Below are 46,264 nucleotides of genomic sequence, written 5' to 3' on the forward strand. Positions count from 1 at the left end.
AGTGGTCTTTTTGGTTGGTGGTTTCTGGGAAGTGTTGTTTGCCATGATCCGTGGTCATGAAATCAACGAAGGCTTCTTCATTTCATCAATCTTATTTGCGCTGATTGTTCCGCCTACCATTCCATTATGGCAAGCGGCGCTCGGTATCACCTTCGGTGTGGTTGTCGCAAAAGAGATTTTCGGTGGTACAGGTCGTAACTTCCTTAACCCTGCGCTAGCGGGTCGTGCATTCCTCTTCTTTGCTTATCCTGCACAAATTTCAGGTGATTTAGTCTGGACTGCTGCGGATGGTTTTTCTGGTGCAACGCCTCTGTCCCAATGGGCGACTGGTGGTGCGAGTTCACTGGTGAACACAGTGACTGGCGAGCCAATCACTTGGATGCAAGCTTTCTTAGGGAATATGCCTGGTTCAATTGGTGAAGTTTCTACCTTGATGATCTTCATTGGTGGTGCATTTATCATCTTCTTCCGTATCGCCTCTTGGCGCATCGTGGCAGGTGTGATGCTGGGTATGATTGCGATGTCCTACCTGTTTAACTTTATCGGTTCAGACACCAATCCACTGTTTGCAATGCCATGGTGGTGGCATATGGTCTTAGGTGGCTTTGCCTTCGGTATGATCTTTATGGCGACAGACCCGGTTTCTGCCTCCTTTACTGATAAAGGCAAGTGGGCTTATGGGATTTTGATCGGCGTAATGTGCGTACTTGTTCGGGTTGTGAACCCTGCATATCCTGAAGGGATGATGCTTGCAATCCTGTTCGCCAACCTGTTTGCTCCTCTGTTTGACTATATGGTCGTTCAAGCAAATATTAAACGGAGAAAAGCCCGTGGCTAATGATAAACCAGTAAATAAAGATGGCGTCGGCAGAACATTTCTCGTCGTTTTCATTCTCTGCTTAGTGTGTTCCGTCGTTGTTGCCGGTGCTGCGGTTGGTCTGAAACCTCAGCAGCAAGAACAAATAATGCTAGATACTCAGCGTAATATTTTGAGTGTTGCAGGTCTGCTGCAACCAAAAATGAGCGCAGAAGAAATTCAAAAAGTGTATGGCGAACGTATTGAACCGAAGCTACTGAACTTCAAAACGAATGAGTTATCTGACAGCGTCAGTCGTTATGATTTAAATAGCGAGCTGCGTAGCGAAGAGAGCAGCATCGCACTTTCACCCGCAGAAGATATTGCCAAGATTCGTCGTCGTGCCAATAGTGCCGAAATTTATCTGGTTAAAGATGAACAAGGGAAAGTCACTCAAGTGATTCTGCCAGTTTACGGCTCTGGTTTATGGTCGGTGATGTATGCCTTTATTGCGGTGGATATTGATGGCGTAACCTCGCGTGGTATTACTTACTATGCACATGGTGAAACACCGGGTCTGGGTGGTGAAGTTGACAACCCTCAATGGAAAGCACAGTGGCCAGGTAAAAAACTGTTCAATGAGCAGGGTGTACCTGCAATCAAGATCGTGCGTGGTGGTGCCACCGATAGCCCATATGGTATCGATGGTCTTTCAGGTGCAACGCTGACGTCAAACGGTATCCAACATATGTTTGATTTTTGGTTGGGTGATAACGGTTTTGGTCCGTTCCTGAAAAAAGTTCGTGAAGGAGCGCTGAATAATGGCTGATTCAAAAGAAGTAAAACGCGTCCTACTTGGACCTTTGTTTGATAATAACCCGATTGCATTACAGGTTTTGGGTGTGTGCTCTGCATTAGCGGTTACCACAAAACTGGAAACTGCACTGGTTATGACTATTGCAGTAACGTTAGTTACCGCATTCTCTAACTTTTTTATCTCATTAATTAGAAATTATATACCGAGCAGTGTTCGTATTATTGTTCAAATGGCCATTATCGCTTCATTAGTGATTGTGGTTGACCAAATTTTACGTGCCTATGCCTATGAAATTTCGAAACAACTTTCGGTATTTGTTGGCTTGATTATCACCAACTGTATCGTGATGGGGCGTGCTGAAGCGTATGCAATGAAAGCGCCGCCAATCGAAAGTTTTATGGATGGTATCGGTAACGGTCTTGGTTACGGTGTGATTCTGGTTCTGGTTGGCTTCCTTCGCGAGCTCTTTGGTTCCGGAAAACTGTTTGGTATCACGGTATTTGAATCACTGCAAAATGGTGGTTGGTACATGCCAAATGGCTTATTCCTGTTAGCGCCAAGTGCATTCTTTATCATCGGTATGCTGATTTGGGGTCTACGGACTCTGAAACCAGCTCAGATAGAGAAGGATTAAGAGCATGGAACATTATATTAGCTTGTTTGTAAAAGCCATTTTCATCGAAAACATGGCGTTAGCTTTCTTCTTAGGGATGTGTACATTCCTTGCAGTATCGAAGAACGTAAAAACTGCCTTTGGGCTGGGTATTGCAGTAACGGTGGTACTTGGTATCTCCGTTCCAGCGAATAACTTAGTGTACAACTTGGTTTTACGTGACGGTGCGTTAGTTGAAGGCGTGGACCTATCCTTCCTGAACTTCATTACCTTTATCGGTGTCATCGCGGCATTGGTTCAAATTCTGGAAATGATTTTAGATCGTTACTTCCCATCATTGTATAACGCGTTAGGGATCTTCTTGCCGTTGATCACCGTAAACTGCGCAATTTTTGGTGGTGTTTCTTTCATGGCTCAGCGTGACTACAACTTTACTGAATCCATCGTGTATGGCTTTGGTTCTGGTATTGGTTGGATGTTAGCGATTGTCTTAATGGCAGCGATTCGTGAAAAAATGAAGTATTCAGATATTCCTGCGGGTCTAAAAGGGTTAGGCATCACCTTTGTTACGACCGGTTTGATGGCATTGGGCTTTATGTCCTTCTCCGGTGTGCAGCTATAAAGGCGAGAAGAATTCATGGATATTATTATTCTAGGCGTAGTTATGTTCACCCTGATTGTCTTGGCGCTGACAGGTTTAATCCTGTTTGCAAAGTCCAAGTTAGTCAATACAGGGAACATTAAAATTGAAGTTAACGGTGATCCTGATAAGAGTTTCGATGCTCCAGCAGGTGACAAGCTGTTAGGTATGTTAGCTAACCAAGGTATCTTTGTTTCTTCTGCCTGTGGCGGCGGTGGTTCATGTGGTCAGTGTCGCGTGAAAATCAAAGAGGGTGGTGGAGACATTCTGCCAACTGAGTTATCTCATATCAACAAGCGTGAAGCGAAAGAAGGTTGCCGTTTAGCGTGTCAGGTTAACGTAAAACAAGACCTGAAAATTGAATTGCCAGAAGAAATTTTCGGCGTGAAAAAATGGGAATGCGAAGTTATTTCTAATGATAACAAAGCAACTTTCATTAAAGAGCTGAAGTTAAAAATTCCAAACGGTGAAGTGGTTCCCTTCCGTGCTGGCGGCTATATTCAAATTGAATGTCCGCCTCATGTTGTGAAGTACTCAGACTTCGATGTTCCTGAAGAGTATCGTGAAGATTGGGATAAATTTAATCTGTTCCGCTATGTTTCTGATGTCAAAGAGCAAACTGTACGTGCTTACTCAATGGCAAACTATCCAGAAGAGCGCGGTATTATTATGCTGAACGTGCGTATTGCAACGCCACCTCCGCGTAATCCAGATGTACCGCCAGGTATTATGTCATCTTACATCTGGTCATTGAAACCAGGTGATAAAGTCACTATCTCTGGACCATTTGGTGAGTTCTTTGCGAAAGAAACGGATGCTGAGATGATCTTTATCGGCGGTGGTGCGGGTATGGCGCCTATGCGCTCCCACATTTTTGACCAATTACGTCGTTTAGATACTAAGCGTAAGATCAGTTTCTGGTATGGTGCACGTTCGAAACGTGAAATGTTCTATACAGAGGATTTTGATCAATTAGCTGCGGAACATGACAACTTTACATGGAATGTTGCACTTTCTGACGCTTTGCCAGAAGATAATTGGGACGGTTACACAGGATTTATTCATAATGTCTTGTATGAAAACTACCTCAAAGATCATCCTGCACCAGAAGATTGTGAGTTCTACATGTGTGGACCTCCAGTGATGAACGCTGCAGTCATCAAGATGTTAAAAGACCTTGGTGTTGAGGACGAAAATATCTTGCTGGATGATTTTGGTGGCTGATTAGTTGCTTTAAATTATCGGTTAAGCGCCCAAAATACTGGGCGCTTATTGACTAAAAAGAGGAAAAAAGGATTTTTTTCCTCTTTTTGGTTGTAAACTAGGGAGCGCCGAATAGGCGCTCCTATTTTAAACGTGAGTATTCTCTAGATTTGTGAATGTTGAGTTTGTTAGACGTCTCAGCACCTACTCTTTCTCTAGTGGGCGCTTACAATTAACGCTGAGAAATTTTTATGCTAAACAGAAAAGTATTGACTCCAGTGCTGCTATTCGCAGCGACGCTCCTTCTTGCCGCATGTGGTGGACCTGAACAAAAGAACCTTCAGGGGCAAACCATGGGAACCTATTATTCTGTTAAGTTCGTGACAGACTCATCAGAGCCTTCTTCAGAAGCTATTCAAGCTGAAATTGACAAACGCTTGGAAGAGGTCAACGACCAAATGTCAACCTATCGCCCTGGCTCTGAATTAAGTCGTTTTAATCAATCCAATGAGGTGAATGAACCATTCCCAGTGTCAGCGGCGACAGCAAAGGTCGTCAGCAAGGCAATTGAAATAAACAAGCTTACTGATGGTAGTTTAGACGTCACAGTCGGACCGCTGGTTAATTTGTGGGGTTTTGGGCCTGAAGGTCGCGTGACTAAAGCACCTACTGACGAAGAGTTAGAAAAGCGCCGTGCATGGATCGGTATCGATAAACTCTCTGTTCAAGGTAATAACCTAATTAAGACAATCCCTGAACTGTATGTTGATTTATCCTCTATCGCTAAAGGGTATGGCGTTGATGTGGTTGCTGAATATTTGGAGTCCATCAATATCAATGATTATATGGTTGATATTGGTGGTGAAGTCCGTACCAAAGGGAAAAATGGAAAAGATGCACCGTGGCGTATTGCGATTGAAAAACCGGCAACTGACGGTGTGAGCCAAACGGCACAAGAGATCATTGAACCTGGTGATTTATCGATTGCCACTTCGGGGGATTATCGTAACTATTTTGAACAAAATGGCGTGCATTTTTCTCATACCATCGATCCAAAAACAGGTAAGCCTATTTCCCATAATTTAGTTTCAATCACAGTATTAGCCGAAGACTGTATGACAGCGGATGGTTTATCGACAGGGTTAAATGTGATGGGACCAGAAGCAGGTTTAGCCTTAGCAGAAAAAATGAATGTGCCTGTTTTTATGATTATTAAGACAGATAAAGGTTTCGAAGAGCGTTACACTAAAGCATTCGAACCATTTTTACAGAAAAAACAGTAAAAGGAGGAAAACGAAATGTTGAATGTTTTTCTTGCAGCCTTTGCTTTATTTTTGTTGGCATTTTTAGGTATGTCTCTTGGGTATATCATCAAGCGTAAAAGTATCCAAGGTAGCTGTGGCGGTTTGAGTAGTATCGGGGTAGAAAAAGTGTGTGACTGTCCCGAACCATGTGATGCACGTAAAAAGCGCATGGCGCGTGAAGAAGCCCGCAAAAAAATGTTAGAGAAAAACCGCATTTTGTGATTTTAAACTGTAATAAATACAAACCTTAGTCATTGATTGATGGCTAAGGTTTTTTATTTTTAATTGAAATTAAATTGGGTTCATTTTTTTTGCGCATGAATTAAATCTAGGATAAGAAACGTGCATTTCTTTTTTATTCCCATCGAAGCTGATCATGATATGACTATATTCAGCTTTATTTGCATTACACGTTAGAAAATTGCCGCTACTCCATTTTATACCGTCACTCGTCGTTATGTTTCCAATCCATTCACTTTTCCCTGTCGAGGAATACGAGATATTAAATATATCATTGAGAGTTTTATTATTAGATAAATTGTATGTGACAAAGGCATTATCATATTCACTCTCGTTACTTTTATAAATTATTTCGACTTTCTTGATAGTTTCATTCCATTTATTTTCAATTGATATCGTGCCTTTTGAAATAGACATATTACCTCTTGCTCATGTTTTTATTTGGTATGACATTGTAGCTAGATGCTGATGGTTCAAATTTTTCCAAAAATGAGTTTGGCAATATCTTGTTGAAATGTAATTAATATTTAATATCATGCATTAATGAAAAGAAATGAAATATGAGGAATATTTATAATAAAGATAAGCTACTTAAATTAAATGAAAGGCTATTGAATAAAAGTAGCTTAATAGTTTTAATGTTATTTTTTGAAGGCTTTTGGTGAGTCGACCATCACTGCATCCACGCCAATTTCTTTAGCAAATTGGTAGTCATCTTGATTATTGACACCAAACACGATGATATAGGCGTTGCCATTTTTTCTAAAACAGTCGATGGCTTCTTTATCCCACGATAAGGTGGCAGGGGTGCGAGCTTCCCCAAGCGTGTATTTCTCAACAACTTCAACTTTGCGACGTAATTCAAAGCCGTACCAGCGCGTGGTAGATTTGTCATTCTCAATAGAACATTTGTGGTCCATGACACTATTTGCCAGCATAGTGCGTGTTTCATCGCGGCTTTCAAATAACTGTAATTGAGTTGAAAGTGGTTTCAGGGCTTTCAAAAAAGCATCATTGGTGGAATAAAAGCGAACTTGGCTAAATGCATTGGTTTTGTTTAGTAATGCCAGAATAGCGAGAGCTTGATTATTCGGATCTGCATCAGGCGATTTTAAATCGATATAAAAAACGGTATCAGGGTATTTTTTTAACACCTCTTCTAGCGTCACGATGGTGGTCTGTGTCGCAGGCAATTGTTGATTGTGTTTCTGATTAAATTTGTAAGCCGCATTGATTTGGTTTAACTGATTTGCGGTGTAACCTGAAATGAATCCACTTTTATCGGTTAACGCGTCTAAGTCACTCGGGCGGTAAAGGACTAATTGGTTGTCTTTACTGAGCTGCACAGTGAGCCAAATCGCATCAACCTTATTGCTTTTAGCTTGCTCAATGGCGTAAAGGGTGTTTTCTGGTGCATCAGCCGTACCTGCACGGTGTGCAACAATATGTGGTGTTAAGGAGAAAGCGGATTGACTAGCCAAAAGTAGTAAGCCTATCGCGACAGACTTTTTGAAGACTGATGTTGATATAATTTGCATTTGTATAATCCATAATGATAGTAAATTCAATGCACTAACATGAAGTTAATTGAATGGTTGTTTTAATATTTTCAGGCTGTGTTGTAAGTAGTTTGCCTATGAATTAGGAGTAACTTTCCGTTTTTTCGTGCTTTTACAGTGTCTCAGAAATACGTTTCAATCAGATGAATAAGTTGCGTGGCTAATAAAACAACTGTATATTTATTCAGTAATCATTGGTTGGAGCGTCTATCATGCGTAAAATTATTCATATTGATATGGATTGCTTTTTTGCAGCGATAGAAATGCGTGACGACCCGAGTTTACGTAATGTTCCTCTTGCAGTCGGAGGTAGTGCGGACAGACGTGGTGTGTTGAGCACCGCGAATTATGAAGCGAGGCGTTATGGGGTGCACAGTGCGATGTCGACAGCTCTGGCATTAAAGCTTTGTCCTCACCTTAAGGTGGTCCCCGGTCGTATGGCTGTCTATAAGGATGTGTCTAACCATATTCGGCAAATATTCGCTCGCTATACGGATCTTATTGAGCCGCTCTCTCTGGATGAAGCATACTTAGATGTCACGGATTGCCAGCAACTTCATGGTTCAGCCACATTAATTGCAGAGGCTATCCGCCAGCAAATTTTCGATGAGTTACAGTTAACGGCTTCTGCGGGTATTGCACCGATTAAATTTCTCGCAAAAATTGCGTCTGATATGAATAAACCCAATGGGCAGTTTGTGATCACTCCGCAAGAACTGCCCACATTTGTTGCCTCCCTTCCATTAAAAAAAATTCCTGGTGTCGGTAAGGTGACGGCGCAAAAGCTCGCAGATATGGGGTTGTTGACCTGTTCAGATGTGCAGAAATATGACATGTTGGCACTGATAAAAAGCATGGGGAAATTTGGTCAGGCGCTGTGGGATCGTTGCCATGGTATTGATGAACGAGCGGTGAATCCTGAGCGTTTACGTAAGTCAGTCGGGGTTGAGCGTACGCTAGCGAAAGATATTCATCAATGGGAGGATTGCTTGCCGTTACTTGATACGCTGTACGATGAACTGCATTTTCGTTTAGAGAAAGTAAAGCCGGATTTACGTATTGCTCGCCAAGGCGTGAAGCTAAAATTTGATGATTTCCAACAAACTACACAAGAACATGTCTATCCGACGATAAATAAACAGGACTTAATTCAGCTAGCAAAACAGGCTTGGGAAAATCGTAGAGCAGGGCGCGGTGTCAGATTGGTTGGGTTACATGTGACGTTGCAAAATCCACAAATTGAAAGGCAGCTTTCATTATTTTTATAGAGTAAAAACATAGGGTCATAAACCGTAGCTTATGACCCTGATATTTATAACATTGATAATCCAATGTTGAATTAGTTTTTAACTGGAATCGCTTTCAAGATAGCGGTTAATAATGTCCAGTATTGACCTACGCTTTCGATATGAACGCGTTCATCTGGTGAGTGAGCACCGCGAATCGTTGGTCCAATTGATACCATGTCCATTAATGGGTAAGGTTTTTTGAACAGACCGCATTCAAGACCCGCATGGATAACCATGATATTGGGAATTTTACCAAACAGTTTTTGGTAAGTGTCGCTAACAATATGCATGACTGGTGAGTCTGCATCTGGCTGCCAACCTGGATATCCACCTTCAGCACGGTATTGAGCTTTCGCCAGTTTAGTCAGTGAAGTCAGCATGTTTACAACGTAGTTTTTTCCAGAGTCGATTAGTGAGCGGATTAAGAAGATCACTTCGGCTTTGTCTTCTGTCATGTTGACAACGCCTTCATTCAATGAAGTCTCAACAACGCCTTTCACGACATCGCTCATACGGATTACGCCGCTTGGTGCCGCGTTCAGGAAGAAAACTAAACGTTGTTGGCAATCATCTGTCAGCGCTTTTAGGTCACTTGACGTTTCATCTAACAGTAAGACTAAATTAGGTTCAACAGCCGCGAGTTCATTTTTCAGAATGCCTTCATAGCGTGCTCTTAATGCAGTGAGTTCAGCGACTTTGTCGGCAGGTACTGCAATGGTTGCATGACCTTCGCGTGGAATTGCATTACGCAGGGTACCGCCTGTGAATTCCAACAGTTTTAAGCCTAAATCTTCAGCATGACCCGCTAAGAAACGAGCTAATAATTTGTTTGCATTACCTAAACCTAAGTGTATGTCACCACCAGAGTGACCACCTTTTAGACCTTTCAGAGTCATAATAAAGGTTTTATAACCTTGTGGTAATGCTTCGCGAGTTAAATCAAAGGTCGCGGTGAAATCAATACCGCCAGCACAACCCATGTAAATTTCGCCTTCTTCTTCTGAGTCTGTGTTGATCAGAATATCTGCTTGTAACCAGTTTGGTTGTAAGCCGAAAGCGCCATCCATACCTGTTTCTTCGGTCATAGTCAGCAAGACTTCTAATGGACCGTGTTCAACACTTTCATCAGCTAATACAGCTAATGCAGATGCCATACCAATACCGTTATCTGCACCTAATGTTGTGCCTTCCGCGGTTACCCACTCACCATTAATATAAGGACGGATAGGGTCTTTCGTGAAATCGTGCTCTGTGTCGTTATTTTTTTGCGGTACCATATCTAAGTGAGCTTGCAGTACGACAGGTTTGCGGTTTTCATAACCCGCAGTTGCTGGTTTACGGATTAAAATATTACCAACTTGGTCGCGTTCAACGTGAAAACCTTTTCCTTTAGACCATTCCATGATGTGAGCGGCTAAAGCTTCTTCGTGTTTTGATGGATGCGGAATGGAGCAGATTTTTGCGAAAATATCCCACAGTGGTTGTGGTTTTAGCGTTGATAATTGTGACACGTTCTTCTCCTTGGTACTTTTATCGTAATCTTCCCGTCATATTTCAAGCTAGAGATTGGCTCACACCCAAAACAATCGACTGACGGCGTTCACCACTTAATTTAAGATTGTACTTAAGTGTAATAACTCAAGTTTTAAGCGGTTTTATGTATTGATTCAGCATAACACTTTACATCGAATAATGGAGAGCGTTAATAAGAATTATTCATTTAGTGGGATGGTTTCGCTGGTTTTTCCTGCGCCAAATCACTATAATCTCGCGCAACCTTTTTTCCGCAAGACACATTTCTGTTTTACTCACCTTCGGGACCCGAATTTTATGAGCGAAAAATATGTCGTAACGTGGGATATGTTGCAAATACATGCCCGTAAACTCGCACAACGTTTATTACCAGCAAAACAATGGACTGGTATTATTGCCGTTAGTCGCGGTGGTCTAGTTCCTGCTGCACTGTTAGCGCGTGAGCTGGGTATTCGTCATGTTGATACCGTTTGTATCTCTAGCTACGACCACGATAATCAGCGTGAACTCAACGTGATTAAACGTGCTGAAGGCGATGGCGAAGGCTTTATCGTGATTGACGATTTAGTGGACACTGGCGGTACAGCGAAAGCGATCCGCGATATGTATCCAAAAGCACACTTTGTCACTATCTTTGCAAAACCAGCTGGTCGTCCATTAGTTGATGACTATGTTGTTGATATCCCTCAAAACACTTGGATTGAACAGCCTTGGGATATGGGCGTTGTGTTTATTGATCCCTTGTGTGAACAAGATAAATAGTGTGAACAAGATAAATAAGTCTATTGGGTTAAGCTGTTGTAGGTAGTGGTTGTTTTATAAAAAACTCCACATTATTACCTAAGTGATTTTAGCGAAACACGATATGATAGAAGGGAGTGCATTATGCACTCCCTTTTTTGTTTATGTGACAGATTTAATTGGTAAAAGTAGGGAATCCACATGACTCAGCAAAATTTATCCGAAAAACTGTTTAAACCTCGCGTTAGGCAAGTTGAAACATCGACTTTGGTTTCTTATTCCTCCCATACTCTGTCGCAATTACAAAACCACAGTGTATTAAGTGGTTCTCAGCATAATCATTGGTATCGCATGCTTAATCGCTTGATGTGGATCTGGCGTGGTATTGATGCCATTGAAATTGAAGAAGTCTTAAGCCGTATTGCTATCTCGGATGCTAAACGTAGCCGAGAAGAGTGGCTCGATACTGTGATTGGCAATCGCCGTGGAAATTGGTGCTTTGAATGGTCCCACCAAGCCATGAAGTGGCAACAAAAAGCGTTAGAATTTGAAAAAGGTCAAGAAGCCTGTGATGCATGGCTACGCGCAGCAAACTTATATAGCATTGCTGCATACCCGTTTATTAAAGGGGATGAACTTGCAGATCAAGCCATTGTTTTAGCGTGTAAAGCTTATGATAGCGCAGCAAAATTCTCTCAGTATCAATTGAAAAAAATCCCATTCAAAGTGGATGGTGGCAAAGAGGTTTGTGGATTTCTTCATATCCCATCCAATGTACAAGGACCTTATCCAACGGTGATGGTATGTGGCATGCTCGATAGCTTACAAACCGATTATAGCCGTTACTTTAGAGACTATTTAGAACCTCGTAGTATTGCGATGTTAACATTGGATATGCCATCGATAGGTTACTCAGGGAAATATAGCCTTTCGCAAGAAACTAGCACGTTACATGAGCAAGTTGTTCGTCAACTCGATACCATTCCATGGATTGACCATACACGATTTGCTATCACTGGGATCCGTTTTGGCGCGAATATTGCTGTACGTTTAGCGTACATGTGCCCAGATAAAATTAAAGCCGTTGCGGTATTAGGTCCGATTGTTCACAGCCTGCTGCATGAAGAAAAATATCAAAAAGACATTCCGCGTATGGCATTGGATGTTTTTGCCAGCCGTCTGGGTATTTATCAAGTCGATGGTCAATCGTTACGTCATGAATTAAGTTGCTATTCTCTTCGGAAGCAAGGGTTACTGGGGCGTCGTAATCAAGTTCCAATGATGACTGTCTGTTTCAAAAATGATCCTTATAGTCCGAAGGCTGATTCAGATTTAATTGCTCGCTCATCTATGGATAGTCATTTATTGATGTTGCCAAGTAACCCTGTTTTAGAGGCTTTTGAGCGTTCCATGTCAGAAACAACGAAATGGTTAGAAAGTAAAATATTATAATTCTATTGAATAACTTGCTTATTTTTTAACATTTGTTAAAAAGGGATCTTCCCAAGAAGGAGATCCTTAATATGGCGTTACCGACTGATTACACGAATGGAAAATTTTTAAAGAAGTTTGCTGCAATGGGTCCTTATTTACGTGAACAACAATCTGTCAAAAATTGTTATTTTTTTGATAGTTTGGTGGTTTGCGTTAATGCGAATATTGTGCCAGAAAAACGTGAATTCTGGGGGTGGTGGTTAGAGTTAGCCCCCACCGATAATGGATTCGAATTTGCCTATAATTTAGGGATCTATACTGGTCAGGGAAAATGGCAAACGAAAACTTTGAAGGATGGGTCAACGGCGGAAGCGGTAGAAAAGAATTTGCACGCCTTCCATCAACGCCTTTCCCAACAATTATCTGCCCTTGAGTTAAGCTTGTTCCCTTCTCCCTTGATGACAGAATTAAAGCTGGAATTAAGCGCATAAAATTGTTTTAAACCAACTTTTGTTTAATTTTGCGTTATGCCTGTTGGCATAACGCGCATCTCCTGATAAAACTGATACCCACTTTGTATTTATTAATCCTAATGGCAGAAAAATGATGAAAAATAGCCAAACACTTGTGGTTAAACTTGGCACGAGTGTCTTAACAGGGGGCTCACGTCGTTTAAATCAAGCTCAAATTGTTGAGCTGGTTCGACAATGTGCGCAGCAATATGAAAAGGGTCACCGAATCATTATTGTCACATCAGGCGCAATTGCCGCTGGGCGTGAACATCTCAATTACCCCGAACTGCCCGCTACCATTGCATCTAAACAGCTGCTGGCGGCAGTCGGTCAAAGTCGTTTAATTCAATTATGGGAAAGACTTTTTTCCATTTATGGTATTCATATTGGTCAAATGTTATTAACGCGTGCCGATCTTGAAGATCGTGAGCGGTTTCTTAATGCTCGCGACACACTGCAAGCGCTATTAGATAATGGCATTATTCCAGTAATTAACGAAAATGATGCTGTAGCAACCGCAGAGATTAAAGTCGGGGATAATGATAACTTATCCGCACTGGCTGCAATTCTCGGAGATGCCGATAAATTACTGCTATTGACCGATATTGAAGGTTTATACGATGCGGATCCGCGCAGTAATCCGGATGCTAAATTGATCCCTGAAGTGCGCGGTATAAATGATGAATTACGTCGTATGGCTGGGGACAGCGTAACGGGATTAGGCACTGGTGGAATGGCAACGAAGTTACAGGCTGCGGATGTTGCGGGGCGTGCTGGAATTGATGTGATTATCGCCGCGGGTAATAAGCCCGATGTCATTAATGCGGTGATTGAAAATATTCCCGTTGGAACCCGTTTCTATGGTCAAAAAAATCCAATGGAAAATCGTAAACGTTGGATTTTTGGCGCACCTGCGGCAGGGGATGTTTATATTGATGATGGCGCACAATTAGCGATTACAGAAAAAGGCAGTTCATTGTTACCAAAGGGTATTAAGAAAATTGAAGGCGATTTCTCTCGTGGTGCAGTGATCCGTATTCGCAATATGGCAGGTAAAGATTTGGCACACGGCGTGAGTCATTATAATAGTGATGCACTCAGAATGATTGCGGGTCATCATTCCCAAGATATTGGTAAAATCCTTGGCTATGAACACGGCTCTGTAGCCGTTCATCGCGACGATATGATAGTGAGTTAATTATGTTAGAACAAATGGGTAAAGCGGCGCGTGAGGCGTCATGGCAGTTGGCTCAATTAAACACAAAACAAAAAAATTTGGCACTTGAGCAAATTGCTAATCTGTTAGAACAAGAAAGCGCAAGTATCTTAGCTGCAAATCAGTTAGATATGGCGCAAGCCCAACAAAGTGGTATGAGCGAAGCGTTACAAGATCGCTTATTACTGACGCCATCACGTTTAAAAAGTATTGCGGATGATGTTAGAAAGGTATGTCAACTGGCAGATCCAGTAGGACAAATCCTCGATGGCAGCGAGCTCGATAGCGGATTGAATTTACAGCGCCGTCGTGTCCCATTAGGGGTCATTGGGGTTATTTACGAAGCTCGTCCTAACGTAACGGTCGATGTCGCTTCCTTGTGCTTAAAAACGGGAAATGCTGTTATTTTGCGTGGCGGAAAAGAGACGCATAATACGAATCTCGCAGTAGTTAATGTGATTCAACAAGCGTTAAAAAACAGTGGACTACCTGCAGATGCGGTACAGGCTATCAATAATCCCGATCGCGAATTAGTGACAAAATTATTAAAGTTAGATCGCTATGTTGACATGTTGATCCCACGCGGTGGTGCTGGCTTACATAGATTATGCCGTGAACAATCGACGATCCCAGTCATTACTGGGGGAATTGGTGTTTGCCATACGTTTGTTGATGACTCGGTGGACTTTGATAAAGCACTGAGCGTGATTACCAATGCTAAAGTTCAGCGACCAAGTGCATGTAACTCGTTAGAAACGTTGTTAGTTCATGAAGATATTGCCGCGAGTTTCTTGCCGCGCCTAAGTGAGAAAATGGCACAACAGCAAGTGACGTTGCATGCGAGTGAGAAAGCAATGGCATTTTTAACAGGTGGCGCAGCGAAAGTGGTACCTGTTCAAGCTGAAAATTTAGTCGATGAATGGTTATCTCTTGATCTTAATGTTGAAATTGTCTCGGATATTGATGCTGCCATCGAGCATATTCGCCATTATGGCACCGCACATTCAGATGCTATTTTGACGGAATCTATTCGCCAAGCAGATTATTTTGTTCAACGTGTGGATTCGGCTGCGGTGTACGTTAATGCTAGTACGCGCTTTACTGATGGTGGACAGTTTGGACTCGGTGCCGAAGTGGCAGTAAGCACCCAAAAACTCCATTCTCGTGGACCAATGGGATTAGATGCTCTGACAACGTATAAATGGATTGGTTACGGGGATTTTTTGAGTCGTCCATAATCTAACAATAATAATCTTAAGCCACACTGAGTGTGACTTAAGTTGCAGACAAAGAGGGATAAAAGCGTGGTTTTTCCCTCTTTGTGTTATCAGGTGAAAATCAATAAATTGATTTTCCTCGTTTATTTTTACAACTCTAAAGTACCATTTCCAAACCCAATAGGTTTTAAAATGGTTCGAGCCACACTGAGTGTGGCTTTATTTTTTTAAATTATTCGCCATTTTGGCTAACCGGCTAGAAGCATGTGTGTGGAAAATTTATCATAGAAATCATGATGAAGGGATGAATATTAATGTTTTACATTATTGGTCCAAGAGGTTCAGGAAAGACAACGATTGGTAAGAAACTCGCTGAGAAAACGGGTTACCAATTTATCGATACCGACAAACTTATTCTGGAGCGCGCAGGAATGAGCATTGCTGATATTGTTCAGCAACAGGGGTGGAATTATTTTCGGCAACTTGAAAGTCAAATTCTTGCGTCAATTGAGCCGCAAGATGCCATTATTTCTACAGGTGGCGGTATTATTTTAGCGCCAGGAAATCAGCAGGTTATGCGAGAAAATGGCACTGTTATTTATTTACGCTCAACGCCAGAAACACTGGTAAAGAGATTAGCGGCAGAACCGCAAGCGGATCAGCGACCGAGTTTAACGGGGAAATCACTGCTTGAAGAAATTGAAGAAGTGATGACGCAGCGCGATCCTATCTATTTATCCACTGCCCACCACGTTATTGATGCCAATCAATCCATTGATGCTATTATTAAGCAGATCGCAAATTTGAGATAAATGTCAGATGTACTCACGCCTTTAGGAATAAACCTCTTAATGAGGGCGGTTGGTCACGAGATAATTATTGTAGTATCTAATTGTTAATCAATAGATAAAATTATCACCATAAGAAAGGGAATCATTATGTTGGCAAAAATAATAAAAAAAGTACTGAGGTTTTTGTTTCGCGTAGAAGTCATTGGTAATACGAATGAGTTCAATCAAGACAAATGCATCATTACGCCGAACCATGTTTCTTTTCTTGATGGTGTGTTGATCGCACTGTTTTTACCTGTGAAGCCAGTCTTTGCCATGTATAGTTCTGTGGCAACGCCTAAGATGATCAAGCGGCTCAAGCCTTATGCGGATATTGTTGCATTAGATCCCAAAAATCCATTAGGTCTTCGACACCTTGTTCGTGAGGTGGATAAAGGGCGTCCGATTGTTATTTTTCCTGAAGGGCGCATTACTGTTCACGGCTCTTTGATGAAGATCTATGAAGGGGCCGCCTTTGTCGCTGCTAAGTCTGGTGCCAAAGTGGTGCCAATTCGTATTGATGGCGCAGAAAGAAGCTACTTTGGACGCTTAAAGGGCATTATCCCGTTAAAGTGGTTTCCAAAAATCACATTACATATTTTACCTGCTGAAAGTATTCCAATGCCGGATGCGCCTCGCGCAGTCGAGCGTCGAGCCTTAGCCGGTGAACATCTTTATCAAATTATGAAAGCGGCACGCATGGCGAGTCGCCCAGAAATGACATTGGTCGAAGCCTTTATTGATAGTATTGAACGTTATGGACGCCGTTCTCGCTGTATTGAGGATATTTCGTTCAAAGAAGATAGCTATCAAGGGCTGCTCAAAAAGTCACTTGGTGTTGGGCGAATTATCGAACGCTATACCCATGAAAATGAGCGTGTAGGATTATTGCTACCCAATGCGACAGTGACAGCGGCAGCAATTTTCGGCTGTTTAATGCGCGGGCGAGTGCCTGCGATGCTGAATTACACGGCGGGAAGTCATGGGATCAGTAATGCTTTAAAAGCCTCAACGGCAAAAGTGGTTTTTACTTCACGACAATTTTTGGAAAAAGGGAAACTCACCCATATTCCGGCGCAAGTACCGGAAGCAACATGGATTTATCTTGAAGATTTAAAAGACACCGTGACGCTCCAAGATAAGTTGTGGATTGTGAAGCATTTATTCTCACCGCGTAAGGCGATTGTTCCTCGTAATATCGATGATGAAGCGATTGTCTTGTTCACTTCAGGCTCCGAAGGTACCCCTAAAGGAGTTGTACACAGTCACCGTAGCTTGATGGCTAACGTTGAGCAGATCAAAACGATTGCTGATTTTACTCCGCGTGATCGTTTTATGTCATCACTGCCTTTATTCCATGCCTTTGGATTAACCGTCGGATTATTTATTCCACTATTTTCGGGTAGCCGAGTTTTCTTATATCCAAGCCCGTTACATTATCGAATTATTCCAGAACTGGTATATGACCGAAATTGTACGGTTTTATTCGGTACGTCAACGTTCTTGGGGCATTACGCACGTTTTGCTCATCCGTATGATTTTGCAAGAGTTCGTTATGTTGTTGCGGGCGCAGAAAAGCTTTCGGATAAAACCAAGAAAATTTGGTACGACAAATTTGGTATTCGAATTCTTGAAGGCTATGGCGTGACTGAGTGTGCACCGATTGTATCTATTAATGTACCAATGGCAGCAAAAGAAGGCTCAGTGGGGCAAATTTTACCCTGTATGGAAGCCCGTATTATTCCGTTACCAGGTATTGAACATGGCGGAAAACTTCAGCTGAAAGGTCCTAATATAATGAAGGGCTATTTGCGCGTAGAGGCGCCGGGTGTACTCGAAGAACCGAAAGCGGAAAATGCGCAAGGTGAATTAGAATCAGGCTGGTATGACACGGGTGATATTGTTGAGCTGGACAATAAAAACTTCTGCACCATTAAGGGGCGAGTTAAGCGATTTGCTAAATTAGCGGGGGAAATGGTTTCCCTAGAAAGTATTGAGCAGATGGTGTCTGAAATTTCGCCAAATTGCGAGCACGGTGTCGTAACCAAACCAGATAGTAGTAAAGGGGAGGCATTAGTCCTATTTACGACTGATAAAGATCTCGACAGAAGTGACCTATCAGCAGCGGCAAAAGGAAAAGGTTTAACAGAATTAGCGGTTCCACGAGATATTCGCTGGGTGAAATCGCTGCCTGTATTGGGTAGCGGAAAAACTGATTTTGTCACATTAAAACAGATGGCGTTAGGGGACTAATATGCAAGAAAGTACACCAAATACGCCATTAATGAGTACCGGAATGAAAGCGGTTCTGGCGTCTCAGTTTTTATCTGCATTTGCAGATAACGCATTGCTATTCGCGATATTAGCTCAGCTAAAATCTGAGTTTTACCCAGAATGGAGCCACCCTATTTTACAGATGGTATTTGTCTTCACCTATATCGTGTTGGCACCGTTTGTGGGGCAAATAGCGGATCGGTTTTCTAAAGGCCGAGTCATGTTATTTTCCAACATATTTAAATTTGTTGGGGCTCTGGGGATTTGCTTAGGGGTTAATCCATTCCTGTGTTACGGGTTAGTGGGCGTCGGTGCTGCGGCTTATTCTCCAGCAAAATACGGTATTTTGGGGGAATTGACCGGTGGTGATAATTTAGTTAAAGCTAATGGTTTAATGGAAGCTTCCACTATCGCAGCAATTCTAGTTGGCTCGGTTGTTGGTGGTATACTTTCCGATATTAATTTATTGCTGGCATTAGGCACGTGTTCCTTACTGTATGCTTTAGCCGTAATTGTTAACTTTTTCATTCCTCATTTGGCGGCGGCGAGACCAGGTACAGGCTGGAATTTTAAACAGTTACTGATGGACTTTCTTTCTGCCTGTCGTATTTTATGGGCGAACCAAGAGAGCCGTTTTTCCCTTGTAGGAACCAGTATGTTCTGGGGAGCCGGAGTGACGTTGCGTTTCTTGCTGGTGGCGTGGGTACCTATAGCACTAGGTTTGCAAGATAACACAACGCCAACTATTTTGAATGCGATGGTTGCGGTGGGAATTGTCGTTGGAGCAGGATTAGCGGCAAAATTTATTACCTTAAAAACGGTTTATCGCTGTATTCCTGCCGGAATTGTGATTGGGGTCATGGTTGTATTCCTGTCACTACAAACTCATATTATTCCTTCTTATTTCATCTTGATGGTATTAGGCGTTTTTGGTGGATTATTTGTTGTTCCATTAAATGCATTACTTCAGGAAAAAGGTAAAGAAACTGTTGGGGCAGGGAATGCTATCGCAGTACAAAATTTGGGAGAAAACAGCGCGATGCTATTAATGCTGGGGTTATATTCTCTGGCAATGAAGGTCGGGTTCTCCGTGGTGAGTGTCGGCGTTGGTTTTGGTGTCGTATTTGCAGTGGCGATCGCGGGATTGTGGATGTGGGATCGTGCCCGTAAAAAAACAGCATAATGGTGAATAGCCAAATGATAGATGAGAAGCAACTCGAAACATTAAGTATTCAGTTAGGACAACGCTTACTGCAATTGGGTAAAACAGTCACTGCGGCTGAGTCTTGTACTGGCGGCTGGATTGCTAAAGTCTTGACAGATATTTCTGGTAGTTCAGCCTATTTTTATCGTGGATTTGTGACCTACAGTAACGAAGCCAAGCACCAAATGATTGGAGTGACAAATTTATCACTAGAGCAGTTTGGTGCAGTGAGCCAGCAAGTAGTACAAGAAATGGCTGTTGGGGCATTACATGAAGCGCAAGCCGATTTTGCGATGTCGGTCAGTGGTATTGCAGGACCAGGTGGCGGTAGCCAAGAAAAGCCCGTTGGTACAGTCTGGTTTGGTTTTGCATTAAAGCAGGCAAATGGTACTGTCGATGTCGTGACTCGGCATCAGATATTTCAAGGTGATCGGAATCAAGTTCGTTTGCAATCAACTGGTTATGCGCTAAAAATGCTTTTGCAGTTAATATCTGAAAAATTTCCTTGATACTGTATGATTATACAGTATACTTAGTTTCAACAAATCGAATTCAATCGTTTTATTCGCAATGGTTTCAACCATTGCCATAGGGAGTAAACATGGCTATTGATGAAAACAAACAAAAAGCACTTGCGGCAGCATTAGGTCAAATCGAAAAGCAATTCGGTAAAGGATCTATTATGCGTCTCGGTGAAGACCGTACAATGGATGTTGAAACCATTTCAACAGGTTCTTTATCTCTTGACGTTGCTTTAGGTGCAGGTGGTTTGCCATTAGGGCGTATTGTTGAAATCTACGGTCCTGAATCCTCAGGTAAAACGACGTTAACTTTACAAGTTATTGCGGCTGCTCAACGTAGCGGTAAAACGTGCGCATTCATCGATGCTGAGCATGCTCTTGACCCTATCTATGCAAAAAAACTAGGCGTCGATATTGATAATCTGCTGTGTTCTCAACCTGATACCGGTGAGCAAGCATTAGAAATCTGTGATGCACTCACTCGTTCTGGTGCTGTGGATGTTATCATCGTTGACTCCGTTGCTGCGTTAACGCCAAAAGCAGAAATTGAAGGTGAAATCGGTGATTCACATATGGGTCTTGCGGCTCGTATGATGAGCCAAGCAATGCGTAAATTAGCCGGTAACCTGAAAAACTCAAATACCTTGCTGATCTTCATCAACCAAATTCGAATGAAGATTGGTGTGATGTTTGGTAACCCAGAAACTACAACTGGCGGTAACGCGTTGAAATTCTATGCTTCTGTTCGCTTAGACATCCGTCGTATTGGTGCAGTGAAAAACGGTGAAGAGATCGTTGGTAGCGAAACCCGTGTTAAAGTCGTAAAAAACAAAGTTGCGGCGCCATTTAAACAGGCTGAATTCCAAATTCTATATGGTGAAGGTATCAACACCTTTGGTGAGTTGATTGACCTAGGGGTTAAACACAAGCTAATTGAAAAAGCAGGTGCTTGGTATAGCTATAATGGTGACAAGATTGGTCAAGGCAAAGCTAACTCAACAACCTACTTGAAAGAGCACCCTGAAGTAGCACAGGAAATTGATACTAAACTGCGTGATTTATTATTAAACCACACAGGTGAATTTAAGAGTGCAGCGACTGATTTCATCAATGATTCTGATGAGGAAGAAGTACCAGAAGAATTTTAATTCAATAGTAACATGTTGAAATAATTTAAAATAAAAAGCGCCATTCTTAATTGAATGGCGCTTTTTTGTGTCTGCCTATCACAATAATAGTTTATTGAACAGTTTTTCTGTGGAAAAATACCCCAGCCAGAGGTATAAACATACTTTCAGAAAATATTCAGACGCTTTACAATGAAAGCCGCGAATGGATGTATCTATATTTTACTTCTATACAAAGAGACTTTATCTTATCAGTCACTTTTTAATCGGAGAGTTGATTAGAGGTGATGTTACATTCCATCTCAACAATTCGTAATTCTGTTTTCAGCTTGATATCGGGATAAATATGAGTAAAAGCACCGCTGAGATCCGTCAAGCGTTTCTCGACTTTTTCCATACGAAAGGTCATCAGGTGGTAGCCAGCAGTTCGCTAGTGCCAAATAATGACCCAACACTATTGTTCACTAACGCAGGGATGAACCAGTTCAAAGATGTATTTCTTGGTCTGGATAAACGAGCATATTCCCGAGCGACAACCGCACAACGTTGTGTACGTGCAGGTGGTAAACATAACGACTTAGAAAACGTGGGCTATACTGCTCGCCACCACACATTCTTTGAAATGTTAGGCAACTTTAGCTTCGGTGATTACTTTAAACACGATGCTATTCGCTTTGCATGGGAACTTTTAACTAGCGAACAATGGTTTAACCTACCAAAAGAAAGATTGTGGGTTACTGTGTACGCAACAGATGATGAAGCTTTCGATATTTGGAACAAAGAAATTGGTGTTCCTGTCGAACGTATTATTCGCATTGGTGATAATAAAGGCGCGCCTTACGCATCTGACAACTTCTGGCAGATGGGCGACACAGGTCCTTGTGGTCCTTGCACCGAAATCTTCTATGATCATGGTGATCATATCTGGGGTGGACCTCCTGGTAGTCCTGAAGAGGATGGCGACCGTTATATTGAAATTTGGAACCTGGTCTTTATGCAGTTTAACCGTCAATCAGACGGTACAATGGAACCTCTGCCAAAACCATCTGTAGATACAGGGATGGGGTTAGAGCGTATTTCTGCGGTTCTGCAACACGTTAATTCTAACTATGAAATTGATATTTTCCGTGAACTGATTGCTGCGGCCGCCGAAGCAACAGGTGCAACGGATTTATCCAACAAATCCTTACGTGTTATTGCTGACCATATCCGTTCATGCGCATTTCTCGTCAGTGATGGTGTTATTCCATCTAACGAAGGTCGTGGCTACGTTTTACGTCGTATTATTCGTCGTGCTGTACGCCATGGTTATATGCTGGGTGCGAAAGAGACTTTCTTCTATAAATTAGTTTCTACCTTAATTAAAGTTATGGGACCTGCTGCGGAAGAGCTGCAACGTCAACAAGCTCTAGTTGAGAAAGTTTTAAAAACTGAAGAAGAACAGTTTGCTCGTACTTTAGAACGTGGTCTGCAATTATTAGACGAAGAGTTGGCATCACTGAAAGGTGATACGCTGGAAGGCGAAACTGCATTCCGTCTCTATGATACTTATGGATTCCCTCTAGATTTGACTGCTGACGTTTGCCGTGAGCGCAACATCAAAGTTGATGAAGCTGGTTTTGAACGAGCAATGGAAGATCAACGTCGCAGAGCAAGAGAGTCAAGTGGCTTTGGTGCAGACTATAACGCCCTGATCAAAGTTGATAAACGCAGCGAATTCTCCGGCTATCAGCATGATGAACAGCAAGCGACGATCATCGCATTATATAAAGATGGTCAGCCTGTCGATTCATTGCATACCGGTGATGAAGGTTTAGTGATCCTTGATAAAACTGCATTCTATGCTGAATCAGGTGGTCAAGTTGGTGATACTGGCGTTTTAACGAATGACAGTGCTCAGTTTACGGTGACGGATACCCAAAAATATGGTCAAGCAATTGGTCATGTCGGTAAAGTTGAATCAGGCTCATTAGTTGTCAACCATCGAATTGCAGCTATAGTCAATAGTGAAAGGCGTAATGCAATTCGTCTAAACCACTCAGCGACTCACTTATTACATGCCGCGTTACGCCAAGTGTTAGGTGAGCATGTTTCTCAGAAAGGCTCGCTGGTGAATGACAAGTATCTCCGTTTTGACTTCTCTCATTTCGAAGCGATGACGCAGCAGCAATTACGCCAAGTAGAAGATATTGTGAATGCGCAAATTCGTCAAAACTCAGAAATTGAAACTGAGTTGATGGATTTAGAGGGTGCGAAAGCAAAAGGGGCTATGGCATTATTCGGTGAAAAATATGAAGAGCGCGTACGTGTTCTGAGTATGGGGGATTTCTCCATCGAATTATGTGGTGGTACGCATGCTAGCCGCACGGGAGATATTGGATTATTCAGTATCTTAAGTGAATCTGGGACCGCCGCAGGGGTTCGTCGTATCGAAGCGACAACAGGTGCCGCCGCCATGGAGCATTTACATGCTCAATCTGAACAGCTTTCTGCAATTGCCCATCTGTTAAAGGGTGACGTGAATAGCTTAGTTGAGAAAGTCAAAGCTGCATTAGATAAATCACGAAATCTTGAAAAAGAGATTTTGCAGTTAAAAGATCAGCAAGCGTCTCAAGAAAGTGCTTCACTAAGTAGTAAAGCGAAAGATGTTAAAGGTATCAAACTGTTAGTTAGTCAATTAAGTGATACTGATCCTAAACTATTGAGAACAATGGTCGATGATCTAAAAAATCAGCTGAAATCGGCGATTATCGTGCTTTCAACCACAAGTGGTGATAAAGTCAGTATAATTGTTGGTGTGACTAATGATTTGACTGCTAAAATTAAAGCAGGTGATTTGGTCTCCTATGTTGCTCAACAAGTAGGCGGTAAAGGTGGCGGTCGACCAGACATGGCGATGGCTGGAGGTACTGACGTAAGTGCATTACCGACAGCGATGGAAAGTGTCGAACAATGGGTTGATTCAAAACTATAATTGCTGTGAAGTTACCCCATTTTAGTGGGGTAACTTTAATCTGTTGCAGCATTGTTAATGTGTTGCCGGTAGTGTTATATTTTGCTTGTAAATAACTAGAATTATTGCCATTGATGGCATCAATGCTTTAGGTGAATGTCATTGCTTTACGTTTTCACGGTGTGTGATGGACAATAGCGGGGAATACCTAGAGACCCGACTCTTTTAATATTTCAAGGAGCAAAGAATGCTTATTCTGACTCGTCGAGTTGGTGAAACACTCATGATAGGCGATGAGGTAACAGTGACTGTATTGGGCGTAAAAGGCAACCAAGTACGTATTGGTGTTAATGCCCCAAAAGAGGTTTCTGTTCACCGTGAAGAAATTTATCAACGGATCCAGGCCGAAAAGACTCAACCAGACAATCAATAATAATAAATAAGCGTCCAGTGAGTGATCACACAGCAATAATGGACGCTTGTCTCTCCTATTTTATCTCTAACTATATTCCTATACCTTTTGATTCCCTATTGGCCTGACATCATTACGTTGATGTTGAGCATTATTTCTTGGGGTGACCTCGGCTTTTTTCTGTATCATTTTTATACTGTTAACTAAAGAGTGCTTAATCTCATCAATTTTTTACTGAATTTTCTATTGGAAAATAGTGAATAATTAAAAAGAAAAAAGCTCAGAAATATGGCTTTTTCGGTGTTAAACTAATCATCTTGCTTGTGAAATGTGCAAACGATCGTTGGAATGCAAAAAGTTTGGAAAAATTGTTTGACTTCTAAGTCTAGGAAAGTAATATGTGCGCCACACAGAGACGAGATGTTTAAGAAAAACAAATCGTATGTGACTAAAATATGGTGAGGTGGCCGAGAGGCTGAAGGCGCTCCCCTGCTAAGGGAGTATGCGGTCAAAAGCTGCATCGAGGGTTCGAATCCCTCCCTCACCGCCATTTTAGGCTCTGCATCCGTAGCTCAGCTGGATAGAGTACTCGGCTACGAACCGAGCGGTCGGAGGTTCGAATCCTCCCGGATGCACCATTTTCAACCTTATGAGTGAAACTGATAAGGTGATGTTTTGGTTTATAGCGAACTAAAACAAAGTAGTTTAGGTTTTATATGATATTAAATATCATAAAATAGTGAAGTAGATTTTGATTAAGCAGTATTGAGAGAGAAGTACGTATTGCACTGAAATGCATCCGTAGCTCAGCTGGATAGAGTACTCGGCTACGAACCGAGCGGTCGGAGGTTCGAATCCTCCCGGATGCACCATCTCTTAAACACTTCTGTAATGTATCAACAATCCTTTCATCAATTTTGAAATCCAAATTACTGCTGTGTTTCGACAGCATCGATTGATAATCGACAAATTCTGCATCCGTAGCTCAGCTGGATAGAGTACTCGGCTACGAACCGAGCGGTCGGAGGTTCGAATCCTCCCGGATGCACCATCATTAAGAAACTCCTCAATTAGAGGAGTTTTTTTTTGCCTAAAAATTGGCGTATAACCCAATTTCCTTCTGTTTTTCTATTTTCTCTTCTTGGTAAACCACACATCTAGACAGCGACAATTTATGTGATTTAAGCTAAAGTAATCGCCTTATTAAAATAAAACTAAATCACAGGCGGGAGGTCGATTTGATCCCGGACGTATCAAAAGCGCTCTCATGGTTAGAGGCGCACCCGGAAATTCTCAATGGTATTCAACGTGGTATTGAGCGTGAAACATTACGTGTGTCACCTCAAGGAGCGTTAGCCGAGACATTGCATCCAAATGAGCTGGGGAAAGCACTCACCCATAAATGGATCACCACAGATTTTGCGGAATCCTTACTCGAATTTATTACACCTGTAGATAAAAGTATTAGCCATAATTTGGCTTTTCTGCGGGATCTGCATCGCTATACGGCGCGCCATCTGCACGATGAAAGAATGTGGCCACTCAGTATGCCTTGCTTTATTGAGAGTGAAGATAAAATCACACTGGCGCAGTATGGCACCTCTAATGTAGGGCAGTTCAAAACCTTATATCGTGAAGGTTTAAAAAATCGCTATGGTGCATTAATGCAAACCATCGCTGGCGTACATTATAACTTCTCATTCCCCATTGAGTTTTGGAAGGCATGGGCAGGGATTGAAGACGCTGAAAGTGGTAAAGAAAAAATATCTGAAGGTTATTTACGGCTGATCAGAAATTATTATCGCTTTGGTTGGGTGATCCCATACTTATTTGGTGCTTCTCCTGCTATTTGCGGTTCTTTCTTGAAAAATAGAGAGACCTCATTAGACTTCAGCAAAACTGAGTGTGGTACCTACTACCTGCCTTATGCAACGTCATTGAGAATGAGTGATTTGGGATACACCAATAAATCTCAGAGTGATTTAAATATTACATTTAACCACCTTGATGAATATGTGGAAAATCTGAAGAAAGCCATCCACAAGCCTTCTGCTGAGTTTGAAAAGCTGGGCGTAAAAAAAGACGGTAAATATGTTCAGCTGAACACTAATGTGCTGCAAATCGAGAACGAATTGTATGCACCAATTCGTCCTAAGCGAGTGCCTCTGGGCAATGAATCACCTTCAGATGCGCTATTGCGTGGTGGTATCGAATATATTGAAGTTCGTTCTCTCGATATCAATCCATTTAGCCCTATCGGTGTTAATGAGACTCAAGCTCGCTTTGTAGACTTATTCCTGATTTGGTGCGTGCTTGCTGATGCCCCTGAAATGAATGTTCAGGAGTTAGATTGCTGCCGTAAGAATTGGAACCGCGTTATCCTCGAAGGACGTAAACCAGGGCAGGTAATCGGTTTTGGTTGTGGTAGTGAGCTCAAGCCTCTAGTCGAAGTTGGACAAACACTATTCAAAGATTTGATCCGTGTTGCGGAAGTCTTAGACACCTGCTGTGATGCGAAATATAAAGATGTATGCTATCAGTTTGTCGCTATGTTTGAAGATCCAAACCTGACTTACTCAGCCCTAGTGATGGACGAAATGTTAGAAAAGGGTATTGGTGGTTATGGGCTGGAGTTAGCTGAGAAATATTATCAGCAATTAATTAACGAGCCTTATGAAGTGATCACTGAAGAGCAATTTGAACAAGCTCGTTTGGCTTCCATTGAAAAACAGAAATTGATGGAGCAGGACAAAAGCGAAAGCTTTGAAGAGTATCTTCGGATTCACGCAGGACGCTAAAAGAAATGGCCACAACAAGGTGGCCAAATAAAAATCTCTTAGAGAATTAGGGATGATAACAATTTGCGCGTCTTTCACATAGTAAGACTCTGCATTTTTGGATTAGTTTCATTTTTTTCAAAATTATTTTTTTTATTTTTATGGAGGTCATGAAATGCCGTTATTAGACAGTTTTACTGTGGATCACACGCGTATGGCTGCTCCTGCTGTTCGCGTAGCAAAAACGATGAAAACGCCTCATGGGGACGCTATCACTGTGTTTGATTTACGTTTTACAGTCCCAAATAAAGAAGCAATGACAGAAAAAGGAACGCATACCTTAGAGCACCTTTTTGCTGGATTTATGCGTGACCACCTTAATGGAAATGGCGTGGAAATTATCGACATTTCACCAATGGGATGCCGTACAGGTTTCTACATGAGCTTGATTGGTCAGCCAGATGAACTGCGTGTAGCGAAAGCATGGAAAGCGGCTATGCAAGATGTGCTCAATGTTCAGGATCAAAATAAGATCCCTGAACTTAACGTATATCAATGTGGAACGTATACGATGCACTCACTTGAAGAAGCTCAGCAAATTGCTCGAAATATCATTGCGAAAGATATTCAAGTGAATAAAAATGATGAACTCGCACTTCCTGAAGAGAAGTTAGCTCAGCTTCACGTTTAGTTATTCAAAGAAACAATGTTTGAAAAAGCCTTAAAATCATCGAATAATTGTTCGTGGTTTTAAGGCTTTTTATGTAGAACTTAAAACTCAGGGACTTGTGAGTTAAAGCCAAGAGGTGTGATTTTTACTTGTTTAATAATATTATCGCTGACAGCTAAGACTTCGATAACATAACGCCCGATAACAATTTGTTCCTCTGGTTGAGGTACATCTCCCAATACTTCCAGAACCATACCGTTAACCGTTCTAGGACCCTCTACAGGAAGGTTCCAGTCGAAAGCTTTGTTTAGGTCTCGGATGTTGGCGGAGCCGTCCACAAGGACACTGCCGTCACTTTGTGGCATAACCTCTTCAGCAAGTGAAGGTGACATGGATGTTGTAAAGTCACCCACAATCTCCTCCAAAATATCTTCTACGGTGATTAAGCCTTGAATTTCACCATACTCATCGACAATGATCCCTAGCTTTTCTTTTTTATGTTGAAAGTTGATTAACTGAACATTCAGGGGAGTACTATTGGGAATGAAATAGATGCTATCCGCGGCTTTAATTAAGTTTTGCTTGTTGAATTCGCGCTTTTCAACCATTAGACGGTAAGCTTCTCGTACGCGTAAAATACCGATCGAATCGTCAAGCGAATCACGATATAGCACAATGCGCCCATGAGGGGAGTGGGTGAGCTGCCTCACGATAGACTTCCAGTCATCATTTATATCAATTCCCACAATTTCATTTCGTGGCAGCATGATATCGCCGACGGTGACTTTATCTAAATCGAGAATCGAAATTAACATGTCCTGATTGCGTCGACTGAGCTTATTCTTGGACTCATGAACGATAGTGCGTAACTCTTCCTTATTAACCGCATCATTGCGAGTTGCGGAGACTTTTATCCCACAGCAGCGCATAAATAGGGTCGAAATAGTATTAAATGCCCATACAACAGGTAACATGATTTTTTGCAGTGGTGTAAGAATAAAACTGCTAGGGAAGGCAATTCGTTCAGGGTAAAGGGCTGCAATCGTTTTTGGCACCACTTCTGCAAACAGTAAAATGACGAAGGTGAGAATACCTGTTGCGATAGCTACCCCCATATTTCCATATAGACGCATTCCAATAATGGTTGCGAGAGCGGAAGCGACAATGTTGATGAGATTATTGCCAATGAGAACTAAGCCGAGTAGACGGTCAGGGTGGCGTAGGAGTTTCTCAACACGAACAGCGGAGCGATTACCTTGTTTCGCTAAATGTTTTAACCGATAACGGTTCAACGTCATCATACTGGTTTCTGAAGCCGAAAAATAAGCAGATAAAAAAATTAAAACAATCAGTATGATGATTAGAGTACCAGTAGATACTTCATCCAAAACAAGGTTCCTTATAACGGTCGTGTAAGACTAAATGGTGTTTATACCATAGTTAATTGCTGGATTAGACGATTGCCAAAAAACGCTAAGGTAAGGATCAGTGAACCGCCAACATGGAAAAATAAAACGCGCTTGCCTCTCCATCCACCATGGAAATGCCCCCACAGTAAAATGACATAAACAAACCAAGCAATGACAGAGAGTACAGATTTATGAATATTCTCTTTATCAAAGATATTATCCATATAAATGAAGCCAGTACACAATGTTAGCGTCAGTAAAATGACGCCTACTTGTGTGACATGAAACATTTTGCGTTCAATCACCATCATGGGAGGCATATCAGGGCTGAATTTTAAAATTTTATTTTTAAGCTGATAGTCGATAATCGCCACTTGAAAAGCATATAACGCAGCAATCAGTAGCGTTGCATAACTTAATAAAGCTAATCCAATATGCACAAATAATGGCGTACTTGCTTCCAAATGAGTAATAAACTCACCAGGCATAATGGTGGATAAAATTAGGTTAATAATTGCGAAACTATACACAATTGGGGTTAAGTACCAAGCCCTTCCTAAATATGAAACCACCGTCATAATCAAACACATTAATAAACTGACGGATGATCCTAAATTTAGGAGTGTGAGATTTTGCCCGCTAGCCTCACTAAAAATTTGTAATTTCAAGGTGATTGCGTGAGTGACCATCGCTACGATAGCTAATAAAATAGCCAATCGACGATAAAGCGCTTGCTTACGCACTTGTGCTGGGACGATCAGAAGCAGGCTGACCATGTATGTACAAACTGCTATGACTGCAAATACGGGCATAGTATAGTGTCGTTATTCATTTTGAGTGGATAGATATTGACTAGTATAACTCGTGCAAGTGTAGGCTCCAACTAATAGGTATGATGTATCGCTGTATATTCTTTACTAATCGCTCATTTAGGCTAATTAAACGAAGCAGCGAAACCCCATCAAGTGTGATACAATCGGCGACCAACATCAGCGTTGAATTGTGCCGTGGCTATCTTGAGTTTGCCCTTGAAATACAGCGCGCGAGTAACCAAATAAGGCTACATATAGGCCCATAACAGAATTGAGCTAAGACACATGTTTGATAACTTAACTGACAGACTATCGCGCACTTTGCGCAATATCAGCGGGCGTGGACGTCTGACTGATGACAATATTAAAGATACATTACGCGAAGTTCGCATGGCATTACTGGAAGCCGACGTTGCTCTGCCAGTCGTCCGTGAATTTATTCAAAAAGTTAAAGAAAGCGCTGTTGGTCAAGACGTTAATAAAAGCCTAACCCCAGGTCAAGAGTTCATTAAGATTGTACAAAATGAACTGACCCGTGCAATGGGTGAAGAAAATCATCAGCTGAATTTATCTGCTCAGCCTCCTGCTGTGGTTTTGATGGCGGGTTTACAAGGTGCGGGTAAAACAACCAGCGTTGCAAAACTGGGTAAGCTGTTAAAAGAAAAACAGAAGAAAAAAGTCTTAGTGGTTTCCGCCGACGTATATCGTCCTGCGGCGATCAAGCAATTAGAAACATTAGCCGAAGCGGTTGGGGTTGATTTCTTCCCCTCTGAAGTACAAGAAAAGCCAGCTGCAATTGTCCAAAAAGCATTAAAACACGCACAATTACAGTTTTATGATGTGCTGTTAGTGGATACAGCGGGTCGCTTACACGTCGATGAAGCGATGATGGAAGAGATCCAAGAAGTTCATCGCATTATTAATCCAGTTGAAACACTGTTTGTGGTTGATGCCATGACAGGTCAAGATGCGGCAAATACAGCGAAAGCATTTAACGAAGCGCTACCATTAACAGGGATTGTATTAACCAAAGTTGATGGTGATGCCCGTGGTGGTGCCGCGTTGTCTATCCGTGCAATTACTGGTAAGCCAATCAAATTCTTAGGGGTTGGTGAGAAAACTGATGCCCTTGAACCATTCCATCCAGAGCGTGTAGCTTCACGTATTTTAGGTATGGGTGATGTGTTATCTCTGATTGAAGAGATCGAACACAAAGTTGACCGCGATGAAGCTGAAAAATTAGCTAAGAAGTTGAAAACAGGGGATACCTTTGATCTCAATGACTTCTTAAATCAGCTAAAACAGATGCGTAATATGGGCGGAATGACCAGCATGCTGAGTAAGATGCCAGGGATGTCCCAGTTACCTGATGCCGTTAAATCCCAAATGGATGATAAAATTACTATCCGTATGGAAGCTATGATCCAATCGATGACGCGTAAAGAGCGGGAAAAACCAGAGATCATCAAAGGGTCACGTAAACGTCGTATTGCTGCGGGTTCAGGCACTACCGTACAAGAAGTGAATAAGCTTTTAAAACAGTTTGATGATATGCAGCGCATGATGAAAAAGATGAAAAAAGGCGGTCTCGCCAAGATGATGCGCGGTATGAAAGGTATGATGCCTCCGGGATTTCCGGGGCGTTAAGCAATAAAGCCTGAAACAAAAGTACACTTTTGATTGATTTTTGCGTCAAAGTAAGTAAACTTTTCGGGCTTTTTATATGACAGCCGGACTCTATCCCTCGATGGAGTCTGGTTGTTTTGTTAACTAATGAGGATGTTATGGTAACAATTCGTTTATCTCGTGGCGGCGCTAAAAAACGTCCGTTCTACCAAATCGTTGTAACCGATAGCCGCAATGCGCGTGACGGTCGTTTCATTGAGCGTATCGGTTTCTTCAACCCGATCGCTGCTGGTCAAGCAGAAGAACTGCGTTTAGACCTGGACCGTATCGAGCATTGGGTTGGCTTAGGCGCAACTATTTCTGACCGTGTTGCACAACTGGTCAAACAAGCTAAAAAAGTAGCTTAATCTGTCACGGTGGTAACAATGAGCAAGCAAACTAAACTAGTGCCTCCTTCAAACCCAATCGTATTGGGAAAATTAGGCGCGGCATACGGTATTCGTGGTTGGCTCAAAGTTTTTTCCTCCACCGAACATGCTGAAAGTATTTTTGATTATCAACCTTGGTTTATCCAACGCTCTGGTCAATGGCAACACATTGAAATAGAAGATTGGAAACATCATAACAAAGATATCATCGTCAAGCTCAAAGGGGTCGAAGACCGTGATGCAGCTGCCCTGTTAACTAATTTTGAAATTGCGGTTGATTCAACCCAACTTCCTGATTTGGATAACGACGAATATTACTGGAAAGACCTAATGGGTTGCCACGTAGTGACGTCAGAGGGTTATGACCTTGGTACCGTTATTGATATGATGGAAACTGGATCGAATGACGTTCTAGTGATTAAGGCAAATTTAAAAGATGCATTTGGCATCAAGGAGCGGTTGGTTCCGTTTCTTGATGGGCAGGTTATCAAGAAAGTCGATCTCTCCACTAAAATTATTGAAGTGGAGTGGGATCCTGGTTTTTAAATCTCCGGTTTACCGGTTTTAATGAGTGGGATAAATCATGTGGATTGGGGTAATTAGCCTGTTTCCCGACATGTTCCGCGCAATAACCGAGTACGGGGTAACTGGTCGGGCAGTGAAGAATAGCCTGCTAACCGTTGAGTGTTGGAATCCGCGAGATTTTACTCACGATAGACACAAAACTGTTGATGATCGCCCCTACGGTGGTGGTCCAGGCATGCTGATGATGGTGCAACCGTTAAAAGATGCAATCCACGCAGCTAAAGCTGAGGCCGGTGATGGTGCGAAAGTGATTTATCTTTCGCCTCAAGGTCGCAAACTTGGTCAAGACGGAGTTTGTGAACTGGCAACAAATGAGAAGTTAATTCTTGTTTGTGGTCGTTATGAAGGTATTGATGAGCGAATCATTCAAACCGAAATTGACGAAGAATGGTCAATCGGTGATTACGTTCTCAGTGGTGGGGAACTCCCCGCTATGGTGTTGATAGACTCAGTCTCTCGGTTTATCCCTGGAGTACTCGGTCATCAAGCTTCGGCTCAAGAAGATTCTTTTGCAGATGGCTTGTTAGATTGTCCTCACTATACCCGACCAGAGGTGTTAGATGGTATGCAAGTTCCTGATATCTTACTTTCAGGAAACCATGCCAAGATCGATAGCTGGCGCATGAAGCAGTCACTCGGTCGTACCTGGCTTAGAAGACCTGAGCTTCTAGAAAGCCTAGCTCTGACTGACGAGCAGAGGATGTTGTTAGCTGAATTCCAACGGGAATATCAAGCTGAGCAACCAGTGAATCCAGACAATTAATTGTCTAAACATATCAGTTTACCTAGGGTAAGAGAGTTATTATGAGCAACATTATTAAACAACTTGAACAAGAGCAGATGAAGCAGGATGTACCTTCATTCCGTCCGGGTGACTCCGTGGAAGTTAAGGTATGGGTCGTAGAAGGCTCTAAAAAACGTCTGCAGGCATTTGAGGGCGTGGTTATCGCTATTCGTAACCGCGGTCTGCACTCTGCATTCACTGTTCGTAAAATTTCTAACGGCGAAGGTGTTGAGCGTGTATTCCAAACTCACTCTCCAGTCGTAGATAGCATTGCTGTTAAACGTCGTGGTGCTGTTCGCAGAGCTAAACTGTACTACCTGCGTGAGCGTTCTGGTAAGGCAGCTCGTATCAAAGAGCGTCTGAACGCCAAGTAATACGCTTTCGCTACATCCGAAAGTTATAATTGAGGCCCGCATATTTGCGGGCCTTTTTTATATTCGTCATATTTCAAGCTCTCGCGGTGTTGGCTACGTTCATTCGTACTAATCACATACTCATGTATGCGCCTAGCGACTCATTCTCTTGCTGCCTAGCGACAACTCGAACTATTTAGTATATATCGTTCAATTAATCCCATTATGTAAACTTATATTTACTTATTTTATTCATGCTTTGCTTTTGAATATGATATTTTTCTCCAAATTTTAAATAATATTATTTAAATTCAATGGTATGTATAAGTGTAACTTTTTTTGTACGTATGATTGAATTATTTTACGGTTTTGGATTGAATTCTTTACGATGCATGATATGTTATCTCTCACGCACCAAACACAAGATCGATAAATAACACCATCTATAAATAATAAGCTAAGTAGGTAATTAAATGATCATGCAAAAAGATGTACTCAATAATGTGAATATTCAAGACGAACAGGTTCTAATTACTCCTGAGAGTCTGAAACAAAAATACCCGTTGAGTCACAGCAATCTGCATGCCATTGCGACATCGCGTAAAGTGATTGCTGATATTATTCATCAGCGTGACCCGCGTTTACTCGTGGTATGTGGTCCTTGCTCAATCCATGATGTGGATGCTGCCATTGAATATGGTGAGCGTTTACAGAAACTTGCTGCTGAATTAAGTGATAGCTTATATATTGTGATGCGTGTGTATTTTGAAAAACCTCGTACAACGGTAGGTTGGAAAGGCTTAATTAGCGATCCATTCATGGATGGTAGTTTTGAAATGGAAAAAGGTCTGCATATTGCACGTGACCTGCTAACGAGCTTAGTTAACATGGGGCTACCACTGGCGACAGAAGCTTTAGATCCCAATAATCCACAATACTTAGGTGATTTATTCAGCTGGTCTGCTATCGGAGCAAGAACAACAGAGTCTCAAACTCACCGTGAAATGGCGTCAGGTTTATCAATGCCAGTTGGTTTTAAAAATGGGACTGACGGAAGTTTATCCACTGCAATCAATGCGTTAAAAGCAGCTGCGATGCCACATCGTTTTATGGGAATTAACCAGTCAGGTCAAGTTTGTTTACTTCATACCAGCGGAAATAAAAATGGTCATGTGATCTTGCGTGGCGGAAAGGCACCAAATTACGATGAACAAAGCATTGCAGCATGTGAAGCCGAAATGAAAAAAGCAGGGCTTGAGCCATCATTAATGGTGGATTGTAGCCATGGTAACTCGAATAAAGATTTCCGCCGCCAGCCACTGGTTGTTGATTCAATTATCGAGCAAATTATTAATGGTAATGAATCAATTACAGGTATTATGCTTGAAAGCCATATTAATGAGGGTAACCAGTCATCAGAACAGCCACGTGAAAACATGAAATACGGTGTTTCAGTGACGGATGCTTGCATTAACTGGGAAGAAACTGAGTCTGTGTTGCGTAAATTACATCAAGCATTAACACCAATGCTAGAGCAGCGCGGGCAAAAATTAAGCAAAGTGAGCTGAGCAAGGTATTGGTATGTCTGCTGAATTATCCCACTTACGGGAACAGATTGATGAAGTTGATAAGTCATTATTAGATTTGTTAGCGAAACGACTTCAGCTCGTCGCTGAAGTTGGTGAAGTCAAAAGTCAACATGGGTTACCTATCTATGTCCCTGAGCGTGAATCCAGTATGTTGGCAGCTCGTCGCGCTGAAGCGGAGCGAATGGGGATTCCGCCTGATTTGATCGAAGATGTTCTTCGACGGATTATGCGTGAATCTTATGCGCGGGAAAATGATAAAGGTTTTAAAACGTTAAACCCTGCGGCTGGTCCTATTGTTATTGTGGGCGGGGAGGGGAAAATGGGGCGGCTATTTCATCGTCTCCTTTCCCTATCAGGATATCAGATCAAATTATTAGGTGAGCAGGACTGGGATAATGCGACCGACATTGTTTCTGGTGCGAGTGTGGTGATGGTCAGTGTGCCTATTCACCTTACAGTCGATGTGATTAGACGGTTGCCAAAGCTGGATTCCGATACAATTTTAGTGGATATCGCTTCGGTGAAGCAAAAGCCCTTAGAAGCAATGTTAGCCGTGCATCAAGGACCTGTCCTTGGGCTGCACCCGATGTTTGGTCCTGATATTGGTAGCGTTGCTAAGCAAGTTTTTGCTTACTGTGATGGGCGAGATGCTAAATCGTATCAATGGTTACTGGAGCAGCTGCAAGTTTGGGGGGCACGCTTAAAAGCGATTAAGCCCGAAGAGCATGATCGTAATATGAGCTTCATTCAAGCGCTGCGACACTTTACAACATTTACGTATGGACAAAATTTAGCTAAGGAGCAGGTTGATTTACAGCAACTATTAGATCTATCTTCTCCAATTTACCGCCTTGAATTAGCGATGGTTGGGCGCTTATTTGCACAAGATCCACAGTTGTATGCTGATATCATTATGTCTTCGGATGAAAATGTAGAGTTGATCCGCCGTTACTATCAACTGTTGGGGCAATCTATTGAAATGTTAGAGCGTAAAGATAAAGCCGAATTTATTCGACAATTCGAACAAGTCAGCCAATGGTTTGGTGAAGATGCACATCATTTTATGAAAGAAAGCCAATCTCTATTACAACGGGCGAACGATAACCGTAAGTAATCTTTACCGCTATTACCCTGTAGCTTATGGGGTGTAGCGGTTCTTATGCGAAAAGTGCGAATGACATTTTTATGACTTATTTTTATTTAAAATAAGTAATTGTACTTACTCCCGTGTGTTATCCCAAATTTTGAGAAATCTATCGGTAAGATATGGCGGGATCTTTTGCTTAAATGACAATTAATCAATTTATAATATCGATATTTATAAATTAAACGATTTATCTAATAAAGATCCCCCATCATCGACCGATAACACTAATCATTAAATGATGATAAGTGTGGTAAACCGATGTCTTTTAAAAACCTCAAAATTAGTCTCAAGTTAACAATTGCGTTTGGCGTTTTCATTGCGTTAATCGTTTTAAGCTCTCTATTTTCATTAGTGAATATGAATCGTGCAAATGACCGTATTCAGAATGTTATCTTCAAAAGTTATCCTATTACAGCTAATGCAAATGCCGTGATGGATAACTTTTATACTTATATTGCTATGCAAGAATTGATTTTATTGGATGATCGAGGGAGTGATAAGCGTAAGGATGAGTTAGTTAAAATCAGCCAAAATATTTCTGACTTATTGGATGAATTGGATAGAAATATCACGGATAGCCGCTCTCGTGAAGTGCTTGATAATATTCATGAGGTAAGGGGAAAATTCATCAATTCTCAACAAGAGATGATGAACTTGATGAATCAAAATAATCGACAAGCTGCGATTGAAGTCATGATGACAAAAACGTCGGCTATTCAGAGAGAGTATCGTGAACAAGTTCAAAACCTCATTGCTATCCAAAATATGCTAATGCAAGAAACGGGTTATCAAGTTGAAGATGACTACAAAGCAAACCGTGTTTTATTGGCATTTCTATCGATTATTAGCATCATTGTTGGCTGCATTATGGGGTGGTATATCACGCGTATTATTACTCGACCTTTAGAGCAAGCCGTTGATTTCTCTAAATCAATTGCGAGTGGAGATTTGACTAAAATTATTCAAGCAGAATCTAAAGATGAAACAGGAATCTTATTGGAGTCGCTTGATGAAATGAAGGGGCACCTGCTTGACATAGTTCAAGAGGTTCAAAATAGCTCTGAAAGTATTTCTGCAGCAGCAGGGCAAATTGTCGCAGGTAACCAGAATTTAGCTGCTCGAACAGAAGAGCAAGCAGCCTCTGTTGAACAAACAGCAAGTTCGATGGAGCAGATAACTTCAACGGTGCAAAACACGACTGAGCATACACATGAAGCAACCATGTTGGCTGATAACACGGCTGTGACAGTCAAAAACAATGGACAGATGATGATTCAACTGACGGATAAAATGCGCGCAATTAATGGCTCATCTCAGAAAATGACCGACATCATCAATCTTATTGATTCCATTGCATTCCAGACTAATATCTTAGCGTTAAATGCTTCAGTTGAGGCAGCAAGGGCTGGGGAACATGGTCGAGGCTTTGCAGTGGTTGCAGGGGAAGTCAGACTACTCGCACAGAAAAGCGCAGCATCAGCCAGTGATATTCGTTCGTTAATCGAGAACTCGTCTTCACAAACCCAAGAAGGAATGGAATTAGTTGAGCAAGCTAGCCAACAGATCCATGGTATGGTCGCGAGTGTGGATGAAATGAATGCGTTACTTCGTGAAATTGGGCAAGCTAGCCGTGAACAAAGTGATGGAATTTCACAAATTAACAGCGCAGTAGGACAGTTAGATTTAACTACCCAACAAAATGCAGGATTAGTGGAGGAGTCGGTGGTAGCGGCAGACTCACTAAACGAGCAAGCCTACCACCTACAAGAATTAGTTAATTACTTTAAAATTAGTGCAGTGACACAAAAATCATAATTAATAGCGAACATAATTAAAAAATAACACAGGTTAGCTGCCTGTGTTATTTCTATAGCAAATATTATGATGTCACTTTTTCGGGTTCTACTGGAACAATGTTTTCTGACGGATAACAGCCAAGAATTTTAATAGAACGGGTGATTTCAGCCAGTTCTTTTAATGCTTGTTGCATATTATCTGAACGTAAGTTGGCGTGCACATCCACATAAAACATCTCTTCCCAAGGTTTACCATTAATTGGGCGTGATTCTAATTTACTCATCACTATTTTATTATTTTTCAAAATAATTAAAGCATCGACTAATGCGCCTGCTTGCTGCCCCGTTGTAATTAACAGCGTGGTTTTTGCTGGAACTTGCTCCGTGACTTCAATTGCTCGGGGGGCTACAACAATAAAGCGCGTCATATTAATCTGCTGATTCGCTAAATTATGTTCTAACACATTTAAGCCATATAATGCGCCGCCCGCTTCACTTCCTAGTGCGGCAACATTTGGAGAGTTATGTTCCGCGACTTTTTGCATTGCAGTGGATGTGCTATCGCAATATTCAATTTTCCAATGAGGGAACTGAGATAAATATTGGCTACATTGCTGGAATGGTTGAGGGTGACTGTATACCGTTTCAATCTGACTTAGATCGCTACCCGTTATGGTTAGTAGGCAATGGTTAATAGGTAAACGGATTTCACCGACAATTGAGAGTGATGTATTTTGCAGTAAATCATAAACATCATTGATTGCACCAGAGCTCGTATTTTCGATCGGTAAAATACCGTAATCTGCTTGACCGCTTTCAACCAGTGAAAAAATATCTTGGAATTTATGACAGCTACATTCAACGAGCTGATCAAAATGGCGTGCAGAATATTGGCGAGCGGCAACATGAGAATAAGAGCCTTTAGGACCTAAAAATGCAAATCGAGCAGTATCACTTGGTGTCAGATTTAAATGTTTCTGAAGAATAGCTTGCTGGGTAAGAACTGAATCTTCAATGATCATCTGAAATAAACGGGTGATATAAAACCCATCAAGACCAAGCGGTTTACCTTTATTAATTAATACATCGAGTAATTGGCGTTCGCGTTCTTTATCACGAATTGGGCGGTTATCATCAATTTTGGTTTCCGCGACTTCAATTGCATAGCCTCGACGTTTCGCAAGAAGCCCAAGGAGTTCACTGTCTAACTGGCTAATTTTCTCACGTACTTTCAGTAAATTAGTGCTATTTTCCATTCTGCGACCCTATCAAACATCAGTGAATAAAAAAGCCCCCTAGGTAGGAGGCTTTAAAATATTGTCTTCTTTTTTTTCTCGAACGACAAAAGCCCCTTAATGTGAGTGGCTAAAGAAGAAAAAGAAAACAGCATTTAGTTTCATGGTAAATCCTTACAATTGAAGTTATTCAAATAGACATGATAGTGAGCGAGAAGTCAACAAAAAACAGTGCATAACGTAAAAACGCGCCCATGATGAGCGCGTTTGGAAGGTTTCAAGATAAGTGGATTGATAATATAAAAATATAACGTAACTACTTAAACGTAACTGATTACAACGTCTCTAGATTCGCTTCTTTTACACTATTTGTTGCCCTTCTTGATTCTCCTTTATGTTGCACTTTATTTAACTGTCTTTCGAGTTTGTTGATAAGTTCATTTATTGCAACGTACATGTCTTCATGCTTAGAGCTTGCTACCAACTGTCCGGTAGCGGTTTTTATGTTGGCATCAACCATAAAACCTTGAGGTTCTTTTGACAGCACCACGTGAGGACTAATCAAGGTAACTTGCCATTTATCGAGTTTTGCTAGACGGCTTTCAATGTGTTCACGAATTGCGGGTGTGATGTCCATTTGTTTGCTAGTAATGTTAACAATCATATAGTTACCTCTCATTGTTTCCGTCTTTGATGAATTCAGAATACCGATATCTAAGAATAAAAAAATGATTTAGATCACACTTAAATTATGGAAGGTGAGGCACCCACGTGAAGTGTGATTTTGGCTAAAAAAGGGGGGTAAAAGGATTGCCAAAGTAACGATATTGAGGGAAACTGGAAAAGTTGGCTATCGACACGGTAAATAGCCGGTACTTTTTTTGGGTAAAATTTTAGGTTATGAATGTTAAAAGAAAATATTGAAAAGTATCCGCTTAATGTCCTTTAAAATCTCGTCTGAGATATCCAAAAAAAACAGCAGCCGAAGCTGCCGTTTTTATCTTAAAACATCACGTTAGAAAATAATTTACTGGTTGGCAGCAATGATGCTACCGACTTTGTTGGCTTCTTTATCTAAGCCCATCTCTTTATACGCGATTTCCATATATGCTAATGCTTGACGCGTAGCCTCTGTGTCTGGATAGTCTCTCAACATTTGTTGGACACGATTAACAACCGCGACATAAGCACCACGTTTGTTGTAATATTCAACGACAGAGAGATCAAATTTTGCCAGACGATCTTTTAAGTAGACTAAACGCTTACTCGCATCGTTGGAATATGGGCTATTCGGATAATAACGAACTAGCTGGCTTAAATCTTTGAATGCAACTAATGCATGCTGTGGATCACGGTCAGAGCGATCGATACCAAAGAAACCTTGTAACATGCTGTCATCTAACGCCATTGCCGTTAAGCCACGCATGTAAAGAACGTAGTCAATATTGGGATGAGTTGGATTTAAACGCATGAAACGGTCAATTGAAGCTATCGCCATTGGTAGCTCAGCTGATTTATAATAAGCATAAATCAGGTCTAACTGTACTTGCTGCGCATATGGACCAAACGGGTAGCGGTTATCCAACGCTTCAAACTGTTTAATTGCCGCGTTATAGTTACCGTCCTGTAATTTTTGCTGACCCGTACTATAAATCTCAGCTGGGGAACTATCGGGGCTGACTTCGTTATTGCTGGAGCATCCGGCGAGAGCCAGGCTCAACGTGGCAGCTGCCACCAGATATTTCATACGTCTCATCACGTGTTGGTTATCCTCTGACTGTATCGAGGGAGTCTATCCGTAAGGCTCCCGGCAAAATTCGAGTTACAATAGCATACATTTTAAATGAAACGGCAGCGCCGTCAAAACACAAACACCAAAAAGTAGATTAATTTATGGCTCAACAAGTACAATTAAGTGCAACTATCGCTGAATCACAGCTTGGTCAACGTTTAGATCAAGCTTTGGCTGAATTGTTCCCTGATTATTCACGTTCTCGAATAAAAGAATGGATTTTAGACGATAGAGTGCAGGTTAACGGCAAAGTTATCAATAAGGCAAAAGAAAAAGTTTTAGGTGGTGAACAAATTTCCATCGATGCCCTGATTGAAGAAGATACCCGTTGGGAACCTCAAGATATTCCACTTGATGTTGTTTATGAAGATGAAGATATCCTAATTATTAATAAACCGCGTGATTTAGTTGTTCATCCTGGTGCTGGCAATCCAGATGGGACGATCTTAAACGCATTATTATATCGCTATCCTGAAATTGCGGATGTCCCACGAGCGGGGATTGTTCACCGTTTAGATAAAGACACCACTGGCTTAATGGTTGTCGCAAAAACAGTGCCAGCACAAACTCACTTAGTGGAAGCTCTACAACGTCGTGAAATTACGCGTGAATACGAAGCTGTAGCGGTAGGACGTATGACTGCAGGCGGTATGGTTGAAGAGCCTATTTCTCGCCATCCAACCAAAAGAACGCATATGGCAGTGCATCCAATGGGAAAACCTGCAGTCACACATTACCGTGTCATGGAACATTTCCGTGCGCATACACGTTTACGCCTACGTTTAGAAACGGGACGAACTCACCAAATCCGTGTTCATATGGCACATATTAATCATCCATTAATTGGTGATCAATTGTATGGCGGACGTCCTCGCCCATTAAAAGGGGCAACGGAGGAGTTCCTTGAAGTTATGCGTAAGTTTGATAGACAAGCGCTGCACGCAACGATGTTACGTTTATATCACCCAATCACAGGCATTCAAATGGAATGGCATGCGCCATTGCCGGATGATATGGTGGAGTTAATCGAGGCGCTGAAAGCTGACACTGAACTTCACAAAGACGATATGGACTGGTAATGAATACTTTGATTTTCCCTGAATGGCCGCAACCTAAAAATGTTTCAACATGCAGTACAACGCGTATTGGTGGAGTGAGCCATCCACCTTTTGATAGCTTAAATTTAGGTGATCATGTTGAGGATTTGCCTGAGGCAGTCAGGGAAAATCGCCATCGTCTCGAAGAGCTTGCTCAATTGCCACAACAACCTGTGTGGCTTGAGCAAGTACATGGTACCCATGTTCTACATTTAACTGGGAATCAGATTAAAAATCGTCAGGCTGATGCTGTATATACCAACCAAGTAGGTCAAGTGTGCGCGATTATGACCGCAGACTGCTTACCCGTATTGTTTTGTAGTCGTGATGGGCAGGAAGTTGCGGCTGCCCATGCGGGGTGGCGGGGGCTGTGCAATGGCGTACTAGAAAACACACTTGCACAATTTAATGCGCAACCTAGTGATATTATCGCATGGATGGGACCCGCGATTGGTCCTGATAAATTTGAAGTTGGTGCTGAGGTTAAACAGGCATTTGTTAGCCAATCAGCGGATTTAGCTGAAGCATTTATATCTCAGAATGATAAATTTCTCGCAAACATCTATTTACTCGCCCGTAAAAAGCTATTGAAAGCGGGGGTTTCTGCGGTTTATGGCGGAGAATTTTGTACAGTAAGTGATGAAAACAGATTTTTTTCCTATCGACGAGAGGGTAAAACAGGAAGAATGGCATCCCTTATATGGATAAATAACTAGTTATCGGAATAATATTCCAAATTAAAAGATATTGAAGAAATAATCCCGCCTAAAACTTGAATATAAAAAAATAGACCGCATCTTATCTCCAGTAGCAAGTTTAATCTTATTCTATTGGAGGTGTTATGCGTCTGGACCGTTTAACGAATAAATTCCAGCAAGCTCTCGCTGACGCCCAGTCATTAGCCCTTGGGCGCGAAAATCAGTTTATTGAACCAATTCATTTACTCAGTGCTTTGTTTAATCAAGAAAGTGGCACTGTGCGTCCGTTATTGACGACGCTCGGCGTGAACGCAATTGCGTTCCAAAACAAAATTGAAGATGCATTGGCTCGACTCCCTCAAGTGCAAGGTGTCGCTGGGGATGTACAACCATCAAGTGACTTAATGCGTCATTTGAACTTATGTGACCAATTGGCACAAAAGCACGGAGATGACTTTATCTCCTCAGAATTATTTCTGCTCGCAGCTTTAGAAGCCAATACAACGCTCGCTGATATGTTAAAAGCGGCGGGTGTCAATAAAGACAATTTGAAAAAGGCAATAGAACAGATGCGTGGTGGCGAAAAAGTGAATGACCAAAGCGCTGAAGACCAGCGCCAAGCTTTGAAAAAATATACTGTTGATTTAACCGAACGTGCAGAACAAGGTAAGTTAGACCCTGTAATTGGTCGTGATGAAGAAATTCGTCGTACTATTCAAGTGTTGCAACGCCGTACTAAAAATAACCCAGTCTTAATCGGTGAACCTGGTGTGGGTAAAACGGCGATTGTTGAAGGTTTAGCACAACGTATTGTCAATGGTGAAGTTCCTGAAGGACTGAAAAACAAACGTGTTTTATCACTGGATATGGGCGCTCTAATTGCAGGGGCGAAATATCGTGGTGAATTTGAAGAGCGTTTGAAAGGTGTATTGAATGACCTTGCGAAACAAGAAGGTAATGTCATTCTGTTTATTGATGAATTGCATACCATGGTTGGCGCAGGTAAAGCTGACGGAGCAATGGATGCAGGTAACATGTTAAAACCTGCTTTGGCTCGTGGTGAATTGCACTGTGTAGGGGCAACAACGCTTGACGAATATCGTCAATATATAGAGAAAGACCCTGCGTTAGAACGTCGTTTCCAAAAAGTGTATGTTGCAGAGCCATCAGTAGAAGACACCATTGCTATTTTACGTGGCTTGAAAGAGCGTTATGAATTGCACCATCATGTGCAAATTACAGACCCTGCGATTGTTGCTGCGGCGACATTATCGCACCGTTATATTACTGACCGTATGCTGCCAGATAAAGCCATCGACTTAATTGATGAAGCTGGTGCAAGCTTACGTATGCAGATGGATTCAAAACCAGAATCTTTAGATAGATTAGAAAGACGTATTATCCAATTAAAACTGGAACAACAGGCATTGAAAAAAGAGTCTGACGATGCCAGTAAGAAACGCCTAGAAATGCTAGAAGAAGAGCTGGCGGAAAAAGAACGTGAATATTCTGCGTTAGAAGAAGAGTGGAAAGCTGAAAAAGCCTCGCTAACGGGAACTCAGCACATTAAAGCTGAATTAGAAAATACGCGTATTGAGATGGAAAAAGCGCGTCGTAATGGTGATTTAGCGAAAATGTCTGAGTTGCAGTATGGGCGTATTCCTGAATTGGAAAAACAGCTTGAAGCCGCGACGAAAGCAGAAGGTAAAAGCATGAAGCTTTTACGTAACAAAGTCACAGATGTGGAAATCGCAGAAATCTTAGCGCGTTGGACTGGTATTCCAGTTTCAAGAATGCTTGAAAGTGAAAGAGAAAAATTGTTACGCATGGAGCAACAGTTACATCAACGTGTTATTGGACAAGATGAAGCCGTTGTTGCTGTGTCGAATGCGATTCGTCGTAGCCGTGCTGGGTTATCGGATCCAAACCGTCCAATTGGATCATTTATGTTCTTAGGTCCAACTGGGGTGGGTAAAACCGAATTATGTAAAGCATTGGCAAACTTTATGTTTGATAGTGACGACGCCATGGTTCGTATCGATATGTCCGAGTTTATGGAGAAACACTCTGTATCTCGTTTAGTCGGTGCTCCTCCAGGATATGTGGGATATGAAGAAGGTGGTTATTTAACTGAAGCCGTAAGACGCCGCCCATATTCAGTGATCCTGCTGGATGAAGTTGAAAAAGCGCACCCTGATGTATTTAACATTTTGCTGCAAGTGTTAGACGATGGTCGTCTGACCGATGGTCAAGGTAGAACGGTAGATTTCCGTAATACGGTGATCATCATGACTTCAAACTTAGGTTCCGACCTTATCCAAGAACGTTTTGGTATGATCGGTTACTCAGAAATGAAAGATATGGTGATGGAAGTTGTTGCCCATAACTTTAGACCTGAGTTTATTAACCGTATTGATGAAGTTGTTGTATTCCATCCATTAGGTAAAGAGCAAATTACGAATATTGCGAATATTCAATTGGCTCGTTTATATAAACGTTTGGAAGAACACGGTTATGAAGTAACAGCAACGGCAGCTGCACTAGAAAAAATTGGTGAAGCTGGTTTCGATCCAATCTTTGGTGCTCGTCCGTTAAAACGTGCGATTCAGCAAGAGATTGAAAACCCACTGGCACAAGAAATACTGTCAGGCAAATTAATTCCGGGTAAACCAATTACTTTGGATGTTGAAAATGATGAAATCGTAGCAAAACAATAAGTCAGCTGAAGGAAATCATTTAAAGGTAAGGAAAAAGGCGACCGAATGGTCGCCTTTTTTATGCGAATATCGTGAGAAAAGCTGTTTTTTGGTGGAAAAACGCCCGTGAAGTATAAAAGATAATCAGTTGGAAATTATTTTTCAAAAAACACTTGCCAGATTTTTCTGACTCCCTATAATGCGCCTCCACTGACCGAGAACAAGCCAACGCAAAGCGCGATGGATACTGAACCGGCAGCGAGAGATTCTGAAAAGAATAAGCAAAAAATGCTTGACTCTCGATGAGGAAAGCGTAATATACGCCACCTCGCGAT

41 protein-coding genes, 4 tRNA genes and 1 other annotated feature (1 of these 46 running past the window's edge) are annotated in these 46,264 nt (G+C 41.8%); of the genes, 37 read left to right on the forward strand and 8 right to left on the reverse strand.

Features of this window, described 5'->3' with window-relative positions:
* The 7 genes from PR795_RS15210 to nqrM all read left to right on the forward strand — a co-directional run.
* Nucleotides 1-838, forward strand: the 3' portion of a protein-coding gene (locus PR795_RS15210; protein ID WP_036962636.1) for an NADH:ubiquinone reductase (Na(+)-transporting) subunit B. The gene continues 401 nt to the left of window position 1, outside the view; only the last 838 of its 1,239 coding nucleotides appear in the window; its start codon lies off the left edge, out of view; it ends in the stop codon at nt 836-838.
* The gene (locus PR795_RS15215; protein ID WP_006657394.1) at nt 831-1,625 is read left to right on the forward strand and encodes a Na(+)-translocating NADH-quinone reductase subunit C; all 795 of its coding nucleotides are present in this window, start codon (nt 831-833) and stop codon (nt 1,623-1,625) included. Before PR795_RS15210 ends, PR795_RS15215 begins: the two co-directional genes overlap by 8 nt.
* Nucleotides 1,618-2,247: an NADH:ubiquinone reductase (Na(+)-transporting) subunit D gene (locus PR795_RS15220; protein WP_006657395.1), complete on the forward strand. Its 630-nt coding sequence runs from the start codon at nt 1,618-1,620 to the stop codon at nt 2,245-2,247. The genes PR795_RS15215 and PR795_RS15220 overlap by 8 nt, the downstream gene beginning before the upstream one ends.
* Before the next feature lie 4 nt (nt 2,248-2,251).
* Nucleotides 2,252-2,848 (forward strand): NADH:ubiquinone reductase (Na(+)-transporting) subunit E, encoded by a 597-nt coding sequence (gene nqrE, locus PR795_RS15225; RefSeq protein ID WP_006657396.1) that lies wholly within the window; start codon nt 2,252-2,254, stop codon nt 2,846-2,848.
* A 15-nt stretch (nt 2,849-2,863) separates the two neighbouring features.
* Nucleotides 2,864-4,090: an NADH:ubiquinone reductase (Na(+)-transporting) subunit F gene (gene nqrF, locus PR795_RS15230; protein WP_006657397.1), complete on the forward strand. Its 1,227-nt coding sequence runs from the start codon at nt 2,864-2,866 to the stop codon at nt 4,088-4,090.
* 230 nt (nt 4,091-4,320) lie between these two features.
* Nucleotides 4,321-5,352, forward strand: a complete 1,032-nt coding sequence (locus tag PR795_RS15235) for an FAD:protein FMN transferase (RefSeq protein WP_006657398.1) — start codon at nt 4,321-4,323, stop codon at nt 5,350-5,352.
* A 15-nt stretch (nt 5,353-5,367) separates the two neighbouring features.
* Nucleotides 5,368-5,595, forward strand: coding sequence for a (Na+)-NQR maturation NqrM (nqrM, locus tag PR795_RS15240; RefSeq protein WP_006657399.1), 228 nt, complete (start codon nt 5,368-5,370; stop codon nt 5,593-5,595).
* Nucleotides 5,596-5,664: 69 nt separating this feature from the next.
* Here the strand turns inward: nqrM and PR795_RS15245 are convergent, their stop codons facing one another.
* Nucleotides 5,665-6,030: a hypothetical protein gene (locus tag PR795_RS15245; RefSeq protein ID WP_006657400.1), complete on the reverse strand. Its 366-nt coding sequence runs from the start codon at nt 6,028-6,030 to the stop codon at nt 5,665-5,667.
* A gap of 224 nt (nt 6,031-6,254) precedes the next feature.
* A complete protein-coding gene (locus tag PR795_RS15250; RefSeq protein ID WP_181480653.1) occupies nt 6,255-7,151 on the reverse strand; it encodes a glycerophosphodiester phosphodiesterase family protein in 897 nt (298 codons plus the stop codon).
* Between the two features lie 233 nt (nt 7,152-7,384).
* Between PR795_RS15250 and dinB the strand changes: the two genes are divergently transcribed.
* Nucleotides 7,385-8,440: a DNA polymerase IV gene (dinB, locus tag PR795_RS15255; protein ID WP_036974803.1), complete on the forward strand. Its 1,056-nt coding sequence runs from the start codon at nt 7,385-7,387 to the stop codon at nt 8,438-8,440.
* 71 nt (nt 8,441-8,511) lie between these two features.
* Here the strand turns inward: dinB and pepD are convergent, their stop codons facing one another.
* Nucleotides 8,512-9,972, reverse strand: coding sequence for a beta-Ala-His dipeptidase (gene pepD / locus PR795_RS15260; RefSeq protein ID WP_036962628.1), 1,461 nt, complete (start codon nt 9,970-9,972; stop codon nt 8,512-8,514).
* A 319-nt stretch (nt 9,973-10,291) separates the two neighbouring features.
* On the opposite strand from pepD, the gene gpt reads away from it, so the two are divergent.
* The 18 genes from gpt to luxS all read left to right on the forward strand — a co-directional run bounded on the left by gpt (nt 10,292) and on the right by luxS (nt 27,903).
* Nucleotides 10,292-10,756 (forward strand): xanthine phosphoribosyltransferase, encoded by a 465-nt coding sequence (gpt, locus tag PR795_RS15265; protein WP_006662626.1) that lies wholly within the window; start codon nt 10,292-10,294, stop codon nt 10,754-10,756.
* 180 nt (nt 10,757-10,936) lie between these two features.
* The gene (gene frsA, locus PR795_RS15270; protein WP_272516930.1) at nt 10,937-12,187 is read left to right on the forward strand and encodes an esterase FrsA; all 1,251 of its coding nucleotides are present in this window, start codon (nt 10,937-10,939) and stop codon (nt 12,185-12,187) included.
* Nucleotides 12,188-12,258: 71 nt separating this feature from the next.
* Entirely contained in the window at nt 12,259-12,660 is a 402-nt protein-coding gene (crl, locus tag PR795_RS15275; RefSeq protein WP_006662624.1) for a sigma factor-binding protein Crl, read from the forward strand.
* 115 nt (nt 12,661-12,775) lie between these two features.
* On the forward strand, nt 12,776-13,879 hold the full coding sequence (gene proB / locus PR795_RS15280) for a glutamate 5-kinase (protein ID WP_006662623.1): 1,104 nt from the start codon (nt 12,776-12,778) through the stop codon (nt 13,877-13,879).
* 2 nt (nt 13,880-13,881) lie between these two features.
* Complete coding sequence (gene proA, locus PR795_RS15285) at nt 13,882-15,135, forward strand: glutamate-5-semialdehyde dehydrogenase (protein WP_036962626.1); 1,254 nt, start codon at nt 13,882-13,884, stop codon at nt 15,133-15,135.
* A gap of 293 nt (nt 15,136-15,428) precedes the next feature.
* Entirely contained in the window at nt 15,429-15,926 is a 498-nt protein-coding gene (gene aroL / locus PR795_RS15290; protein WP_181480655.1) for a shikimate kinase AroL, read from the forward strand.
* A 126-nt stretch (nt 15,927-16,052) separates the two neighbouring features.
* Nucleotides 16,053-18,197, forward strand: a complete 2,145-nt coding sequence (aas, locus tag PR795_RS15295; RefSeq protein WP_181480656.1) for a bifunctional acyl-ACP--phospholipid O-acyltransferase/long-chain-fatty-acid--ACP ligase — start codon at nt 16,053-16,055, stop codon at nt 18,195-18,197.
* 1 nt (nt 18,198) lies between these two features.
* Nucleotides 18,199-19,401 carry a lysophospholipid transporter LplT gene (lplT, locus tag PR795_RS15300; RefSeq protein WP_112860605.1) on the forward strand — a complete coding sequence of 401 codons (1,203 nt, stop codon included), beginning with the start codon at nt 18,199-18,201 and terminating at the stop codon, nt 19,399-19,401.
* Between the two features lie 14 nt (nt 19,402-19,415).
* Nucleotides 19,416-19,931: a nicotinamide-nucleotide amidase gene (gene pncC, locus PR795_RS15305; RefSeq protein ID WP_036962717.1), complete on the forward strand. Its 516-nt coding sequence runs from the start codon at nt 19,416-19,418 to the stop codon at nt 19,929-19,931.
* Nucleotides 19,932-20,023: 92 nt separating this feature from the next.
* Nucleotides 20,024-21,091 carry a recombinase RecA gene (gene recA / locus PR795_RS15310; protein ID WP_006657414.1) on the forward strand — a complete coding sequence of 356 codons (1,068 nt, stop codon included), beginning with the start codon at nt 20,024-20,026 and terminating at the stop codon, nt 21,089-21,091.
* 325 nt (nt 21,092-21,416) lie between these two features.
* Nucleotides 21,417-24,044, forward strand: a complete 2,628-nt coding sequence (alaS, locus tag PR795_RS15315) for an alanine--tRNA ligase (protein ID WP_006657415.1) — start codon at nt 21,417-21,419, stop codon at nt 24,042-24,044.
* Nucleotides 24,045-24,270: 226 nt separating this feature from the next.
* Nucleotides 24,271-24,456 (forward strand): carbon storage regulator CsrA, encoded by a 186-nt coding sequence (gene csrA / locus PR795_RS15320; protein ID WP_004264815.1) that lies wholly within the window; start codon nt 24,271-24,273, stop codon nt 24,454-24,456.
* Nucleotides 24,457-24,892: 436 nt separating this feature from the next.
* Nucleotides 24,893-24,985, forward strand: a tRNA-Ser gene (locus PR795_RS15325).
* A gap of 11 nt (nt 24,986-24,996) precedes the next feature.
* Nucleotides 24,997-25,073, forward strand: a tRNA-Arg gene (locus PR795_RS15330).
* Nucleotides 25,074-25,230: 157 nt separating this feature from the next.
* A tRNA-Arg gene (locus PR795_RS15335) sits at nt 25,231-25,307 on the forward strand.
* Nucleotides 25,308-25,409: 102 nt separating this feature from the next.
* Nucleotides 25,410-25,486, forward strand: a tRNA-Arg gene (locus tag PR795_RS15340).
* A 187-nt stretch (nt 25,487-25,673) separates the two neighbouring features.
* Nucleotides 25,674-27,233 carry a glutamate--cysteine ligase gene (gene gshA / locus PR795_RS15345; protein WP_006662617.1) on the forward strand — a complete coding sequence of 520 codons (1,560 nt, stop codon included), beginning with the start codon at nt 25,674-25,676 and terminating at the stop codon, nt 27,231-27,233.
* Nucleotides 27,234-27,387: 154 nt separating this feature from the next.
* Nucleotides 27,388-27,903 carry an S-ribosylhomocysteine lyase gene (luxS, locus tag PR795_RS15350; RefSeq protein WP_006660916.1) on the forward strand — a complete coding sequence of 172 codons (516 nt, stop codon included), beginning with the start codon at nt 27,388-27,390 and terminating at the stop codon, nt 27,901-27,903.
* A gap of 80 nt (nt 27,904-27,983) precedes the next feature.
* On the opposite strand, the gene PR795_RS15355 is transcribed toward luxS, so the two are convergent.
* Entirely contained in the window at nt 27,984-29,270 is a 1,287-nt protein-coding gene (locus tag PR795_RS15355) for a CNNM domain-containing protein (RefSeq protein WP_006662616.1), read from the reverse strand.
* A gap of 41 nt (nt 29,271-29,311) precedes the next feature.
* On the reverse strand, nt 29,312-30,103 hold the full coding sequence (locus tag PR795_RS15360; RefSeq protein ID WP_006660914.1) for a cytochrome C assembly family protein: 792 nt from the start codon (nt 30,101-30,103) through the stop codon (nt 29,312-29,314).
* Nucleotides 30,104-30,388: 285 nt separating this feature from the next.
* Here PR795_RS15360 and ffh point away from each other — a divergent pair, with 285 nt between their 5' ends.
* From ffh to PR795_RS15400, 8 genes are all read left to right on the forward strand, one after another.
* Nucleotides 30,389-31,750: a signal recognition particle protein gene (gene ffh / locus PR795_RS15365; protein WP_006660913.1), complete on the forward strand. Its 1,362-nt coding sequence runs from the start codon at nt 30,389-30,391 to the stop codon at nt 31,748-31,750.
* Nucleotides 31,751-31,887: 137 nt separating this feature from the next.
* A complete protein-coding gene (gene rpsP / locus PR795_RS15370) occupies nt 31,888-32,136 on the forward strand; it encodes a 30S ribosomal protein S16 (RefSeq protein WP_006660912.1) in 249 nt (82 codons plus the stop codon).
* 18 nt (nt 32,137-32,154) lie between these two features.
* Nucleotides 32,155-32,703: a ribosome maturation factor RimM gene (gene rimM, locus PR795_RS15375; RefSeq protein WP_006660911.1), complete on the forward strand. Its 549-nt coding sequence runs from the start codon at nt 32,155-32,157 to the stop codon at nt 32,701-32,703.
* Between the two features lie 37 nt (nt 32,704-32,740).
* Nucleotides 32,741-33,505 carry a tRNA (guanosine(37)-N1)-methyltransferase TrmD gene (gene trmD / locus PR795_RS15380; protein WP_006660910.1) on the forward strand — a complete coding sequence of 255 codons (765 nt, stop codon included), beginning with the start codon at nt 32,741-32,743 and terminating at the stop codon, nt 33,503-33,505.
* Between the two features lie 41 nt (nt 33,506-33,546).
* Nucleotides 33,547-33,900 (forward strand): 50S ribosomal protein L19, encoded by a 354-nt coding sequence (gene rplS, locus PR795_RS15385; RefSeq protein WP_006660909.1) that lies wholly within the window; start codon nt 33,547-33,549, stop codon nt 33,898-33,900.
* A 452-nt stretch (nt 33,901-34,352) separates the two neighbouring features.
* A complete protein-coding gene (locus PR795_RS15390; RefSeq protein WP_006660908.1) occupies nt 34,353-35,447 on the forward strand; it encodes a 3-deoxy-7-phosphoheptulonate synthase in 1,095 nt (364 codons plus the stop codon).
* A gap of 13 nt (nt 35,448-35,460) precedes the next feature.
* Nucleotides 35,461-36,582: a bifunctional chorismate mutase/prephenate dehydrogenase gene (gene tyrA, locus PR795_RS15395; RefSeq protein ID WP_006662613.1), complete on the forward strand. Its 1,122-nt coding sequence runs from the start codon at nt 35,461-35,463 to the stop codon at nt 36,580-36,582.
* Between the two features lie 291 nt (nt 36,583-36,873).
* Nucleotides 36,874-38,430, forward strand: coding sequence for a methyl-accepting chemotaxis protein (locus PR795_RS15400; protein ID WP_036967143.1), 1,557 nt, complete (start codon nt 36,874-36,876; stop codon nt 38,428-38,430).
* Between the two features lie 64 nt (nt 38,431-38,494).
* On the opposite strand, the gene pheA is transcribed toward PR795_RS15400, so the two are convergent.
* The 3 genes from pheA to bamD form a co-directional block, all read right to left on the reverse strand.
* Nucleotides 38,495-39,667, reverse strand: coding sequence for a bifunctional chorismate mutase/prephenate dehydratase (gene pheA / locus PR795_RS15405; RefSeq protein WP_006660905.1), 1,173 nt, complete (start codon nt 39,665-39,667; stop codon nt 38,495-38,497).
* Between the two features lie 25 nt (nt 39,668-39,692).
* Nucleotides 39,693-39,812: a sequence feature (Phe leader region), on the reverse strand.
* Between the two features lie 168 nt (nt 39,813-39,980).
* Nucleotides 39,981-40,310, reverse strand: coding sequence for a ribosome-associated translation inhibitor RaiA (gene raiA, locus PR795_RS15410; protein ID WP_006662611.1), 330 nt, complete (start codon nt 40,308-40,310; stop codon nt 39,981-39,983).
* Nucleotides 40,311-40,673: 363 nt separating this feature from the next.
* Nucleotides 40,674-41,402, reverse strand: a complete 729-nt coding sequence (gene bamD, locus PR795_RS15415) for an outer membrane protein assembly factor BamD (protein ID WP_006662610.1) — start codon at nt 41,400-41,402, stop codon at nt 40,674-40,676.
* A 137-nt stretch (nt 41,403-41,539) separates the two neighbouring features.
* On the opposite strand from bamD, the gene rluD reads away from it, so the two are divergent.
* The 3 genes from rluD (at nt 41,540) to clpB (ending at nt 45,950) form a co-directional block, all read left to right on the forward strand.
* Nucleotides 41,540-42,517 (forward strand): 23S rRNA pseudouridine(1911/1915/1917) synthase RluD, encoded by a 978-nt coding sequence (rluD, locus tag PR795_RS15420; protein ID WP_006660902.1) that lies wholly within the window; start codon nt 41,540-41,542, stop codon nt 42,515-42,517.
* Nucleotides 42,517-43,251 (forward strand): purine nucleoside phosphorylase YfiH, encoded by a 735-nt coding sequence (gene yfiH / locus PR795_RS15425; RefSeq protein ID WP_181480657.1) that lies wholly within the window; start codon nt 42,517-42,519, stop codon nt 43,249-43,251. Before rluD ends, yfiH begins: the two co-directional genes overlap by 1 nt.
* A gap of 125 nt (nt 43,252-43,376) precedes the next feature.
* Nucleotides 43,377-45,950 (forward strand): ATP-dependent chaperone ClpB, encoded by a 2,574-nt coding sequence (gene clpB, locus PR795_RS15430; protein ID WP_006660900.1) that lies wholly within the window; start codon nt 43,377-43,379, stop codon nt 45,948-45,950.
* Nucleotides 45,951-46,264: the final 314 nt, after the last annotated feature.

This window comes from Providencia sp. PROV209, from assembly GCF_028479485.1.
Lineage (GTDB): Bacteria > Pseudomonadota > Gammaproteobacteria > Enterobacterales > Enterobacteriaceae > Providencia > Providencia alcalifaciens.

Coding starts and splice junctions, on each gene's coding strand:
- dinB (WP_036974803.1), top strand. CDS start 7,385: ATGCGTAAAATTATTCATATTGATATGGATTGCTTTTTTGCAGCGATA.
- PR795_RS15245 (WP_006657400.1), bottom strand. CDS start 6,030: ATGTCTATTTCAAAAGGCACGATATCAATTGAAAATAAATGGAATGAA.
- lplT (WP_112860605.1), top strand. CDS start 18,199: ATGCAAGAAAGTACACCAAATACGCCATTAATGAGTACCGGAATGAAA.
- proB (WP_006662623.1), top strand. CDS start 12,776: ATGAAAAATAGCCAAACACTTGTGGTTAAACTTGGCACGAGTGTCTTA.
- PR795_RS15220 (WP_006657395.1), top strand. CDS start 1,618: ATGGCTGATTCAAAAGAAGTAAAACGCGTCCTACTTGGACCTTTGTTT.
- rpsP (WP_006660912.1), top strand. CDS start 31,888: ATGGTAACAATTCGTTTATCTCGTGGCGGCGCTAAAAAACGTCCGTTC.
- PR795_RS15390 (WP_006660908.1), top strand. CDS start 34,353: ATGATCATGCAAAAAGATGTACTCAATAATGTGAATATTCAAGACGAA.
- frsA (WP_272516930.1), top strand. CDS start 10,937: ATGACTCAGCAAAATTTATCCGAAAAACTGTTTAAACCTCGCGTTAGG.
- pncC (WP_036962717.1), top strand. CDS start 19,416: ATGATAGATGAGAAGCAACTCGAAACATTAAGTATTCAGTTAGGACAA.
- raiA (WP_006662611.1), bottom strand. CDS start 40,310: ATGATTGTTAACATTACTAGCAAACAAATGGACATCACACCCGCAATT.
- PR795_RS15250 (WP_181480653.1), bottom strand. CDS start 7,151: ATGCAAATTATATCAACATCAGTCTTCAAAAAGTCTGTCGCGATAGGC.
- PR795_RS15360 (WP_006660914.1), bottom strand. CDS start 30,103: ATGCCCGTATTTGCAGTCATAGCAGTTTGTACATACATGGTCAGCCTG.
- aroL (WP_181480655.1), top strand. CDS start 15,429: ATGTTTTACATTATTGGTCCAAGAGGTTCAGGAAAGACAACGATTGGT.
- PR795_RS15235 (WP_006657398.1), top strand. CDS start 4,321: ATGCTAAACAGAAAAGTATTGACTCCAGTGCTGCTATTCGCAGCGACG.
- csrA (WP_004264815.1), top strand. CDS start 24,271: ATGCTTATTCTGACTCGTCGAGTTGGTGAAACACTCATGATAGGCGAT.
- nqrM (WP_006657399.1), top strand. CDS start 5,368: ATGTTGAATGTTTTTCTTGCAGCCTTTGCTTTATTTTTGTTGGCATTT.
- rplS (WP_006660909.1), top strand. CDS start 33,547: ATGAGCAACATTATTAAACAACTTGAACAAGAGCAGATGAAGCAGGAT.
- PR795_RS15400 (WP_036967143.1), top strand. CDS start 36,874: ATGTCTTTTAAAAACCTCAAAATTAGTCTCAAGTTAACAATTGCGTTT.
- crl (WP_006662624.1), top strand. CDS start 12,259: ATGGCGTTACCGACTGATTACACGAATGGAAAATTTTTAAAGAAGTTT.
- gpt (WP_006662626.1), top strand. CDS start 10,292: ATGAGCGAAAAATATGTCGTAACGTGGGATATGTTGCAAATACATGCC.
- nqrF (WP_006657397.1), top strand. CDS start 2,864: ATGGATATTATTATTCTAGGCGTAGTTATGTTCACCCTGATTGTCTTG.
- yfiH (WP_181480657.1), top strand. CDS start 42,517: ATGAATACTTTGATTTTCCCTGAATGGCCGCAACCTAAAAATGTTTCA.
- pheA (WP_006660905.1), bottom strand. CDS start 39,667: ATGGAAAATAGCACTAATTTACTGAAAGTACGTGAGAAAATTAGCCAG.
- rluD (WP_006660902.1), top strand. CDS start 41,540: ATGGCTCAACAAGTACAATTAAGTGCAACTATCGCTGAATCACAGCTT.
- aas (WP_181480656.1), top strand. CDS start 16,053: ATGTTGGCAAAAATAATAAAAAAAGTACTGAGGTTTTTGTTTCGCGTA.
- tyrA (WP_006662613.1), top strand. CDS start 35,461: ATGTCTGCTGAATTATCCCACTTACGGGAACAGATTGATGAAGTTGAT.
- nqrE (WP_006657396.1), top strand. CDS start 2,252: ATGGAACATTATATTAGCTTGTTTGTAAAAGCCATTTTCATCGAAAAC.
- alaS (WP_006657415.1), top strand. CDS start 21,417: ATGAGTAAAAGCACCGCTGAGATCCGTCAAGCGTTTCTCGACTTTTTC.
- luxS (WP_006660916.1), top strand. CDS start 27,388: ATGCCGTTATTAGACAGTTTTACTGTGGATCACACGCGTATGGCTGCT.
- rimM (WP_006660911.1), top strand. CDS start 32,155: ATGAGCAAGCAAACTAAACTAGTGCCTCCTTCAAACCCAATCGTATTG.
- proA (WP_036962626.1), top strand. CDS start 13,882: ATGTTAGAACAAATGGGTAAAGCGGCGCGTGAGGCGTCATGGCAGTTG.
- recA (WP_006657414.1), top strand. CDS start 20,024: ATGGCTATTGATGAAAACAAACAAAAAGCACTTGCGGCAGCATTAGGT.
- ffh (WP_006660913.1), top strand. CDS start 30,389: ATGTTTGATAACTTAACTGACAGACTATCGCGCACTTTGCGCAATATC.
- clpB (WP_006660900.1), top strand. CDS start 43,377: ATGCGTCTGGACCGTTTAACGAATAAATTCCAGCAAGCTCTCGCTGAC.
- trmD (WP_006660910.1), top strand. CDS start 32,741: ATGTGGATTGGGGTAATTAGCCTGTTTCCCGACATGTTCCGCGCAATA.
- bamD (WP_006662610.1), bottom strand. CDS start 41,402: ATGAGACGTATGAAATATCTGGTGGCAGCTGCCACGTTGAGCCTGGCT.